Annotated in this window: 49 protein-coding genes, 6 tRNA genes and 3 pseudogenes (1 of these 58 only partly in view); 30 read left to right on the top strand and 28 right to left on the bottom strand. The window is 60.5% G+C overall.

All coding sequences use genetic code 11. From position 1 onward, the window contains the following. The 8 genes in view from ACNAZS_RS22410 to ACNAZS_RS22375 are tightly spaced (at most 45 nt apart) and all read left to right on the top strand, a layout consistent with a single transcriptional unit that may run on beyond the window. Positions 1-783, top strand: the 3' portion of a protein-coding gene (locus ACNAZS_RS22410) for an MmgE/PrpD family protein (RefSeq protein WP_415792734.1). Its footprint begins 588 nt before the window's first position; the window shows 783 of its 1371 coding nt (coding positions 589-1371); its start codon lies off the left edge, out of view; its stop codon occupies positions 781-783. A gap of 22 nt (positions 784-805) precedes the next feature. After that, positions 806-1768: a branched-chain amino acid ABC transporter permease gene (locus tag ACNAZS_RS22405; protein WP_415792733.1), complete on the top strand. Its 963-nt coding sequence runs from the start codon at positions 806-808 to the stop codon at positions 1766-1768. Then, on the top strand, positions 1768-3579 hold the full coding sequence (locus ACNAZS_RS22400) for a branched-chain amino acid ABC transporter ATP-binding protein/permease (RefSeq protein ID WP_415792732.1): 1812 nt from the start codon (positions 1768-1770) through the stop codon (positions 3577-3579). Before ACNAZS_RS22405 ends, ACNAZS_RS22400 begins: the two co-directional genes overlap by 1 nt. Next, on the top strand, positions 3569-4279 hold the full coding sequence (locus ACNAZS_RS22395; protein ID WP_415792731.1) for an ABC transporter ATP-binding protein: 711 nt from the start codon (positions 3569-3571) through the stop codon (positions 4277-4279). Before ACNAZS_RS22400 ends, ACNAZS_RS22395 begins: the two co-directional genes overlap by 11 nt. 45 nt (positions 4280-4324) lie before the next feature. Further along, entirely contained in the window at positions 4325-5542 is a 1218-nt protein-coding gene (locus tag ACNAZS_RS22390) for an ABC transporter substrate-binding protein (RefSeq protein ID WP_415792730.1), read from the top strand. Then, positions 5467-6489, top strand: coding sequence for an NAD(P)-dependent oxidoreductase (locus ACNAZS_RS22385; protein ID WP_415792729.1), 1023 nt, complete (start codon positions 5467-5469; stop codon positions 6487-6489). The genes ACNAZS_RS22390 and ACNAZS_RS22385 overlap by 76 nt, the downstream gene beginning before the upstream one ends. A 17-nt stretch (positions 6490-6506) precedes the next feature. After that, positions 6507-6896: a cupin domain-containing protein gene (locus ACNAZS_RS22380; protein ID WP_415792728.1), complete on the top strand. Its 390-nt coding sequence runs from the start codon at positions 6507-6509 to the stop codon at positions 6894-6896. A gap of 29 nt (positions 6897-6925) precedes the next feature. Further along, positions 6926-7252, top strand: coding sequence for an NIPSNAP family protein (locus ACNAZS_RS22375; RefSeq protein WP_415792726.1), 327 nt, complete (start codon positions 6926-6928; stop codon positions 7250-7252). A 13-nt stretch (positions 7253-7265) separates the two neighbouring features. Here the strand turns inward: ACNAZS_RS22375 and ACNAZS_RS22370 are convergent, their stop codons facing one another. The 3 genes from ACNAZS_RS22370 to ACNAZS_RS22360 all read right to left on the bottom strand — a co-directional run bounded on the left by ACNAZS_RS22370 (position 7266) and on the right by ACNAZS_RS22360 (position 10262). Beyond that, the gene (locus ACNAZS_RS22370) at positions 7266-8135 is read right to left on the bottom strand and encodes an EamA family transporter (RefSeq protein WP_415792725.1); all 870 of its coding nucleotides are present in this window, start codon (positions 8133-8135) and stop codon (positions 7266-7268) included. A 98-nt stretch (positions 8136-8233) separates the two neighbouring features. Beyond that, on the bottom strand, positions 8234-9226 hold the full coding sequence (bioB, locus tag ACNAZS_RS22365) for a biotin synthase BioB (protein WP_415792724.1): 993 nt from the start codon (positions 9224-9226) through the stop codon (positions 8234-8236). Positions 9227-9581: 355 nt separating this feature from the next. Further along, positions 9582-10262, bottom strand: a complete 681-nt coding sequence (locus ACNAZS_RS22360; RefSeq protein WP_415792723.1) for a LytR/AlgR family response regulator transcription factor — start codon at positions 10260-10262, stop codon at positions 9582-9584. 184 nt (positions 10263-10446) lie between these two features. Here ACNAZS_RS22360 and ACNAZS_RS22355 point away from each other — a divergent pair, with 184 nt between their 5' ends. Next, a complete protein-coding gene (locus ACNAZS_RS22355; protein WP_415792722.1) occupies positions 10447-11526 on the top strand; it encodes a sensor histidine kinase in 1080 nt (359 codons plus the stop codon). On the opposite strand, the gene ACNAZS_RS22350 is transcribed toward ACNAZS_RS22355, so the two are convergent. From ACNAZS_RS22350 to ACNAZS_RS22340, 3 genes are all read right to left on the bottom strand, one after another. After that, positions 11523-12398 carry an HpcH/HpaI aldolase/citrate lyase family protein gene (locus tag ACNAZS_RS22350; RefSeq protein WP_415792721.1) on the bottom strand — a complete coding sequence of 292 codons (876 nt, stop codon included), beginning with the start codon at positions 12396-12398 and terminating at the stop codon, positions 11523-11525. The genes ACNAZS_RS22355 and ACNAZS_RS22350 overlap by 4 nt on opposite strands. A 72-nt stretch (positions 12399-12470) precedes the next feature. Then, positions 12471-13649: a CaiB/BaiF CoA transferase family protein gene (locus ACNAZS_RS22345; RefSeq protein WP_415792720.1), complete on the bottom strand. Its 1179-nt coding sequence runs from the start codon at positions 13647-13649 to the stop codon at positions 12471-12473. An 81-nt stretch (positions 13650-13730) separates the two neighbouring features. Continuing rightward, positions 13731-14702 (bottom strand): Bug family tripartite tricarboxylate transporter substrate binding protein, encoded by a 972-nt coding sequence (locus ACNAZS_RS22340; RefSeq protein WP_415792719.1) that lies wholly within the window; start codon positions 14700-14702, stop codon positions 13731-13733. A gap of 207 nt (positions 14703-14909) precedes the next feature. Here ACNAZS_RS22340 and ACNAZS_RS22335 point away from each other — a divergent pair, with 207 nt between their 5' ends. From ACNAZS_RS22335 to ACNAZS_RS22320, 4 genes are all read left to right on the top strand, one after another. Then, positions 14910-15800, top strand: coding sequence for a LysR family transcriptional regulator (locus ACNAZS_RS22335; RefSeq protein WP_415792718.1), 891 nt, complete (start codon positions 14910-14912; stop codon positions 15798-15800). Between the two features lie 245 nt (positions 15801-16045). Next, positions 16046-16696, top strand: a complete 651-nt coding sequence (locus tag ACNAZS_RS22330; RefSeq protein WP_415792717.1) for a fused MFS/spermidine synthase — start codon at positions 16046-16048, stop codon at positions 16694-16696. 130 nt (positions 16697-16826) lie between these two features. Continuing rightward, positions 16827-17303, top strand: a complete 477-nt coding sequence (alaE, locus tag ACNAZS_RS22325; RefSeq protein WP_415792716.1) for an L-alanine exporter AlaE — start codon at positions 16827-16829, stop codon at positions 17301-17303. 206 nt (positions 17304-17509) lie between these two features. After that, positions 17510-18535 carry an RpnC/YadD family protein gene (locus tag ACNAZS_RS22320; RefSeq protein WP_415792715.1) on the top strand — a complete coding sequence of 342 codons (1026 nt, stop codon included), beginning with the start codon at positions 17510-17512 and terminating at the stop codon, positions 18533-18535. 236 nt (positions 18536-18771) lie between these two features. On the opposite strand, the gene ACNAZS_RS22315 is transcribed toward ACNAZS_RS22320, so the two are convergent. The 18 genes and pseudogenes from ACNAZS_RS22315 to ACNAZS_RS22230 form a co-directional block, all read right to left on the bottom strand. After that, positions 18772-18848 (bottom strand) — tRNA-Asp (locus ACNAZS_RS22315). A 39-nt stretch (positions 18849-18887) separates the two neighbouring features. Continuing rightward, a tRNA-Glu gene (locus ACNAZS_RS22310) sits at positions 18888-18963 on the bottom strand. Positions 18964-18996: 33 nt separating this feature from the next. Further along, a tRNA-Ala gene (locus tag ACNAZS_RS22305) sits at positions 18997-19072 on the bottom strand. A 217-nt stretch (positions 19073-19289) separates the two neighbouring features. Then, a tRNA-Asp gene (locus ACNAZS_RS22300) sits at positions 19290-19366 on the bottom strand. Between the two features lie 39 nt (positions 19367-19405). Next, positions 19406-19481 (bottom strand) — tRNA-Glu (locus ACNAZS_RS22295). A gap of 33 nt (positions 19482-19514) precedes the next feature. Next, positions 19515-19590, bottom strand: a tRNA-Ala gene (locus tag ACNAZS_RS22290). Between the two features lie 161 nt (positions 19591-19751). Beyond that, positions 19752-21395, bottom strand: a complete 1644-nt coding sequence (gene lnt / locus ACNAZS_RS22285) for an apolipoprotein N-acyltransferase (RefSeq protein ID WP_415792714.1) — start codon at positions 21393-21395, stop codon at positions 19752-19754. Continuing rightward, positions 21392-22297: an HlyC/CorC family transporter gene (locus ACNAZS_RS22280; protein WP_415792713.1), complete on the bottom strand. Its 906-nt coding sequence runs from the start codon at positions 22295-22297 to the stop codon at positions 21392-21394. The genes lnt and ACNAZS_RS22280 overlap by 4 nt, the downstream gene beginning before the upstream one ends. Positions 22298-22402: 105 nt before the next feature. Continuing rightward, positions 22403-22885 (bottom strand): rRNA maturation RNase YbeY, encoded by a 483-nt coding sequence (gene ybeY / locus ACNAZS_RS22275; protein WP_415792711.1) that lies wholly within the window; start codon positions 22883-22885, stop codon positions 22403-22405. Further along, positions 22875-23897 (bottom strand): PhoH family protein, encoded by a 1023-nt coding sequence (locus tag ACNAZS_RS22270; RefSeq protein ID WP_415792710.1) that lies wholly within the window; start codon positions 23895-23897, stop codon positions 22875-22877. Before ACNAZS_RS22270 ends, ybeY begins: the two co-directional genes overlap by 11 nt. Beyond that, positions 23894-25393 carry a tRNA (N6-isopentenyl adenosine(37)-C2)-methylthiotransferase MiaB gene (miaB, locus tag ACNAZS_RS22265; RefSeq protein ID WP_415792709.1) on the bottom strand — a complete coding sequence of 500 codons (1500 nt, stop codon included), beginning with the start codon at positions 25391-25393 and terminating at the stop codon, positions 23894-23896. The genes ACNAZS_RS22270 and miaB overlap by 4 nt, the downstream gene beginning before the upstream one ends. 256 nt (positions 25394-25649) lie before the next feature. Next, positions 25650-26582: a protein translocase subunit SecF gene (secF, locus tag ACNAZS_RS22260; RefSeq protein WP_415792708.1), complete on the bottom strand. Its 933-nt coding sequence runs from the start codon at positions 26580-26582 to the stop codon at positions 25650-25652. Positions 26583-26608: 26 nt separating this feature from the next. Beyond that, a pseudogene (gene secD / locus ACNAZS_RS22255) lies at positions 26609-27905 on the bottom strand (protein translocase subunit SecD); the annotation flags it as partial. 1 nt (position 27906) lies between these two features. Continuing rightward, positions 27907-28489, bottom strand: a pseudogene (locus ACNAZS_RS22250) (protein translocase subunit SecD); the annotation flags it as partial. Positions 28490-28555: 66 nt separating this feature from the next. Further along, on the bottom strand, positions 28556-28900 hold the full coding sequence (yajC, locus tag ACNAZS_RS22245; protein WP_415792707.1) for a preprotein translocase subunit YajC: 345 nt from the start codon (positions 28898-28900) through the stop codon (positions 28556-28558). A 121-nt stretch (positions 28901-29021) separates the two neighbouring features. After that, positions 29022-30158 (bottom strand): tRNA guanosine(34) transglycosylase Tgt, encoded by a 1137-nt coding sequence (gene tgt, locus ACNAZS_RS22240; RefSeq protein ID WP_415792706.1) that lies wholly within the window; start codon positions 30156-30158, stop codon positions 29022-29024. Between the two features lie 2 nt (positions 30159-30160). Beyond that, positions 30161-30682 (bottom strand): annotated as a pseudogene (locus ACNAZS_RS22235) (S-adenosylmethionine:tRNA ribosyltransferase-isomerase); the annotation flags it as partial. A gap of 1 nt (position 30683) precedes the next feature. After that, positions 30684-31213, bottom strand: a 530-nt coding sequence (locus ACNAZS_RS22230; RefSeq protein ID WP_415792705.1) for an S-adenosylmethionine:tRNA ribosyltransferase-isomerase, incomplete at its 3' end; no start/stop codon positions are given. 151 nt (positions 31214-31364) lie between these two features. Between ACNAZS_RS22230 and dacB the strand changes: the two genes are divergently transcribed. Both dacB and upp read left to right on the top strand, forming a co-directional pair. Next, complete coding sequence (dacB, locus tag ACNAZS_RS22225) at positions 31365-32810, top strand: D-alanyl-D-alanine carboxypeptidase/D-alanyl-D-alanine endopeptidase (protein WP_415792704.1); 1446 nt, start codon at positions 31365-31367, stop codon at positions 32808-32810. Between the two features lie 194 nt (positions 32811-33004). Continuing rightward, on the top strand, positions 33005-33643 hold the full coding sequence (gene upp / locus ACNAZS_RS22220) for a uracil phosphoribosyltransferase (protein ID WP_415792703.1): 639 nt from the start codon (positions 33005-33007) through the stop codon (positions 33641-33643). A 132-nt stretch (positions 33644-33775) separates the two neighbouring features. Here the strand turns inward: upp and cysG are convergent, their stop codons facing one another. Continuing rightward, a complete protein-coding gene (cysG, locus tag ACNAZS_RS22215; RefSeq protein ID WP_415792702.1) occupies positions 33776-35191 on the bottom strand; it encodes a siroheme synthase CysG in 1416 nt (471 codons plus the stop codon). Between the two features lie 105 nt (positions 35192-35296). After that, positions 35297-35893, bottom strand: coding sequence for an ANTAR domain-containing response regulator (locus tag ACNAZS_RS22210; RefSeq protein WP_415792701.1), 597 nt, complete (start codon positions 35891-35893; stop codon positions 35297-35299). A 416-nt stretch (positions 35894-36309) separates the two neighbouring features. On the opposite strand from ACNAZS_RS22210, the gene ACNAZS_RS22205 reads away from it, so the two are divergent. The 10 genes from ACNAZS_RS22205 (at position 36310) to ACNAZS_RS22160 (ending at position 47065) form a co-directional block, all read left to right on the top strand. Further along, positions 36310-37605: a CmpA/NrtA family ABC transporter substrate-binding protein gene (locus tag ACNAZS_RS22205; RefSeq protein ID WP_415792849.1), complete on the top strand. Its 1296-nt coding sequence runs from the start codon at positions 36310-36312 to the stop codon at positions 37603-37605. 70 nt (positions 37606-37675) lie between these two features. Then, on the top strand, positions 37676-38446 hold the full coding sequence (gene ntrB / locus ACNAZS_RS22200) for a nitrate ABC transporter permease (protein ID WP_415792848.1): 771 nt from the start codon (positions 37676-37678) through the stop codon (positions 38444-38446). Position 38447: 1 nt separating this feature from the next. Beyond that, entirely contained in the window at positions 38448-39308 is an 861-nt protein-coding gene (locus ACNAZS_RS22195) for an ABC transporter ATP-binding protein (protein WP_415792700.1), read from the top strand. Between the two features lie 52 nt (positions 39309-39360). Then, the gene (nirB, locus tag ACNAZS_RS22190; RefSeq protein WP_415792699.1) at positions 39361-41799 is read left to right on the top strand and encodes a nitrite reductase large subunit NirB; all 2439 of its coding nucleotides are present in this window, start codon (positions 39361-39363) and stop codon (positions 41797-41799) included. Between the two features lie 23 nt (positions 41800-41822). Further along, positions 41823-42158, top strand: coding sequence for a nitrite reductase small subunit NirD (gene nirD / locus ACNAZS_RS22185; RefSeq protein ID WP_415792698.1), 336 nt, complete (start codon positions 41823-41825; stop codon positions 42156-42158). A 5-nt stretch (positions 42159-42163) separates the two neighbouring features. Beyond that, positions 42164-44875 carry a nitrate reductase gene (locus ACNAZS_RS22180; protein WP_415792697.1) on the top strand — a complete coding sequence of 904 codons (2712 nt, stop codon included), beginning with the start codon at positions 42164-42166 and terminating at the stop codon, positions 44873-44875. A 166-nt stretch (positions 44876-45041) separates the two neighbouring features. Continuing rightward, positions 45042-45707 carry a hypothetical protein gene (locus ACNAZS_RS22175; protein ID WP_415792847.1) on the top strand — a complete coding sequence of 222 codons (666 nt, stop codon included), beginning with the start codon at positions 45042-45044 and terminating at the stop codon, positions 45705-45707. Between the two features lie 141 nt (positions 45708-45848). Continuing rightward, complete coding sequence (locus ACNAZS_RS22170) at positions 45849-46166, top strand: ElaB/YgaM/YqjD family protein (RefSeq protein ID WP_415792696.1); 318 nt, start codon at positions 45849-45851, stop codon at positions 46164-46166. 44 nt (positions 46167-46210) lie between these two features. After that, entirely contained in the window at positions 46211-46690 is a 480-nt protein-coding gene (locus ACNAZS_RS22165; RefSeq protein WP_415792695.1) for a phage holin family protein, read from the top strand. A gap of 3 nt (positions 46691-46693) precedes the next feature. Continuing rightward, positions 46694-47065, top strand: coding sequence for a hypothetical protein (locus ACNAZS_RS22160; protein WP_415792694.1), 372 nt, complete (start codon positions 46694-46696; stop codon positions 47063-47065). Between the two features lie 48 nt (positions 47066-47113). On the opposite strand, the gene ubiD is transcribed toward ACNAZS_RS22160, so the two are convergent. Continuing rightward, a complete protein-coding gene (ubiD, locus tag ACNAZS_RS22155; protein WP_415792693.1) occupies positions 47114-48658 on the bottom strand; it encodes a 4-hydroxy-3-polyprenylbenzoate decarboxylase in 1545 nt (514 codons plus the stop codon). 84 nt (positions 48659-48742) lie between these two features. Here ubiD and ACNAZS_RS22150 point away from each other — a divergent pair, with 84 nt between their 5' ends. Then, the gene (locus tag ACNAZS_RS22150) at positions 48743-49579 is read left to right on the top strand and encodes a lytic transglycosylase domain-containing protein (protein ID WP_415792692.1); all 837 of its coding nucleotides are present in this window, start codon (positions 48743-48745) and stop codon (positions 49577-49579) included. Positions 49580-49646: 67 nt separating this feature from the next. Here ACNAZS_RS22150 and ACNAZS_RS22145 read toward each other — a convergent pair whose 3' ends face one another. Further along, positions 49647-50801, bottom strand: a complete 1155-nt coding sequence (locus tag ACNAZS_RS22145; RefSeq protein ID WP_415792691.1) for a pyridoxal phosphate-dependent aminotransferase — start codon at positions 50799-50801, stop codon at positions 49647-49649. A gap of 31 nt (positions 50802-50832) precedes the next feature. On the opposite strand from ACNAZS_RS22145, the gene ACNAZS_RS22140 reads away from it, so the two are divergent. From ACNAZS_RS22140 to ACNAZS_RS22125, 4 genes are all read left to right on the top strand, one after another. After that, a complete protein-coding gene (locus ACNAZS_RS22140; protein ID WP_415792690.1) occupies positions 50833-51861 on the top strand; it encodes a hypothetical protein in 1029 nt (342 codons plus the stop codon). A 96-nt stretch (positions 51862-51957) separates the two neighbouring features. After that, a complete protein-coding gene (locus tag ACNAZS_RS22135) occupies positions 51958-54246 on the top strand; it encodes an NADP-dependent malic enzyme (RefSeq protein WP_415792689.1) in 2289 nt (762 codons plus the stop codon). A 46-nt stretch (positions 54247-54292) separates the two neighbouring features. Then, a complete protein-coding gene (locus tag ACNAZS_RS22130; protein WP_415792846.1) occupies positions 54293-55456 on the top strand; it encodes a patatin-like phospholipase family protein in 1164 nt (387 codons plus the stop codon). Further along, the gene (locus ACNAZS_RS22125) at positions 55453-55917 is read left to right on the top strand and encodes a barstar family protein (RefSeq protein WP_415792688.1); all 465 of its coding nucleotides are present in this window, start codon (positions 55453-55455) and stop codon (positions 55915-55917) included. Before ACNAZS_RS22130 ends, ACNAZS_RS22125 begins: the two co-directional genes overlap by 4 nt. Positions 55918-56328: the final 411 nt, after the last annotated feature.

The raw sequence follows: 56328 nt of genomic DNA, 5'->3' as shown, positions 1-56328 counted from the left end.
GCGCATACGGGTGGCAGCGAGATGTACTTTCACCCGGGCTTCGTGGTCCGCAATGCGATCGCCTGCCTGGATCTGGCGCGTCAAGGTGCACAGGCGTCGCCGTCCATCCTGGAGGGAGAGGCAGGTTTATTCCGGGCCTATGCGCGTGCGCCCATGCCTGGGCCTATCGCCTTATTCCCACAGGGCGACGCCGACATCCTGAAGGTTTTCAACAAACCGGCGCCGGCCTGCAATTTTGCTCAGTCACCTTGCCAGGCGGCCTTGCGTGCCTGGCGGCTCGTGCCCTCGGGCCGGCGCATTGTCGCGGTGCGCGTCGAGACCACCCATGCGGCGCTGGCGTATCCAGGGTGTAGCGCCATGGGGCCGTTTGACTATGCATTGCAGGCCAAGATGAGCATCGCATTTGGCGTGGCGGCTGTGCTGGCCCGGGGCGCTATCGAGGAGGAGAACTATCGTCAGCTCGACGATGCTGAAATCGTGCGGTTGATCGCACAGACCGAACTAGTGCCGGATGACGCTTACACGACGGCCTTCCCGGCTCGGCAGGGAGCCCGTGTGATCCTCCGACTGGACGATGGATCGACAGTGCGGGCCGAGCTGGATGATGTGGTGGCGGCCGATGAGGCACTCATCCGTGCGCGATGGCGCCGCGCCGCGCAGGTGGTGCTGGGAGACGAGCAAGCCGAGCGCATCGAGGCCATGGTGGATGGCTACGAACGTGAGCCTGACGCGGGACTGCTGGCGCGTTTGTGCGCCTTGCGGCCGGATACGACACAGACTTGAGACGAGGCCTGACACGATGGACATGACAGAACTGCAAATTCATCTCGAAGCGTTCCTGCAGGCGCTCGCTGCTGGCGTGCTGGTGGGTGGCCTGTATGGATTGATGTGCGTCGGATTGGCAATGATCTTCGGCATTATGCGCGTCATCAATTTCGCCCAAGGCGACTTCATGATGCTCGGGATGTATGTGACGTATTACTTCTTCATCTTGCTGGGCGGGCATTGGCTGGCGGGCTCCGTGTTGGGGCCCTATGTGTCGGTGTTGCTGGCCGTGCCTGTGATGTTCGCGGTGGGGTATCTGGCACATCGGCTCCTGATCTCTCGCGTTACGGGCCGGCGTGGTACCGCGCTCGATGGCGACGGCCATTACGCTCAACTGGTGCTGACGCTGGGCATCGCCTTGATTCTGCAGAACGGCGGCATGATGTTGTTCGGACCGCAATTGGTGTCGTTGCGTACGCCGCTATCGAGCAGCGCCTGGGAGATCGGACCGCTTTGGGGAGACTACGTCAGCGTGTTTGCCAACAAGGGCCGGACAGTGGCCGCGCTGATATCGGTGGCCGCCATCGTGGTGCTGGGCGCGTTGATCGCACGCAGTCGGCTGGGCAAGGCCTTGCGGGCGTCGGCCGACAACCCGATCGCCGCTTCCTACATGGGCATTGACGTCAATCGTTCGTACCGCATCGCCTTTGCCCTCGGTACCTGCGTGACTGCGTTGGCCGGTGGTCTCTTGGCAACTAATTTTCCGTTTCATCCCTTTGTCGGTCTGGAGTACGTGATCATCATGTATGCCGGTGTGGTGCTGGGCGGCATAGGCAGCATCTTCGGCGCGTTCTGGGGAGGCATGGTGATCGGCTTGGTGCAGCAGCTCTCTTCGCTGGTGTTGCCCACGCAGTTGCAGAACGCGGCAATTTTCGTGTTCTTTCTGTTGATCGTGATGTTGCGGCCGCAAGGACTGTTTGGCCGCGTTTCGGAGCGAACCTGATGAAGCGATGGCCGACTTCCCTGACGTTGCTGCTGGTCGCGGTGATCTATCTGGCTGCCGCGTTGCTAGTGAGCAATGCATACCATCAACTGATCTTCACACTTGTGCTGGTGTGGGCATGCTTTGGCCTGTCGTGGAATATGCTGAGCGGCTATACCGGCCTGGTCTCATTCGGTCACGCGGCGTTCTTCGGCCTGGGCGCCTATGCGGCAGTGTTGGGACAGGTCTACCTGGGCTTGTCGCCCTGGGTGATGTTGCCGCTGGCCGCCGTCATCGGCGCCGTGGCCGGGATCTTGGTAGGGTTGCCTACATTCCGCCTGCGTGGGCACTATTTTGCGCTAGCCATGTTGGCGTATCCGCTGGCCCTGCTGTATGTGTTCGAGTGGCTGGGGTTGCAGGAAATGACCTTTCCGATGCAGCGCGAGCATCCGGGGCTGTTCATGCAGTTTTCCGACCGGCGCTATTACATCGTGATTGGCCTGATCATGCTGTTGGTGTTTGCGCAGATCACGCTGTATGTGGAGCGAACGCGTTTCGGCATGGCGCTCATCGCCATCAAGCAAAACGAAGCGGCCGCCGAGGCTGCGGGCATCGATACGCTGCGCTGGAAATTACGGGCTATCGCGTTGAGCGGCGCCATCGCGGGTGCCACGGGTGCGTTCTATGCCGTGGTGTTGCTGGTGGTTACACCGGTGTCGGTGTTTGGCATGCTGGTGTCGGCGCAGGCGCTCACGGTATCCATGTTCGGTGGCGTGGGATCAGTATGGGGGCCCATCATCGGGGCGGCTATTCTCGTGCCGCTGGGCGAGATACTGCATGCCGAGCTAGGTTCGACCTATCCGGGCATTCAGGGCGTGATCCTGGGCATGGCCATCATCGCGGTGATTCTGGTGGCGCCGGAGGGCGTGTTCTGGAAATTGCGCGATGTCCTGCAACGTCGCAAGCGCGCGACGACATCGGCCGCACCGGCGGAACAGACTGAGTCGATAGAGCAGACCCGGTCGACGGTACAGGCCAAGTCGACGCCGATGCCCGCCCATTCGACTCGGCCTGTACGGCCACCGACATCCGCCGACGACATCATCCTGGACGTGCAGTCGGTATCGCGCAGCTTTGGCGGACTCAAGGCTGTGCAGGACGTCAGTTTCTCGGTGCGCCGGGGTATGATCCTGGGCATTATTGGTCCTAACGGCGCCGGCAAGACCACGCTGTTCAACCTGCTCAACGGCTTTTTGCAGCCGGATACAGGCAAGGTGATGGTGAACGGCGTGGACATGGCGGGCCGCAAGCCGCATGTGCTATGTGCAGCAGGTGTGGGGCGCACTTTCCAGATCATGCGACCCTTCATGCGACTGACCGTGGCGCAGAACGTCAAGGTGGGCGCCTATGTGCGCGCCAAAGATGAGGCGCAGGCCGAAGCACTCGCGGCGCAGGCCATCGCGCGGGTTGGCTTGTCCGACTGCGCCAACAAAATCGCCGCGCTGCTTACCACCCGCGAATTGCGCCTGATGGAGCTTGCCCGGGCGGTGGCCGGGCAACCCGAACTGTTGCTATTGGATGAAACTCTGGCTGGTCTGGGACATGGTGAGGTCGACGATATCGTCGACGCGATTCGCGCGCTTTCGGCCGAGGGCATCACCGTTGTCATCATCGAACACACCATGCAGACCATGGTGCGCCTGGTCGATGAGTTCGTGGTGTTGGATCATGGCCAAGTGCTGACGCGAGGCGACCCACAGTCGATCACCCAAGATCCCCAAGTGGTGCAGGCCTATCTGGGTAAGAAGTGGAGCGCGCAACATGCTACTTGAAATCCATCAACTGGAGGCGGGTTATTCCGCGGTGCCCGTTCTGAAAGGTGTCTCGGTAGAGGTCGGAGAGGGGCAGTTCGTCTCCATCGTCGGGCCCAACGGCGCGGGGAAAAGTACCTTGTTCAGGACTATTTCGGGTAGCGTGTCGGCCCGCTCGGGAAGTATCCGCTTCGATGGACAGGATTTGCTGGCTGTGCCCATCGATCGACGGCCACATTTGGGCATTGCCCACGTGCCCGAGGGTCGGCAGGTATTTGCCTCGATGAGCGTATTGGAAAACTTGGAAATGGGGGCTTATACCGAAGCCGGCCGACGCGATTGGACTCGCAATTTAGAACGTATCTATGCATGGTTTCCCATCCTCAAACAGCGCAGCCGGCAATTGGCCGGCACGCTGTCGGGGGGCGAGCAGCAAATGGTGGCCATCGGCCGTGGTCTGGCATCGTCGCCGCGTTTGCTGATGCTCGACGAGCCATCGATGGGGCTGTCGCCGGCTATCGCCGACTTTATCTTTGAACGCCTGATCGACATTCGCCGGGAAGCGGGTCTGACCCTCCTGCTGGTGGAGCAACGGGTGGCGGAGGCGCTGCAATACGCCGATCGGGGTTACGTGTTGGAAACCGGATGCGTGGTGCTGGAAGGCACGCATCAGACGCTGCAGGCGGATGATCGGATTCGCCGCGCATATCTTGGGATGTAGAACATATACCGCCCCGACCAAGGCGGAAAAACCGAGGAGATCAACATGAAAACGAAGTCTGCGGTTGTCAGTCTCATGAGCGTGGCGTTGGGTGCCAGCTTGTTGCTGGGCGGTAGCGCCGTGGCCGAACCCACCCCCGTGAGCGTCGGGCTTATCGCGCCCATGTCAGGTATTTACGCGCGTTATGGCCAAGTGATGCGTATGGGTGCCGAAATGGGGGTCAAGGACATCAACGACCAGGGCGGCATCAAGGCGCTGGGCGGCGCCAAGCTCAAGCTGGTGGTGGTCGATTCGGGCGACTCCACCGAGAAGGCCAAGAGCGCGGCGGAACGGATGGTTGCCGATTACCCCAATCTGGTCATCGCGACGGGCGCCTACCTGAGTTCATTCACCTTGGCCGTTACCGAGGTAACGGAGCGGGCCGCGCTACCGATGCTGACGCTGTCGTATTCCGATCTGATTACGTCGCGGGGGTTCAAGTACGTCTTTCAGACGTCGGCGCCGGCTGGCAAGCAAGCCGATATCGCGCTGCCCAGCATTCTGGCCCTGGCGGAGAAGGCCTCGGGCAAGCGGCCCAAGACCGTGGCCATCGTGACTGACAACACGGCCGCCTCGCTATCCACGGTCAAGGCCCTGAAAGATGGTCTCTTGAAGAAGAACGGGTTGGAGCTGGTCGTCGATGAAACCTTCACGCCGCCGCTGGCGGATGCGTCGTCATTGATTCAGCGCGTGCGTTCGCGACGTCCCGACCTGCTGTTCTTTCTTCCTACTGTGATCTCGGACGCCAAGCTCATCCTCGAGAAGATGAGTGAGACCAATGTGAAGGTGCCGGTGATTTCTTTCGGTATCGCCATCGCCGAACCCGAGGTGCTCAACACGGTCAGCCCGGCGTTGCTCAATGGTGTCATGTCGGCCGTAGGCAACTGGGGCGCCAAGGGACAGGAAGGCCTGATCAAGCGCATGAAGGCAGAATACAACGAGCCTTGGATGACGCAGAACGCCATCTCGACGTATGGTGATATGTGGATCATGAAGGCGGCCTTGGAGAAGGCCGGCAAGGCTGATCGCGAGGCCGTCGGACAGGCGATGCGCGCCCTGGACGAGGGGCCCAGTCCGTATTTCCCTGGCGGTGTGCTCAAGTTCGATGAGGCGGGGCATCGCGTCGACGCGACGCTTACGGTCATTCAATGGCAGAACGGCGTACCCGTGACCGTGTTCCCGGAGGCGCAGGCCGTCGCCCAGCCCATTTGGCCTGGCAAATAAGGGGTGCTCGCGCCGCTGCGGTACGCACTGGCGCAAACCAAGAGGAAACATCAATGGATAAGAAGCGAGTCGGCTTTATCGGCCTAGGCAATATGGGTGGGCGCATGACGCGTCGGTTAGTCGATGCCGGTATCTCGGTGCTGGGATACGACACCGATCCGACGAGAGCGGCCGAGACTGGAGCCCGGGCGGCTGCGACGATAGGCGAGGTTCTCGACGATGTTGATGTCGTACTGCTGTCGCTGCCGGACAGCAAGGTGGTAGAGGCGGTGGTCGAAGGAGACGGTGGTCTTTTGGCGGCCTGCCGGCCCGGCCAGATTGTGGTTGACTTGAGCACAGCGGCGGCAAGCTCTACCGTGCGCCTGAGCGCGCGCTTTGCGCAGCAGGGCGTCCAGTATGTCGACGCGGGCGTATCGGGCGGCGCGGCCGCCGCGGAGAAAGGCAAGTTGACGCTGATGGTAGGCGGGGACGCGGCCACCATCGAGGCCATCGACTGGGTGTTCGCGCCTATCAGCACCAAAGTCGTGACCATGGGCGGCAGCGGCGCGGGACATACCACCAAGCTGCTCAACAATTTCCTGAACGCCGTCAGCCTGGCGGCGACTGCCGAGGTCATGGTGGCAGGCAAGAAAGCCGGGCTGGATCTGCATCGCTTGCTCGAGGTGATCAACAGCAGCAGCGGAGTGAACTTCGCTTCGCTCAACCGCTTCCCGTTCATTGTCGATGGCGACTATCTGGAAGGGGGGTTGACCAGCAAGCTCATGACCAAGGATGTGGTGCTGTATGTGGACATGGTCCGCGAATTGGGCGTGGCGTCGCTGAACGCCGCTGGCCCTGCGGCCTGCTTTGGCCTGGCCACCGCGCTGGGTTATGGTGACCAGATCAGCAATCGTGTGGTGGATGCCATCGGCGACGTGTCGGGCGGCGTTCGTTTGAAAAGCGCTTAAACAAAAGGAGTAAGGTCATGCAAGTATTTCACGGCCGCGACCAGGGCAAGCCGTCGGAGCAACGCGGTGCGACATTCACCGGCGTGGTCTGGGCTGATCCAGTCATGCCCCCCGCGGACAACGTTGGCATCAATCACGTATTTTTTTCTCCGGGCGCGCGCACGTTCTGGCATACCCATGAGTATGGCCAGGTTCTGCACGTGACGTCGGGCCGAGGCTGGATATGTCGCGACGGTGATGAGCCCCAGGAGATCCGCCAGGGCGATGTGGTCTGGATTGGGCCTAATGAACGCCACTGGCACGGTGCGGCGGCCGATACCTTTATGACGCATCTGGCGATCTCGCTGGGCAAGCCCGATTGGCAGGAAGAACTGGCCGAATCCGAATATTCCAAAGCGGGTCGCTGACCCCCTATTTGATACCGCAAGGAGACCCCATGATTATTGAAATGCGTATTTATCATTGCCTTCCCGGCCGCATGCCGGCGCTGAATGAGCGCTTTAGCAAAACGACGCTGGATTTTTTCAAGAAATACGGCATCAAGCCTGTCGGTTTCTGGACGACGCTGATCGGCCCGAGCAACCATGCGCTGACCTACCTGCTGGAGTGGGAAAGCCTGGAAGAACGCGAGCGCAAATGGAATGCTTTCCAGGCTGATCCGGAATGGATCGCCAAGCGGAACGCCAGCGAAGCGGAAAAATCTATCGTGGAGCGCGTCGAGAATATTTTTCTCAGCCCGACCGACTATTCCCCCATGCGTTGAACCGCCGCGTCATTCAAATGGGCATCATCAGCACGATGGCCAACAGTGCTAGCCCTAGTCCAAGCAGGTTTACACGGCTGAGATGCTCTCGAAAGACCAGGGCGCCGACGAGGGTACCCAGGGTGATGACGCCCATGTTCATGGCTGAGAACACCAAGGCGGGGTGGCCGGGCAGGGATTGATGGGCGCGGATGTAGGTGACGATGTTGCCGAAGTTCGCGATGCCCAACACGATACCGGCTAGCAGGTGACGGGCCCGCCACGTGACGCGTTGCCAGAGCAGGTAGCCGGCTATGACGATGCCGGCCAAGATAAAGGCGATCAGGAGCGCGCCGGAGAACGCCGAGCCTGCTTTGGCGATTTGTTTAAACAGGATATCTACAAGACCGTAGGCAATCCATACGCCCAGGGGCCAGCGCCAGGCGTGCGGGTCCAGTGGCGTATGACCGGTGGGTCCGCGCCGTAGCAGGATGCAAAACAGGGCGGTGAAGGCCAGTGCAATCGCCGTGGATTTGCGCCAGGTGAGGCTTTCTCCAAACAGCAGAAACGCGGCCAGCAGGGGTAGCAGTAACGACAAGCGTTGAGCCACGTCGCTGCGGACGATGCCCACCTGACGGACCGATTGCGCCATGGCCATGAACCCTGTGGGTAACAATACGCCCAAGGCCAGTAGCAGGGGCCAGGCCTGGCCGGCGGATACCAGTTGATCGGTAGAGGGCCTCAGCATAAGTCCGCTGAGTACGGCAGTGACGGCGTAATTGGCGGCGATGGCTTGGCGGATGTCGATGTCGTATTGGCGGGCCAGTTTCAGTAGAACGGCGACCGTGACGCTGCAGGCGACGCTGGCTAGCAGGTATAGCAGTCCAGAAGTAGGCTCGGGCATGGGTAGTGAGTGGAGGAACTGAGGGTCAGATGCCAGGAGCGCCAGAAATTCGGCACCCGGTGGGATGTGCCGGGTATTGCGGCGTTGGGCGGGTCAAGTCACTTGGCTTCGGCGTATAAGCCCAGGCGTTTCATCAGGCGTTGATCGGCTTGTACCTGAGGGTTGCTGGTGGTGAGCAGCATCTCGCCGCAGAAAAGCGAATTGGCGCCTGCTAAAAAGCACAGGGCCTGCAACGTGTCGCTCATGGTTTCGCGGCCGGCAGATAGACGGACGTGGGCGCGAGGCATGGTGATGCGGGCGACGGCAATGGTGCGTACAAACTCAAAGGGATCCAAGGCTTCGGTGCCTGCGAGCGGCGTGCCTTGGACTTGCACCAGGTTGTTGATCGGCACGGATTCAGGGTAGGGATCCAGGTTGGCCAGTTGTGCGATCAAGCTTGCGCGCTGGTCGCGTGATTCGCCCAGGCCGACGATGCCGCCGCAGCAGACGTTCAGACCTGCGTTGCGCACGCGGTCCAGCGTGTCCAGCCGTTCTTGGTAGGTACGGGTGGAAATGATCTGGCCATAGAACTCCGGCGAGGTGTCCAAATTGTGGTTGTAGTAATCAAGTCCGGCGGCTTTGAGTTTTTCTGCCTGACCGTCGTGCAACATCCCCAAGGTGACACACGTTTCCATGCCCAGTGCTTTGACGGCACGGATCATTTCGGCGACGGCGTCCAGGTGCCGCGGTTTGGGGCTACGCCAGGCGGCGCCCATGCAGAATCGTTGGGCCCCACCTTTTTGGGCCGCACGGGCGGCCTGCAAGACGTCGTCCAACGGGATCAGTTTGTCTGCCGTCAGGCCGGTGTCGTAATGCGCGGATTGAGGGCAATAGGCGCAGTCCTCGGGACAACCTCCCGTCTTGATCGATAGCAGGCTGGACAGTTGGATGGCATTGGCATCGAAGTGTTGCCGATGGATCTGTTGAGCACGGTAGAGCAGATCCATCAATGGCAGCGCGAATAGCGCTTGGATGTCACTGGAATGCCAGGCGCCAGCGATTGCGGGGGCAGGCCTGACGATATCGGAAACGGGGATGCTGGTGGTATGCATGACGATCCTTTTGCGGCAAATCAGTGCGGCGTCAATGGTCGCGACCGGTTCTGTAGCAGCGGATCGTAAGAACAAGGTTGGAAAATGGCAATGGGCAGATTTTTGCCGAAATTAGGCGTGTCTTACGGGCTATAGCTGAATTTTCGCCACGCGTTGATCTGCGCGGGGCATTAACGTGTGGCGATCTTCCGTGATAAATTTGCTCTTCTTTTTATGTGTCTTGTTGTAACATTAAAGGATCGAGAATAGCCCGCTGCGCATGCGGAGATCGATTCGTCGAGTGTTTCTGCGTATTCGTCGAAAAAATCTGGCCCGCATACAGATCTGGGCATACCGTGACGATGCTCCGTGACACTCAGGCCATGGCGCGGCGCAAACGTTGCGAGGCGGTACGGCCCAATACGATGGGGGCGACATCGTTGATGAATGTGATTTCGGTTTGCTCACCGAGCCGCTGTGAAACGTGGGCGATATGATCCAGATTAATAATCATCGACCGGGATACGGCGTAAAACGGTGGAGAGGGCAATTGGGGCACCAGACGCTTGAGGGTGATATGCATCAACTCATTGGTAGACGTGGCGCCGTGCAGGCGAACATAGTCGCCTTGGGCTTGAGCGATGGTCAGGTCATGGATCTTGATGATGCGCGTGCCGTTTCTGCTGCGGGTAGTCAGATAACTATTGGTGCGCGGTTGCAGGCGCGTCAGGGCCTGGGCCAGTCGGTCGGGGCTGACCGGTTTAAGCAGGTAGTCCACTGCCTCGACATCAAAGGCGCGTGCGCCATAGTCGTCGTGCGCGGTGACAAAGACCACCGCGGGGGCGGGCTCCAGATCTGCCAGCAAGTCAAAGCCCGTGCCGCTGGACAGTTCAATATCCAGAAACAAGACGTCAGGACGGTGTTCGCGGATCATTGCCTGGGCCTGAGCCAGGGTGGCGGCTTCGCCTTCGATTCGTACGGACGGGCTTTGCTCGAGCAATCGACGCAGGTAACGTCGGGCAGGGGCTTCATCGTCAATGATCAGCACGCGTAACATCGGTTCTCCTTGGGTACCAGATGGCGCCGGGCAAGCCGTACGCGAACGGCGACAGCAGGCAGTGAAGGCCGCAAGTTTCGCAGCGACTAAGACTATAAGACAAGTTATAGGACATGTCTGTCCGGCCGTGACGCCGGCGCAGCCAGCAGGGTGAACTGTCGATGGTATTTGCGGAGAGGTATCCATGATTTTCATACCCATCGGTCAAGCGCTGAGCTTGGGAGAGTCCTCGGCTGCGTTTTGGCGCGCACAGGTGGCGGGATGGGTGGTGCTGGCGACCATTGGCTTCTGTTCGCGCTGGGTGGTGTTCGGCAATGGGACGGTGGCGTTTTGGGTCACGATCGGCGTAGAGCCCGTCGCCTTTGCCATGACCAGCGCAGCGGCGGTGTGGCATGGGCGTCATCCCAGACCCTATGCCTCTATCCAGGTGCTGGCGAGTTCTCTGCTCCTGTGCGTGGCGGCGTCGGCCGCTCTGGCGGGCATCGCCTATGCCATTCATCAATTGTTTGAGCCCGGTGCCGTAGCGGTGAGTCCCGGCGAGCAGTATCGGCTAGGTTTCATCTATTACATGGGGCTGTTGTCGATCTGGACACTGATTTATTTTGGCGTGTCGGCCGAGTTGGCGGCGCGTGCCGAGCGTATCTCCAAGATGAAAGCCGAGACGCGCGCCTTGCGGCTAGAGCTGGAATATCTGAAATTACAGATCGAGCCGCATTTTCTTTTTAACGCCCTGAACACGATCGTGGTGGAGATTGCGGATCGACCCACGGTGGCAGAGGAAATGACGCGCGGACTCGCTTCCTATCTGCGTTACTCGCTTGATCGGCGCGGGCGCGGCATGTGTCGGCTGGACGAGGAAATCGAGGCGGCCGAGACCTATATCCGTATTCAGGCGTTGCGTTTTGACAAGCAGCTTGCGTACCGGTGTCACGTTGATCCGGCGTCGCTGGAATTACTGGTCCCGCATATGACCATGCAGGGACTGGTCGAGAATGCGATCAAGCACGGCATGCGGTCCGAGTACGATCAATTTCTGATCAATATCCGGACTCGTGTGCAGGGCGACGAGTTGATTATCGAGGTCGATAATCCCGGCGAGTTGCATGCCCCCTATGATTTGGCCCGCAGTGGAGGCGGGCTGGGAAATCTGTGCCGTCGCTTGGCCCTGCGTTATCCCGAGCGGCACACGTTTTCACTCGAACAGCGCGACGACAAGATCGTTGCGGAGGTTCGCATCAAAGGTGAGCCGCTCTCGCTGCTTTAGATCCCGAATGCTTCGCCTTTTTCAACGATGCGCTGTGCCTGCTTGACGACAGGCGCGTCGACCATGCGGCCTTCGAAAGTGCAGGCCGAGCGCCCTTTGGCTTCTTCTTCCTTGAAGGCCGCGATGAGCTTGCGGGCGCGTTCGACCTCGGTGCGCGAGGGGGAAAATGCGGCATTCGCGATGGCGACTTGCGCGGGGTGAATGCAAAACGCGCCTTCAAAGCCCAATGCCGCGCCACGCTCGACGGTTTTCTGAAACGCCTCGCGATCCGCAAAATCCGCGACCGAGCCTACGAACCCGATCGGCGCAATGCCCGCGCGTCGACACGCCGCCACCGCCAGGACATTGGGCATGTAGAGCGTGTCGGCGGTGACGGCCATCTGCAGGGACACCGCCAGATCTTCTGCGCCCACGATCAGGCCGCATAGACGCGGGTGCGCGGCCGCGATTTCGTTCATGTTGTGCAGACCCTCGGCATCCTCGACCATGGCAATCAGGCGCGTCGTGCCGGGCGCCATGCCTTGTTCGATCTCCAGTTCGTCAATGATTTCGGCCACGGCCTGGACAAAGGCGGCGTTCGGGACTTTGGGCAGTGTCAGCGCTTTGACATGCGGGCCGACGCTGGCTTCGATATCGCGCACCAGATGCCGCCAAGGGCGATTGATGCGCACGATGACATCCTTGCCTTGCTCGTGGCACAGCGCCGCGACGCTGGCGACAAGCTCGCGCGCCTGGGTTTTTTGTTCCAGGGCGATGCTGTCTTCCAGATCCAGCTGAATCGCGTCGGCGGGCTGTCGCAAGGCGCTTTGGACGAATCGGTCGTTGATGATCGGGACGAAGAGCATTGAGCGCCATGCAAAAACCTGACTCATGGGGTTTCCTTGGGAAGTAGGCAATGTCAGAGAGGTGATTAGGATCGTACCGCGATGCGGAGCAAGCTGCGCCTAGTCCAGCGAGACCTGTTCCAGTTCTGCCAGAATATCGACGGTATGCTCGCCTAACTTGGGCGCGGGCCGACGGAATCCTCCGGGACTGGACGACAGGCGGGGAATGATGTTGTGCATGGGCACGCTACCCATCTCCGCATCAGGCAGGTTGACGATGGCCTGGCGCCCGGTGACATAGGGGTGATCGACCAGATCCGCCACGGAATAGACGGGGCCGGCCGTGACGCCCGCCTGTTCAAACAAGGCCAGGTTGTCTTCCTGCGTGCGGCTCCCCACAAAACCCTGGATGATCTCGTCCAGTAGATCTTTGTTTTTCACGCGCACGTCGTTGTTTTCAAAACGCGGATCGGTCTTGAGTTCGGGCATGCCGATGGTGTCGAAAATCCGCATGGCCATCGATTGCATGGAGCCCGACATCGCGATGTGTTTGCCGTCTTTGCAGACGTAGACGTTGCGCGGTGCGGTGTGTGTGGATTGATTGCCGGCGCGCAGCGTAGGCGTGCCCGTTGCCTGGAATTTCCCGGCCTCGGATGAGATTAGCGAAAAAATCGGTTCGAACAGTGACAGATCTACGATCTGGCCTACACCCGTTTTCTCTGCCGAACGCAGCGCAGTCAGCACCCCTGCCGCGCCGTAGATGCCCGCGATCATGTCCGCCATGGCCAAGGGGGGCAGGGCAGGTGGCTTGTCGGGGAACCCATTCAGATAGGCGTAACCGGACATGGCCTCAACCAGCGTACCAAATCCCGGCTTGTGGCTGTAGGGCCCCGTCTGGCCCCAGCCGGACACGCGAGCGATGACGAGCGCGGGATTCAAAGCGTGCAGGACCTCGGGTGACAGGCCCATTTTTTCCAGGCCACCGGGGACAAAATTTTCGATGAGTACGTGTGAACATTTGATCAGCTTTTTGAGCTGTATCAGTCCGTCTTCGGATTTAATGTCCAGCGCCAACGAACGCTTGTTGCGGCCATAGACTTTCCAGTACACGGCCTGGCCGCCTTCACGCCAATGCCGCAGATCGTCGCCTTTTTCGGGGCGTTCGACCTTGATGACGTCGGCGCCAAAGTCAGCCAGAAATACCGACAGCATGTTCCCCGCTACCAGGCGCGACATGTCGACGACTTTGATGTCTTTGAGCGGGCCTTCTTGCTCGGGGGTAAAGGCTTGAGTATTCATGGCGTGCTCTGTGTGGCGGAGGATGTCCAGGGGGCGTACACGGTGCGGGTCGCCCCGTTAGTCGATCGGAAACGGCGTAACTCAGTTGGCTTTCGCACCGGAGGATTTGACGATGCCGCTCCAGAGTTTCAAGTCGTCGTTCAGGCGTTGCGCCAGTTGCTCCGGATTGTCGCTCAATGGCTCGACCCCCAATTCCGCGTACTTCTTTGTGACGTCGGCATCGGCCAGCGCGATCTCCGTGGCTTTGTAGAGCGTGTCGATAACGTCTTTAGGCGTGTTTTGAGGCACGTACATGGCGATCCAGAGTTCGCCGCTATAGCCGGGGATTTGTTCACCGATGGCTGGGACATCCGGCAGCGCCGGGTTGCGTTCTTTGGTGCTGACGCCCAAGGCCCGGAGTTTGCCGGCTTTGATCGTGGCGATTGATGAGGGCAAACTGGCGAACAGCATGGGGACTTGTCCGCCCAACACGTCGGTCATGCCAGGGGCGACACCGCGGTAGGGGATGTGTTCCAGTTTCAGGCCGCCTTTTTCGTCCAGCATGGCGCCCAGCAGGTGATTGAGCGAGCCATTGCCGGCCGAGGCATATTGATATTTGCCAGGATTCGCTTTGACCAGAGTAATGAATTCGGCGAGCGTATTTGCCGGGAATGACGGGTGGACGCAGAGCACGTTGGGAACGCTGCCGACCGCTGCGACGGGGGCGAAATCTTTCACCGGGTCAAAGCCGGGGTCCTTGAAAATGGCCGGGCTGATCGCCTGGGCGCTGCTGACGGTGAACAAAATGGTATAGCCGTCCGCGGCCTCGCGCGCGACCTGGGCAGTACCGATGTTGCCGCCCGCGCCGGGCTTGTTTTGTACGACGAAGGGCTGGCCGAGTTGTTGAGCCAGCTTGTCAGAAATGAGGCGCGCCACGATGTCGTTGGTGCCGCCCGGCGATTGCGGGACGACCACGGTGACAGGTTTATCGGGATAGGCGGCGAGGGCATTTGTGCTGGTTACGCCGAGGCCTGCCACAACAGCCAGGCCGGCTGCCAGTTGCTTGAAGAACATGATGGGTGTCTCCTGAATATTTTTCCATATTCTTCACGCAAAATTTATATAGGTAAAATAGTATAAAAATATGGTTTACATACATTTTTATATATAGTTGGTTTTGTCGACTCGCGTGCTGTACTCCGCCTTGCTTTACTTAAGGGTAATGGGGGTAATCGCGTATCACGCGATTGGATACAACGATCTTGCCTGAACGAGAAACCCATGACGCTGACCCAACTGCGGTATTTTCTGGCGGTGATTCGCTGTGGCAGTATTTCAGGCGCGGCGGTCCAAATTCATGTGGCGCAGCCGGCGATTTCACAGCGCTTGCGGCAGCTCGAAGAGGAACTGGGCCAGACGCTCTACAAGCGACTCCCCCGCGGCATTGAACTGACGCCCGCAGGTCATCATTTAAAGGCCCATGCGCTGGAGATACTGCGCCGAGTGGACTCAGTACAGGATGATTTCAAATCCTCGGACGTGAATCCCATCGGTCGTGTGACACTGGGCATGTCGACCGCGATCAACAGCAAGTTTTGTGTCGCGGTGCTCGAACACGCCAGCCGTAGCTATCCCAACATCAAACTCACGTTGACCGAACATATGAGCGGCACCCTGCTGGAGTGGGCGGAGACTGGGCGAGTGGATCTAGCCGTGGTGTACGACGTGCCCAGCAATACACCTTTGTCCACGCATAGCCTGGGCAAAGAAAATCTTTATTTGGTGACTGACCTGGCGTTCAAACAGCGCCTGCCCGAGACGGTATCGTTGGTCGATATCCTGGAAATGGCGTTGATCCTGCCGGCGTTCCCGCAAACGCTGCGCTTAATGATCGAACGGATTTTTTCAGAACGCGTGGGCAGAGCGCCCAAGGTGTTGCTCGACGTCGATTCTACGTACGCCATCAAAAAACTGGTGGCTGCCCGTAAAGGCCAAAGCATTTTGTCCATTCACTCGGTTGGCGACGAGCTTCGACATGGGGAATTGGCGATTACGCCGATCGCGGACCCTCCCGTTAGCCGCACCATTAACCTCGTTACGTATCGCCCGCGCGCCAACGATGCAGCGGTGAGAGCGGTGCATCGCGTGGTGGAGAGCGTGTTGGCGGGGTAGGCAGGCCGGGGGTATTGCAGATCGGATTCGCGATTGCCACGAGATTGGTGAAAGCGGGGTATCGCGTTGGGCTGGAAATACTGGAAAGCCAGTAAGATGCAGTGATTGTTGTTTGCTTTTCACCATGCCTCATGCCCCTGTCTGAATCCCAGTCCACAGATGCTCCCTCAGGGCAGCCCCAACTGCGACGGACGCGCGATGCGCTCTTAATGCAGTTCGCTGGGTCCGCTTCGGTGCAAAGCAGCATGTCCCTGCTTAACCCGTATTCTCTCGACCTCGAGTACACACGGTTGATGATGGGTTTCCTGTTGTTTGACAGCGGCCCTCGGCGTCTGTTGATGATTGGTTTGGGCGGTGGGTCGTTACCGAAATTTTGCCATCGCTATCTACCGCAAACGTCGATCGATGTGGTTGAGATCGATCCTGATGTCATTGCGTTGAGAGACGATTTTCATGTTCCGCCCGATGATGCGCGCTTTCGTGTGATCGCGGCCGATGGAAGAAACTATCTACAAGCCGACCCCGACCCAGTAGATGTTTTGTTGATCGACGCCTACGACGGGCAGGGCATGCCGACGGCATTGTGTGAACAGACGTTCTTCGAGGATTGCCTGGCGACCCTGTTGCCTGACGGCATCCTGGTGGTGAACCTGCATCTCGAGAGCGTTTCGTATCCGGTTTGCCTGGCACATCTGCGCGAGGTATTCGGTACGTCGTTGTTTGAAGTCATCGACGACGACATGACCAACAGCATTGTGTTTGCCTGTAACGGCGAGCGTTTTGGCCATACGGATCTGCGCAGGGCCTTGCGAAAGCCAGAAAATCTCAGTAAAGACGCCTGGCGACAATTGCAGCCGACGTTCAAGCTCATTGAGGCCACACTCATCTTGCGTTGACGCAATGCGATGTCTGCACTCAACGCTCACAGCAGGCACATCCCCGGAAATCGTTGCGCGTTTTATCGGACATGACAACATGTCCACAATGAAATCCGACCTTACTTGATCACAGATATGGGCACACGATTTGGCAGCCACCACGAGACCTTTCTACCTATCACGGGCTTACATTGCGGACACGCTTTCCTTGATTCTGTTCTTTACCACGACGGGCGTATTGAATGAACGCCTGATTGCCGGGATGACATGGGATCAGGTGTTGCACGCGCGCCTGATCGGCGCGGCGTTGATGATCCCGGTCGGGCGGCCTTATGGGATGTGGCGCGACTGGATGATGGGTCACGCCAAGGAAACGCGCGCATCCCGGGTGCTTTGGGACAGCCTGGCCCTGATGAGCTTTCAGGTGCCTATTTATGCCGCGATCATTGCGTTCAGCGGCGCGACGGGCGATGGCTTGGTGTTTGGCGTGCTGGGGGCAGCGGTGATGATGCTTTGCCTGGGTCGTCCCTACGGCGCATTTCTCAACGGAATCAGACGCCTGTTTGGTCTGCCGCCGGGGGGTGAGAAGCCGATGTCACTTAACGATTCACGGAAAAGCACCTGATTGGTGTGGGCAGAACGACGTTGTATAAGTGCAGACACCAGTCGCTTGACGAAGGGCCACCTGTATCAAGGGGCCACGTGGTTCACGGTGTATTGAGTTTGCATTGCGGCAACTGCGCATGGACGTAAGTATTCACTGGCACTGACGTCCGTTCGCTCTTGGGCCGATAGTAGAGGGCTCGCTTAACAGCCCTCACGAAATGCTTTATGGCCCAACGCCCGGACTACGATAGTGCCTGGAAAGACACATTGTCTGCGTATTTCCCCGAATTCATGCAGATGCTGCGCCCAGACACGCACGCCCATATCGACTGGGCATATCCGCCGAAGTTCATGGACAAGGAGCTGCAGGCGCTTATGCGCAGCACCGCGCGTGGGCGTCGGCATGTCGATAAGTTGGTTTCCGTGCGCATGCTGGACGGCCAGGACAAGATGCTGTTGATTCACGTCGAGATTCAAACGCGATGCGATTCGACGTTTTCGGCACGTATGTTTGATTATCACATTCGGCTGAAATCGAAATATCCTGGTGATCGGCTGCTCAACCTGGCCGTGCTCACCGGACAAGGCGGCAGCCGGGATGAGGATAGCGCCGAGCGGGTATCAAACCTGATGTCTTACGCTTATCAGGACGAGGACTGTGGTTTGTGTTTTACCTTTCCGGTCATCTGGCTGGAAGGTTGGCGCCCGCGCATGGTCGAGCTGCAGAAACTCGCTCCGTGCAACCCCTTTGCGGTGATCGTGCTCGTCCAACTGGAGGCCAGCGCGCTGCGCCTTGGCCCCGACCGTCTGGCACGCAAGATCGAGCTCGTTCGGCATTTGGAACAATGGGGATTCACGCGCGATAATAGGCGTACGCTATTTCGGGTCATTGATGCCATGCTGTATCTGCCAGATGACCTAGAACCCGTATTCGAAGCCGCCGTCATTCAAATCGAAGAGGAACACCAGATGACTTACGTGACCAGTATCGAGCGCGTGCGGCTCAAGCGCGAACGCGCTGAGGGCTTGGAAGAAGGTCTGGAACAAGGTCGAGAACAAGGTCGAGAACAAGGCCTGCAGAAAGGCAAAATTACAGGCGCTGCCGAATTGCTGACGACGCAAATCACCAGTAAATTTGGCATGCTGCCGGATTGGGCGCACGCTCGCATCGTCGAGGCTGATGAAGTCACGCTGAACCAGTGGGCACTGCGTATTCTGCAAGCTGAACGTCTCGAAGACGTGTTTGCCTGAGTCGAGATTACGTCGTTTGGTGGTGGTTTGGATGCCATCGCATATAGGCGCACCGTAAAGCATCAAGGACATCATGGCTAGCTCTTCTCGTAGCCAAGCCCGTTTGCGGCACCTTATGGATGCCGACAAGCCGGGCGTTTGCAGGAAAATGCGAGAGACAGACTTGCTTGACTTGCATATAAATTTGAACAAAAAAAGCGCTTACTTTTCGTAAGCGCTTTTTTGATCGAATTCTTTGGCGGAGCGGACGGGACTCGAACCCGCGACCCCCGGCGTGACAGGCCGGTATTCTAACCAACTGAACTACCGCTCCGCAGCGGTTTATTACCTTACTACTGCCAACTAAAAAAGCTGGCGTCCCCTAGGGGATTCGAACCCCTGTACTCACCGTGAAAGGGTGATGTCCTAGGCCTCTAGACGAAGGGGACTTGGATCTGCTGTACTGCAACTTCGCTATCGACTGGTGGAGGTAAGCGGGATCGAACCGCTGACCTCTTGCATGCCATGCAAGCGCTCTCCCAGCTGAGCTATACCCCCAAACGTCCTGTCACTGTGGTCTGCAACTCGGGTCAACGTGACCTGTTTTGCCGACACGGTTTCCGTATATCGTTTAGCGAACGGGGCCGAATTATGCACCATTTTTTGTCGCGTGTGTGGCGACTGTGGAAATTAATGCATAAACCAGCGATTTTTTAAATTGTGCGCTGAAAACTGAAAAGGCCAGCGATAATAAGCGCTGACCTTTGGAATTCTTTGGCGGAGCGGACGGGACTCGAACCCGCGACCCCCGGCGTGACAGGCCGGTATTCTAACCAACTGAACTACCGCTCCGCAGCGGTTTATTACCTTACTACTGCCAACTAAAAAAGCTGGCGTCCCCTAGGGGATTCGAACCCCTGTACTCACCGTGAAAGGGTGATGTCCTAGGCCTCTAGACGAAGGGGACTTGGACCTGCTGTACTGCAACTTCGCTATCGACTGGTGGAGGTAAGCGGGATCGAACCGCTGACCTCTTGCATGCCATGCAAGCGCTCTCCCAGCTGAGCTATACCCCCGTTTCCCTAAAACAAGCTCGCAATTTCCGGTGTTTTATGCCCGTCGTTGCCAGTTTTTTAGTGCCGTTGGCGAAGAAACGAGATTATGCACGAGTTTTTTTCGACGTGCAAGTCGACGGCGGAAAATGTTGGTGCAACGTCCATGTTTCCTCCCGACAGGTCTAGCGCCTGCCTTTTTTACGCCCTAGTGCCGCTGCCGCAATGAGCAGCAGGGCAATGATGACGAGTACTGGTTTGTCGCCGAAACGGGCGTAGGGGGTCAGGCCTGTCATGCCCTGCACGGAGACGGGAAGGATGCCTGCCTGGAGGGCCGGCAATTGGGCGGCGACGCGGCCCTTGGCATCGATGGCGGCGGTGATCCCGGTGTTGGTCGCGGCCAGCATGGGACGGGCGGTTTCCTGGGTGCGCAAGCGGCCGATTTGCAGGTGCTGACGCAGTGCCCAGGTGTCGCCGAACCAGCCCAGATTGCTGACATTGACCAGAATCGTGGCGCCAGGCTCACCGTTGGCGCCGGGCCGCAGGGCGGGCAGGAGCTCGATGCCGAACAGGTCTTCGTAGCAGATGTTGAAGGCGACGTACTGGTCCTTCACGTGAAAGGGCGTTTGCCGTTGTTCGCCGCGATCGAAATCGCCTAGCGGGATGCTGAGCATGTCGACGAACCAGCGAAAGCCCGGAGGCACGTACTCGCCCCAGGGGACGAGGTGGTGTTTGTCGTAGCGTTGTGCCGTGGTGCCTAGCCGTAGTTGTTCCAGCGGGGTCTCGGCGTTAAAGCCGATGACGCTGTTGGTATAACTGTCGTTGCCGTCGCTGCCCTGCGTGCGCAGGGGGACGCCCATGGCGATGGTGGCGGCGTTGCGTGCCGCGAGGTTGCGCCAGGCTGTCCAAACGACGGGATCTAGCTTGTCTTGAAAGATGGGTAAGACGGTTTCGGGCAGGATGATCAGATCGGCGGGCGGCGCGGGCAGGGCGGCCAATTCCAAGTGGCGGCGTATGCCGAACTCCAATAACTTGGGATCGAATTTTTGTGATTGCTCGACATTGCCCTGTATCAAGCGGACCTGTAGCGGCTGGCCGCTGGGCTGTGACCAGGAGATGCTGCGTAGTGGCCAGCCTGCGATGACCAGCAACAGCGCCAGTGCGCAGGCTAGATTGCGGCGTGCGTTGGCCTGTTTGCCCAGCCCGCCGGGTGCGCGCATGGCCTGCCATAGGCCGGCCAGCGCGGCGGCGGCAAAGGCCGACAGCAGGGCGATGCCGTGGACGCCCAGCACGGGTGCCCAGCCGGCCAATGGACTATCGACGTGGGCGTAGCCGATATTCAGCCAGGGAAATCCGGTGAGCAAGGTAGCGCGCAACCATTCGAACAGCGCCCAGGCGGCCGCCCAGGCCAGCGCCGTGATCAACATGCGCCGGGCGGGCGATGGATTGGGTTCGCCATCGGTCGCGGGAGGGCACAACCAGCGCGCCAGTACGCAGGCAGCAGCGGGATAGAGCGCCAGGAAGGCCGATAGCGCCAGGACGCCGGCCACGGCCAAGGGGGCTGCGAGGCCGCCGTAGTAATGAAGGCTGACGAAAATCCAGGAGAGACCCAGCGAGTAACTCGCAAAGTTGAACAGCCAGCCGCGCCAAAATGCCCGGCCCAGGCCGGGCGCGCGCAGCGTTGCATGTGCGACGCAGGCTAATGCGAGGATCTGTACCAGGGCCAAAGCCCAAGCGGGCAGTGGACCCGGCGCGAAGCTCAGCGCGTGGACGGCGCCCGCGAGCACCAGGCCCAGCGTTGCCCAGGGCAGGGTACGGCCGAACCTCATGAGGCGGATGGGCCCGCGTCTGCTGCGGTATCGGTATCGGCGTTAGTGTCAGGGGTGCGCTTGGCGCGCAGCCAGAGTGCGCGCCGTGCATCGGCCCGTATGACTTCGATGGTCAGGTCGCGATGCGATGCGCTGTCGCCGCGACGGGGAATACGCCCCAACTGGCCACCCAGCCACCCGCCGACACTGTCGTATTCGTCGTCGGGCAAATCGGTGGCAAAGGCTTCATTGAAATGGCTGATTTCAGTCGTCGCCATCAGGCGCCATTCGTTTTCGTTTTCGGGGAAGATGCTCTGTTCGTCGTTGTCGTCGAATTCGTCTTCGATGTCGCCAACGATTTGTTCGAGCACGTCTTCCATGCTGACCAGACCCGAGATGCCGCCGTGCTCGTCAATGACGATGGCCAGGTGATTGTGGCTGGCGCGAAACTCGCGCAGCAGCACGTTCAAGCGTTTGGCTTCGGGGATGAAAACCGCGGGGCGGATCAGAGAGCGCAGTTCAATATCGGGCTCTAGCATGCCGCGCAGCAGATCTTTGGCCAGCAAGATGCCAATGATGTTGTCGCGGTCGTCTTCGTAGACGGGAAAGCGAGAGTGTGCCGTGTCGATGATGAACGCGAGCTGCTGCGGCAAGGGCAACGACACATCGAGCAAATCCATGCGCGAGCGCGGCACCATGATGTCGGAGACGGTACGTTCGGAGACGGAGAGTGCGCCCTTGATCATGCCGTACGCCTCGACGTCCAGCAGGTCGCGGTCGTGGGCGGCATCAAGCACGGCTTTGATACCTTCGCGGTCTTCGGGCTCGCGCCGTACAAGGGCCAGAATGCGGTCCAGCAGGGATTTGGTGGGTTTGGGCGTGCGCGTGGCAGTCGCCTCGGTAGTAGGGTAAGGGTCGGACATCGTCCTAGCGGACAAGTTAGAGAACAATCAGCATAACCGAATATCGGCTGCGAATTTGTTACGAGTCAGTCGGAGAGCGGGGCATTTCACCGCGCGGCGGGGCCCTCAAGCGTACGGGTCGGCGATGCGCATGTCGGCCAGGACGGCCGTTTCCAGGGTTTCCATGCGACGTGCGTCGCGCGCTTTGAGGTGGTCGTAGCCTAGCGCGTGCAGCACGCCGTGGATGGTCAAATGGGCCGCATGGTCGAGCAGGGTCTTGCCTTGCTCGCGGGCTTCGCGCACCAATACGGGAATGCAGATGACGATATCCCCGCGGGCGGTGCCCAGTGGATCCGTGCCGTATTCAAAGGTGAGAACATTGGTGGCGTAGTCGCGTTCGCGATACGCGCGATTGAGTTTACGACCCTCGGCTTGCCCGACTAAGCGCAGGCTGAATTCGGCACGCGTGCAATCCACCAGGCCGTCTTGTGCCGCGGCATCGAGTGCGCGCCGCGCCCAGCGACGCAGTCGCCAGCGCGGCAGGCGGGGTTCGGCAACGCCGTACTGCACCGCCAGGGAAAGTTCGGGCGGCGAGGGCTCAGGCTTCATCTTCGGCGGCTTTGTCATAGGCGTCGACAATACGGGCGACCAGCGGATGACGCACCACGTCGCGGCTCGTGAAACGGGTGGTTGCGATGCCCTGAACGTCTTCGAGGACGCCAACCGCATGCGCCAGGCCGCTTTGCTGACCGCGGGGCAGGTCGACCTGCGAGGGGTCGCCCGTAATCACGGCCTTGCTGCCAAAGCCAATGCGGGTCAGGAACATCTTCATCTGTTCGGGCGTGGTGTTTTGCGCCTCGTCCAGGATCACAAAGGCGTGATTCAGCGTACGGCCGCGCATGTAGGCCAAGGGGGCGATTTCGATGGTCTGTTTTTCGAACAGGCGCTGGACTTTGTCAAAGCCCATCAAGTCGTACAGGGCGTCATAGAGTGGACGCAGATAGGGGTCGACCTTTTGCGCCAGATCGCCGGGCAAAAAGCCCAAACGCTCGCCCGCCTCGACGGCAGGACGGGTCAATACCAGGCGTTGTACCGAGTCGCGCTCCATGGCATCGATGGCGCAGGCTACCGCTAACCAGGTCTTGCCTGTGCCCGCCGGGCCGACGCCGAATGTAATGTCGTGCTTGAGGATATTTTCGAGGTATTCGCGCTGGCGTGGGGTACGCGGGCGCAAATCGTTGCGCCGTGTGCGCAGGGTAATGCCCTCATCGTCGCCGGCCGTGGGGATCGCTTGGGTATCAATGGCGCGCGGATCGGCGGGGGGAGAATCATTGCGTCCCACGCCCATCTCGACCAGACCGAGCTGAATGTCGTCGACGGACAGCGGGCGGTGCACGGCCTGATCATGAAAGCGCAGCAAGGCGCGACCCGCCAGATCGGCGCGTTCGCCTTCGATGGTGACACGACTGCCACGACGACCCAGGCTCACCTCCATGCCGTCGGCCAACTGACGCAGGTTTTCGTCCAGCGGGCCACAGAGATTGGCCAGGTGGGTGTTGTCGCCCTCCAGATTGACGATGGTGGGCATCGTGCGGCGGGTGCGGCTGCGAGCTGCGGTCATTCGTTGCCTTGTGTGGAGTCTTGCAATACGGCGGTGGGAGCATCAAATTCCGCGCCATCGACATCGACGTCGGCCACGCGGGCACGCAGCGAGTTGGGATAGGCGTCGGTAATGATCACGTCCACCATCTGCCCGATCAATCGGGTCGGGGCAGGGAAGTTGACGATACGGTTGTTTTCAGTGCGGCCCATCATGTCGTTGGGGTCGCGTCGCGACGGGCTTTCGACCAGTAGACGCTGACGCGTGCCCACCATCGATTTGGCAATCTCGGCCGCCTGCTGATTGATCAGTGCCTGAAGTTGTTGCAGGCGACGCAGCTTGACGTCTTGCGGGGTGTCGTCGGTCAAGTCGGCCGCGGGCGTGCCCGGACGGCGCGAGTAGACAAACGAGAACGAGGTATCAAAACCTACCTCTTCGATCAGCTTGAGTGTTTTTTGGAAATCCTCTTCAGTTTCGCCGGGGAAGCCCACGATAAAGTCCGAGGACAAGGTCAGGCCGGGGCGCGCCGCGCGCAGGCGCCGCACGACGGATTTGAATTCCAGCGTGGTGTAGCCGCGCTTCATGGCGGCGAGCACGCGGTCGCTGCCGGCTTGGACAGGCAAGTGCAGGAACGACACCAGCTTGGGCAGGCGCGCGTAGGCATCCACCATCCGTTGGGTCATTTCCTTGGGGTGCGACGTGGTGTAGCGAATGCGTTCGATGCCTGGAATTTCATGTACGTATTCCAGCAACATGGCAAAGTCGGCGATTTCGCCGGTGTCGCCCATGGTGCCTAGATAGGCGTTGACGTTCTGGCCCAGCAGGGTGACTTCTTTGACGCCCTGGTCGGCCAAGTCAGCGACTTCGACCAGCACGTCGTCAAACGGACGCGAGACTTCGGCGCCGCGCGTATACGGCACGACGCAGAAGCTGCAGTATTTGCTGCAGCCTTCCATGATGGAGACGAACGCCGTGGCGCCGTCGACGCGGGGCGGGGGCATGGCGTCGAATTTCTCGATCTCGGGAAAACTGATGTCGACCTGCGAACGGCCCGATGCACGGCGGCGGCTGATGAGATCGGGCAGGCGGTGCAGCGTTTGCGGGCCGAAAACGACGTCGACGTAGGGCGCGCGCTTGACGATGGCTTCGCCTTCCTGGCTGGCCACGCAGCCCCCTACACCGATCACGAGATTCGGGTTGAGCTTTTTCAGGTGTTGTACGCGACCCAGGTCCGAGAACACTTTTTCCTGGGCTTTTTCCCGCACCGAACAGGTGTTGAAAAGGATGACGTCGGCGTCTTCGGGGTTAGGGGTGATTTCCAGGCCCTGGTCGCCACGCAGCACGTCGATCATCTTGTCCGAGTCATACTCGTTCATCTGACAGCCAAAGGTGCGGATGTAGAGCTTGCGCACGCCGGTCGTGGCCGTTTTGTCAGATTGGGGCGCAACGGGCTGGGAGGCGGAGGTCGTGGCCGGCGTCGCAGCGGCGCCAGCGCGTTTGAGAGAAGTTTCTTGCATGATATGCGCCGTGACGGGTGTAGATCCCGGGGGCAGAAGGGAAGGAAAACGTGGATTTTAACGCGTGCGGGTATTTCGGTCTTGAGGGACTGTGTTTTNGCCTTGGGGCGGCCCAGCGGCAATGAATACCCCCACGCTGCGCCTTCGGCTTGCTGCCNCCGGGGGGCGTTTTTGCCTTGGGGCGGCCCAGCGGCAANNAANCGGGCGNCNNANAAAACTCCNACGCCCGGTTTTTTTTGAGGCCAGCTTGTGGTGATCAGACGATCTCTGGGTCGCCTTCTTTTTTGACTGGCTTGATGAGGTCTTCGCGCTTGACACCCAGCCACATGGCGAGCGCGGCGGCCACGAAGACCGACGAGTAAATACCGAACCAGATGCCGATGGTCAGTGCCAATGCGAAGTAGTGCAGCGAGGGGCCGCCGAAGAACAGCATGGCCAGCACCATCATTTGCGTGGAGCCGTGGGTAATGATGGTCCGCGAGATGGTTTGCGTGATGGCGCTGTTGATGACTTCTTGGACGTCCGCTTTGCGGTACTTGCGGAAGTTTTCACGGATACGGTCCATGATCACCACGGATTCGTTGACCGAGTACCCCAGGACCGCCAATACCCCGGCCAGTACCGACAACGAGAACTCCCACTGAAAGAAGGCAAAAAAGCCCAGAATGATGACCACGTCGTGCAGGTTGGCCAACACCCCGGCGACCGCGAACTTCCATTCGAAGCGGATCCCCAGGTAAACCATGATGCCCACTACCACGACCAGCAACGCCATCAGCCCGTTATGCAGCAGCTCTTGGCCGACTTGGGGTCCGACGAATTCGACGCGGCGCAGATTCGCCGAGGGATCGGCAGCTGTCAGGGCGGTCATCACGGATTCGCTTTGCGTGGCCGAGGTCTGACCCTCGGTCAGAGGCAAGCGGATCATGATGTCGCGCGAGGTGCCGAAGTTTTGTACCTGAAAGTCGGTATAACCGAGTCCCGATACGGCAGTACGCACGCTGTCCAATTGCGCGGTTTGCGCGTAATTGACCTCCATGACCGTGCCGCCCGTGAACTCGATCGACAGGTGAAAGCCGCGAAGAATGATGAAGACCACCGCCGCCAGGAACGTGACCAGGCTGATGATGTTCAGCACCAGCGCGTGGCGCATGAACGGGATGGTGCGGTGGATACGGAAAAATTCCATGTTTCGCCTTGCTTATGCTTGTTAGGTCAGTTTGCCTTGGGTTTCCAGATGGTGCCGATGGACAGACTGGCGAGCTTTTTCTTGCGGCCATACCACAGGTTGGCCAGTGCACGCACGCCGACGACTGACGAGAACATCGAGGTCAAAATACCCAGGCAGTGCACCACGGCAAAGCCGCGAATGGGGCCGGAGCCGAACGCCAGTAGCGCCAGGCCCACGATCAGGGTGGTCAGGTTCGAGTCCAGAATCGTGCCCCAGGCGCGTTCGAAGCCCTGATGAATGGCCTGTTGCGGCGAAGCACCATTGCGCAGCTCTTCGCGGATCCGTTCGTTGATCAGCACGTTCGAGTCGATGGCCATACCCAGGGTGAGTGCGATAGCGGCGATCCCGGGTAGCGTGAGCGTGGCTTGCAGCATCGAGAGCAGCGCCAGCAACAGCAGCACGTTCATCGTCAGGCCGATGGCCGAGAACACCCCGAACAAATGGTAGTACAGGACGATGAACACCACGATGGCCAGGAAGCCGTACAGCGTGGAATGGAAACCCTTGGAAATGTTGTCGGCACCCAGACTCGGCCCGATGGTGCGCTCTTCGATGATAGACATGGGCGCGGCCAGGGCGCCGGCGCGCAGCAGTAGCGCAGTATCGGCCGCCTCTTCGGCGCTCATGCTGCCCGAAATTTGCACTTGGCCACCCGCGATCTCGCTGCGGATGACCGGCGCCGTGACGACTTCGCCTTTGCCGTTTTCGAACAGCAGGATCGCCATGCGCTTGCCGACGTTGTCGCGGGTGACGTCGCGGAAAATACGGGCGCCCTTGCCATCGAGCGTCAGGTGAACGGCGGCTTGCTGAGTTTGCGAGTCGCGGCCGGGTTGAGCGTCTTGCAGATTTTCGCCGGTCAGGACGACCTGGCGGCGAACCAGCAGCGGACGTCCATCGCGCTCGGTGTAGCGTTCGAGTCCGAAGGGCACCGTACCGCCGGCCAGGGCAGTTTGCGCTGCGGGAGAGTCGTCCACCAGACGGATTTCCAGCGTCGCGGTACGGCCGAGGAGTTCCTTGGCCTTGGCGACATCCTGGACGCCAGGCAACTGGACCACGATGCGATCGGTGCCCTGTTGTTGAATCACCGGCTCGGCGACGCCCAACTCGTTAATACGATTGTGAAGCGTGTTGATGTTTTGCTTGAGGGCAGAGTCCTGGACGCGGGTGACCGCGGCGGGGCTGAGCATGCCGGTCAGCGTCGCGCGGTTGCCGTCTTCGCCGGTGGTGAACTCCAGGTCGGGCAGTCGGCTGCGCAGGATGCTTTGGGCGCGGTCACGGTCGNCGGCGTTGCTAAAGGTGGCGACGACCGATGAGCCGGCGCGTTCGACGCCCTGGCTGGGGGCTTTTTCGTCGCGCAGCGTGGTCCGGACGTCCGCTGCCAATGAATCATAGCGGGCCTGCAGGGCGCCCTGCATATCGACTTGCAGCAGGAAGTGCACGCCACCGCGCAAGTCCAGGCCCAGGTACATGGGCTTGGGCTCGAACCAGCCCAGGGCGCGCATCCAGGGAGGCGAAGCGGGCAGCAGGTTCAGCGCGACGGTGTACTGCGGGTCGCCCGGCGTGGTGTTCAGGGATCTTTCAAGTAGATCGCGTGCTTGTAGTTGCACGTCGGTGGACGGGAAGCGGGCACGGATGGTGCCCAGCGTGCCGTTTTGCTCGTAGTACAGGCTTGAGGCGGGGACGTTGGCCGCCGTCAGAATTTGTTCGACGCGGCCGAGCATGGCCTGGTCGACTTTGATCGTGGCTTTGGCGCTGGATACCTGCACGGCAGGAGACTCGCCGTAGAAATTGGGCAGGGTATAAAGCAGGCCAATAATGACCGCGACCAGCACCGTGATGTACTTCCAGAGGGGATAGCGGTTCATTGGCAGCTAGTTCATGCGAAATAACGGAAAAAACCCTCTTTGGGTAAAGAGGGTCAGGTAAGACGCTTACAGGGCCTTGATGGTTCCCTTGGGCAGCACGGTCGAGACTGCAGTTTTCTGCATTTGCACTTCGACGGGCTTGTCGGCCAGTTCGGAGACTTCGACGGTGATGTAGGTATCAGTGACCTTGGAAACTTTGCCCAGTATGCCGCCGGACGTCAGGATTTCGTCGCCTTTGGCGAGATTGGCCACCAGATTACGGTGTTCTTTTTGGCGCTTCATCTGCGGACGGATCATCAGGAAATAGAGGATCACAAACATCAGCACGATGGGTAGCATACCCATCAGCGCGCTGCCTCCCTCGGGCGCAGCCTGGGCCAGAACAATGCTGGCGGTGTCGATAACGGACATGGAAAATCTCCTGAATGAATAGTTCGGGTCGAGTTATACAGGGTTGTAGTCTGCGCCCGTCCCCGCGCGAGCCTTGGACAGGGCAAGCCGACTATTGTAGCGAGGTTATCGCGCGCCGCATCTATTCGATGCCGCGAGCCCGGTCAGCGGCAAACTTGGCCCGCCAGGCCTGGAACGTCCCCGAGGCGATTGCTTCGCGCATCTCTGCCATGATGGTCAGGTAGAAATGCAGATTGTGCAAGGTGTTCAGGCGCGCGCCAGTAATCTCATTGGCGCGTTGCAAATGGTGCAGGTAGGCGCGCGAGAAGTGGGCACAGGTGTGGCACGTGCAGCTTGGGTCCAGCGGCCGGGTGTCGTCCCGGTACTTGGCATTGCGGATCTTGATGTCGCCGTAGCGTGTGAATAGCCACCCGTTGCGGGCGTTGCGGGTGGGCATGACGCAGTCGAACATGTCGATACCGCGGGACACGCCCTCGACCAGGTCTTCGGGAGTGCCCACGCCCATCAGGTAGCGCGGCGCCTGCGTGGGCAGGCGCGGCGTGACGTGCGCCAGGATGCGCATCATGTCCTCTTTGGGCTCGCCGACGGACAGGCCGCCGATCGCATAGCCATGAAAACCGATATCTGTCAGGCCTGCCACGGACTCGTCGCGCAGCGATTCGTACATGCCGCCCTGGACGATGCCAAACAAGGCATTAGGGTTAGCGAGGCGATCGAATTCCTCGCGCGAGCGACGGGCCCAGCGCAATGACATGCGCATCGAGCGGGCGGCTTCTTCAGTGGTGGCGGGGCGGCCATCGATCTGGTAGGGCGTGCACTCGTCGAACACCATCACAATGTCGGAATTCAGCGAGCGCTGGATGCGCATGGATTCCTCGGGCGTCAAAAAGAGCTTGGCGCCGTCGATCGGGGACGCAAATTTCACGCCTTCTTCGGTGATTTTGCGCATACCCTGCAGGCTAAATACCTGAAAACCGCCGGAGTCGGTCAGGATGGGCTTGTCCCATTGCATGAATCCATGCAGACCGCCGTGACGATCCAGGATTTCCGTGCCCGGGCGCAGCCACAAATGAAAAGTATTGCCCAGCACGATCTGCGAGCCGATTTCCTTGAGCTCGTGCGGCAGCATGGCCTTGACGCTGCCATAGGTACCAACGGGCATGAAAATGGGGGTTTCGACCACGCCGTGGTTCAGGGTGACGCGGCCCCGGCGGGCTTGCCCGTCGGTGGCCAGGAGTTCGAAATTCAGTCCGGTCATGGTCAAGAATGGGAAGATTCGATAAACATCGCGTCACCGTAGCTGAAAAAGCGGTAGCGTTCGGCGACAGCGTGTGCGTAGGCGCGGCGGATGGGGTCGACACCGGCCAGGGCCGATACCAGCATCAGGAGCGTGGATTGCGGCAAATGAAAGTTGGTGATGAGCGCGTCAACCACTTGATAGCGGTAGCCGGGCGTGATGAATAGACGCGTGTCGCCCTGTACGGGCATCAATGGGGCATCGGCGCCCGCCGGGTTTTGCGCGGCGGCCGATTCCAGGGCGCGTACGCTGGTGGTGCCGACGGCGATAACCCGCCCGCCCCGAACGCGTGTGCGCGCGATGGCGTCGATCACGGATTGGCCGACGGTATACCACTCGGCGTGCATGATGTGATCCGCCAGATTGTCGACGCGCACCGGTTGAAAGGTGCCGGCTCCCACGTGCAGGGTGACAAAAGCGCGTTCCACGCCCAGGTCCGCGACGCGATCCAGCATGGCCTGGTCAAAGTGCAGGCCCGCCGTGGGNGCGGCAACCGCGCCCGGCTCGCGTGCGTAGACGGTCTGGTAGCGCGACTCGTCGGTGGCATCCGCCGCATGAGTGATGTAGGGCGGCAACGGTGTGGCGCCATGGGCGTCCAGCAGATCCAGTACGGGGGCCGGGAAACGCAGGTCAAAAAGCTCGCCCTCCCGGCCTAGCACGGTGACGTCGAATGCCTCGGCCAGGTGCAGTGTCATGCCGGGGCCGGGCGATTTGCTGGCGCGTACATGGGCCAATGCGCGGTCGGATTCGATGATGCGCTCGACCAGGACTTCGACCTTGCCGCCGGTGGCCTTTTGGCCGCTGAGGCGGGCCTTGATGACGCGCGTATCGTTAAAAACAAGCAGATCACCCGGGCGCAGTAGATTTGTCAGATCGGGGAACACCCGATCGTGCAAAGCGCCCGTGGCATCCAGGTGCAGCAAGCGGCTGCCGTCGCGCTGTGCCGCAGGGGTCTGGGCAATGAGCTCGGGGGGCAGGAAATAGTCGAAATCGGAAACAGAAAAGGTCGAGGACACGCGGTGCAATTCAAGTAAGGCGCCAGGGAATGCCCGGGGAATCAGCCAAGGGCAGGCGCGAATAGGGCCATATTGTAAGTGCTGATCGCGAAACGCCCATGTTTCGGTATGCTTGCGTCTTTGATTGGATGGGTATCGTGGCGAGCGGAGCATGACAAGGCGGGCGGACAAGCGAAACGGATGGGTGAGGCGATGGTTGGCGGCGTGCGCCCTGTTGGGGGCCGCTGTGGCGGTGCAGGCTCAGGGCGTGATGCCCGATGAGTTGAGCCGCGCCTGGCGGGCCTCGGGATTGCCGGACGAGTCCTTGTCTTTAATCGTCCAGGAGCTTGGCGGGCCGCGCATGATGGCCATCAACGCGACGGAGCCGCGTAACCCCGCCTCGGTGATGAAGCTAGTGACCACGTGGTCCGCCCTGGCGGAACTAGGGCCCAACTATGTATGGCGTACCGATTTTCTGGTTGCGCCGGGCGTGCGACCCGACGCGCATGGCGCGCTGTCGGGGCCGTTGTACCTGCGAGCGGGCGGTGATCCCTATTTGTTGATGCAAGACATGTGGACTCTGTTGCGTGAGCTACGGCTGCGCGGGGTCAAGAAAATCGGTGATCTCGTTATCGACCGCAGTATTTTTGGCCAGGTCGCGACTGACCCCGGGGCGTTTGATGGCGCGCCGGACCGGGCTTACAACGCGAGCCCGGATGCCTTGATGGTGGGGTTTGGCGCGCTACGCCTACTCTTCACGCCTGACCAGGTTGCACAAAAATGGGTGCCGATCGTTGATCCTCCTCTACCGGGCTTGCGGCTGGAGGGGGAGGTGCAATGGAGTTCGGCGCGCTGCCCCGGTCCGCCGATCGTGACCACCGATCCGGTGCTGACGCAGCAAGGAGTGACGATCCGCCTGGGAGGCACCGTGGCGGGCTCTTGCGGCGAGTTCAGTCTGTATCGGTTGGCGCTGTCGCAGCCGGAGTTTGCGGAGTCCCTGTTCCGGATGTTGTGGAGAGAGCTGGGCGGTACGTTCACGGGCAAGATTCGGGCAGGAAAAGTGCCTTCTGACGCCGTGGTGCTAGCGTCGCACGAGTCTGCCCCGTTGGGCGAGGCGATCCGTCAGATCAACAAGCGAAGTAATAACGTCATGGCCCGTACGGTGCTGTTGACATTGGGCGCCGAGCGCGGTGCGCGGCCGGCGACCACGCAGACGAGCGAGGCCGTGGCCAAGTCGGTGCTGTCCTCGCAAGGGCTGAATATGCCCGAACTGATCATGGATAACGGGGCGGGTTTGTCGCGCGACGCGCGTGTGTCGGCGGAAAGCCTGGCATCGATGTTGACGCTGGCCTGGCACTCGCCGCTGATGCCCGAGTTTATATCGTCGCTATCGATCGCTGGCGTAGACGGGACGATGCGGCGGCGCTTGAAAGGGGACGAGACGGTCGGGATGGCTCACCTCAAGACCGGTTCGCTGCGTGACGTCCGTGCGGTGGCGGGCTATGTAATGGGCGTCAGTGGCAAGCGCTACGTGGTCGTCAGCATGGTCAACGATCCGAACGCGGGTAAGGTGCGCGCCTTTGATGACGCGCTGATCGCCTGGCTGGCGGCTCAGTAAAATCTCAACAAGGGGTCGCCTGGCGCATGGAGGCCGCGTAAATGACCGGCATCAAGCCGGCAAACGGTTTACGATTGCGCTATCTGGCAACCGGGCGGCATGGCCGTGATAAGGGCAGGACACAATACTCCCGTATATTGCCCCGCTCCGACCCGCTTGAATTGCTGCCCTTTGTTTCCTGGAGATTTCCGCTCATGCCCGTGCATGAAATCCGTCATCCGCTGATTCGCCACAAGCTTGGCATCATGCGCCGCGCTGACCTCAGCACCAAAAGTTTCCGTGAATTGTCCCAAGAAGTCGGAGCGCTGCTGACGTATGAGGCCTCGAAAGATCTGCCTCTGGCGGCGTCTACCGTTGAAGGCTGGTGCGGCACCGTCGCGGTCGAGAAAATCGCGGGCAAGAAAGTGACCGTGGTTCCTATCCTTCGGGCAGGGATTGGCATGCTGGATGGCGTGCTAAGTTTGATCCCCGGCGCCAAAGTGAGTGTCGTCGGCGTGGCCCGCAATGAAGAAACCCTGCAGGCCCATACATATCTGGAGCGTTTGGTGGGCGAGCTGGATCAGCGCCTGGCGCTGATCGTTGACCCCATGTTGGCCACGGGCGGTTCGATGGTCGCCACCATCGATATGCTCAAGCGCGCCGGCTGTCGCGAGATTCGGGCGCTGGTGCTGGTGGCAGCACCACGGGGTATTCAGGCCGTGTTGGACCTCCACCCGGACGTCCATATCTATACCGCTTCGATAGATGAAGGCCTGAACGAACACGGCTACATCATTCCCGGCTTGGGCGATGCTGGCGACCGCATCTTCGGCACGAAGCAAAAAACCGAGTAGGGCTGCGCAGGCAGTAAAGGAGGGCGGGTGCCCGATGTCGCGTCTGCGCCAGAAAGCACCCGTTTGTCAGCCTGGCCTCGGCCCAGTGTCTCAGCTCATCACCGTCGGCGCGTCGCCCTCAGCACGTCACCCTCAGGCGGCGAGCGCCTCACGCTGGCCTTGTTCGTAGCGGCCAAACCAGTGGAGTTGCCGAGCGAGGCCGGCGACTTCGCCCACGATCAACAGGGCCGGAGAACGCACCTCGTGGCTGCGCGCCACCGCGGCAAGTTCGGCCAGTTGGCCGGCCACGACGCGCTGTTCGGGACGGCTGCCGTTCTCGATCAGGGCAAAGGGGGTATCGCCCGCGCGGCCATGGCTGATCAGGCGGTGGGATAGGGTTTCCAGTTGCCCCACCCCCATATAGAACGCCAGTGTTTGATGCTCGCGCGCCAATCCGGCCCAGTCGAGCGTGTCTTCGTCTTCGCGGCAATGCGCGGTGACCAGACGCACGGATTGCGCATGATCGCGATGGGTCAGTGGGATACCCGCATAGGCGGCACAGGCCAGGGCGGCCGTAATGCCGGGCACGACTTCGTAGGGCACACGGTGCGCGCGCAGATACTCGAGTTCTTCGCCGCCACGGCCAAAAATAAACGCGTCGCCGCCTTTGAGGCGCACCACGCGGCGACCCGCTTGAGCGTGTTCGATCAGCAAGGCGTGAATGCGCGCCTGGGTGGCGTTGTGGTCTTCGCCCGGAAGTTTGCCCACGGAGACGCGGTCGGCATCGCGGCGGGCCAGCGCCAGCACGGCGGAGCTGACCAGTCGGTCGTACAGGATGATGTCGGCCTCATTCAATGCGCGCAAGGCTTTCAGTGTCAGCAACCCGGGATCGCCTGGCCCGGCACCCACTAGCACCACACTGCCACGGCTGGTGGCTTGCGGGGCGTCGAGTTCGGTTTTCAATACGCGTTCGGCTTCGGCGGGTTGCTGTTGGCGCAGCAAACTCGCCACAGGGCCATCGAGCAGCCAGTCGTAAAAATGACGACGCTGTTTCAGGTCTGGCCGACGCTCGCGGATGCGAGGGCGGTAACGCGCGGCGAGTGCGGCCAAAGATCCCAATGAATGATCAAAGAGGGATTCAATTCGCTCGCGCATTCGTCGCGCCAGCACTGGCGCGACGCCCGATGACGAAATCGCCACGATCAGGGGTGAGCGATCGACGATGGAGGGCACTTGAAACGACGATAGCTCAGCATCATCGACCACATTACTGAAAATGCGACGAGCTTGTGCCGCTTCGGAGACTGCGGCATTGACTGCCCGGTCATCGGTGGCCGCGACGACCAGCCAGGCGTCATCCAGCCATTCCGGCTGAAACGCGCCCGCCAGGACATGGATGCGGCCTTGTGCGGCCCACTGCGCCAACGCGGGCGTCAGCTCGGGTGCGCCGACCTGCACCTCGGCCGAGGCTTCAAGCAGCACTTGAACCTTGCGTTCGGCGACGTCTCCGCCGCCGACGACCAGTACGCGTCGACCCTGCAAGTCAGCAAATAAGGGGAAAAGCTTCATGAAGTGATCAGCCTGGCGGGACGTACCCGCATACATCAACGATCATAGGGACAGCATTACATCTCTACAACTTTTGATTTATTGGATTGATATAACGACAAGTGATTAAGCGACGCCTCCCGGCTTGCCGCCCAGCCATTGCGCCATGTCGACGACTTCGCGCGCCACATCGCCCAGACGCCGTTGGCTTTGCATGGCGCGTTCACGCAGCAGCCGGTGCGCTTGTTCTTCGGAAACGCCGCGTAACTCCATCAGCAATCCCTTGGCACGCTCGATGGATTGGCGATCCGCCAGCCGCAGGCGCGCGTCGGCCAGTTCGCTGCGGCGCGCGCGTTCGACCGCACCGCGTTCGATGGCCACAGTCAATAGCAGTTGGATGCGTTCGGGGGGCACGGCGCCCACCACATAGGCGGCCACGCCGGCTTTCAAGGCGGCACGGATCGTCTCACGGTTGCCGTCATCGGTAAACATGACAACGGGTCGCGCGCTGTATTCGCTGGCGACACAGACGTCTTCCAGCGTATCTCGGGCCGGGGCATCGGCGTCAATGAGCACCACATCGGGTTCAAGTTGATTAATGGTCTCGGCCAGATCCATGCCCGCGGGACGCTCGGCGACGACGCGCACGCCGGCCGCCGCCAGCGTTTCTCGCAAGGACGCGGTGCGCCCGTCTCCGTCGGTGAGAAGCATGACCTTAAGCATGATGACTCCTGTTCATCCGGATAGATGCAAGATCCGTGCCATCAGGTGACCGTTGTCCAGTCGGTGCGTTCTACGCGCGTCGAAAACACCCCAGTCGGGTAAAGGCACTGCGGTCGACGCGTGTGTTTGCCCACAGATGGGGCGGTGGGCACGGAAACGGTGAGTTGCGCTGCGGTTTATGCGCCAGTGTGGTGCATGAGCGAGTCCATGCTCGAAGCCTGCTCGCGAAAACCGCAGTTGGCATGATGTTTGCTTCTTGATGCCTGGAGGCCAATGGCGGTCTCCGATCGTTGGCGCGAGACCTTCCGCTGGTCTGTCGCGCGGCGACTCAATATGAACAATGGCGTTCTGCACATCCCGTCAGGTGGTTACCTGCGGGTGCAGGACGCTTTTTTTTGGAGTCCCCAATGACCGGCATGCCCCGCAAGATTGATCTGGCTACCGCCCCCATTGAGCAGGTAGGCGCTGCGAATGCGCAGCGTCGCAAATGGTTGGGCAATACGGCCAAGGCCGTGGCGGGTGCGGGGCTGCTGAACATGGTCGACCCATTGGTGCGGGCGGGGGCGTGGGCGGCTGGTACGGACGCACCCGAGAAAACCGAGGTGCGCATTGGCTTTATCCCCCTGACGGATTGCGCGTCTGTGGTGATGGCGTCGGTATTGGGTATTGATCAAAAGTACGGCGTGAAGATTGTTCCCACCAAAGAAGCCTCATGGGCGGGCGTGCGCGACAAACTGATCAATGGTGAATTGGATTTCGCACACGTGCTGTATGGCTTGGTGTATGGCGTGCATCTGGGCATTGGCGGTCCAAAGAAAGAGATGGCGGTCCTGATGAGCCTGAGCCAGAACGGCCAGGGCATCACGCTGTCATCCAAACTTCACGAGGCGGGGGTGACAGATGGCGAGTCGCTGCGACAGCTGATGCAGACCGACAAGCGCACCTATACCTACGCGCAGACGTTTCCCACGGGCACGCATGCCATGTGGCTGTACTACTGGCTGGCGGCCAATGGAATTAATCCGATGCAGGATGCGCGTGCGATCACGGTGCCGCCTCCGCAGATGGTGGCCAATATGCGCGTGGGCAATATGGATGGCTTTTGTGTGGGCGAGCCTTGGGGCGCACGCGCCATCATGGATCGCATCGGTTTTACGGCGGCGACGACGCAGCAGATCTGGGCCGATCATCCCGAGAAAGTGTTGGGCACGACATCAGCGTTTGTCAGCACGAATCCAAATACCGCTCGCGCCGTGACGGCCGCCGTGATCGAGGCGGGAAAGTGGATTGATGCTTCCCCTGACAATCGTCGCAAGACGGCCGAAACGATTGCGGCAAAGTCCTATGTCAATACGGCTGTCGATGCCATCGTTGATCGCATGCTGGGTCGATATACCAATGGCCTGGGCAAGACGTGGGATGACGCGCATGCGATGCGCTTTTACGGCGACGGTGAGGCGTCCTTTCCCTATCTGAGCGATGGCATGTGGTTCCTGACGCAGCACAAGCGCTGGGGTTTGCTAAAGGCGCATCCGGACTATCAAACGGTGGCGCAGGCGATCAATCGCATCGATGTGTATAAGCAAGCCGCGACGGCCTCGGGGGCGTCGCTGCCCGATAGCGAGTCGCGCGTGTCTGTCTTGATGGACGGTGTGCGATGGGATGGCAGCAATCCGGTGGCTTACGCCGATAGTTTCCAGATCAAAGCTTGATAAGGGGCATGTGATGTCGACGACTTTGGCCACCGAGATGTCGTCTCGCCAGATCGCCTGGCGTGCGGCGATGGAGCGTCTGTTGCGTGTGGCGGTTGGACCGCTGGCGGGTTTCGCGTTGCTAGTGCTGATCTGGCAGGCCATTGCCATGTCGATCCCGGAGATTCCCACACCCGGTGTGACCTGGGATGCCGCGCGGGACCTGTTTGCGGATCCGTTCTATGACAACGGTCCCAACGATCAAGGCATCGGTTGGAACGTATTGGCGTCGTTGCAGCGCGTCGCGATTGGCTTTGGCCTGGCGGCGCTGGTGGGGATTCCCGCGGGATTCGTGATGGGACGCTACGCGGCGGCCAGCGCCATGTTTTCGCCGATTGTCAGTCTGTTGAGACCCGTATCGCCATTGGCGTGGTTGCCGCTGGGGTTGTTGTTGTTCAAAGGGGCAAATCCCGCCGCGATCTGGGCGATTTTTATCTGTTCGATCTGGCCCATGGTGATCAACACCGCGGCGGGCGTGGCACGTGTTCCTCAGGACTACTTGAACGTCGCGCGCGTGTTGAATCTGTCGGAATGGCAGGTGGTGACCAAAGTTCTGCTGCCGTCGGTGTTGCCGCACATCTTGACCGGCGTGCGTCTATCGATTGGCACGGCCTGGTTGGTGATCGTGGCCGCCGAAATGTTGACAGGCGGCACGGGGATTGGCTTTTGGTTATGGGACGAGTGGAACAACCTGAAGGTCGAACACATCGTCATCGCCATTTTCGTGATCGGCATTGTCGGGTTGCTGCTGGAGACCGCGTTGGTGCGGCTGGCGCGTCGTTTTGCTTACACCGAGGAGTGACATGATGGAAAAGTTTGTGCGTATCGAAAACGTCGGCCAGACTTTTGTGACGTCTCGTGGGACGTTCGTCGCGCTACGCGATGTCAATCTGACTGTGGCGCAAGGCGAGTTTATTTCCCTGATTGGCCATTCGGGCTGCGGTAAATCCACGCTGTTGAATCTAGTTGCGGGTCTGACGCGGCCGACATCAGGCGTGTTGCTGTGTGCCGAGCGCGAAATCGCCGGGCCTGGCCCGGATCGCGCGGTCGTGTTCCAGAATCATTCGTTGTTGCCATGGCTGACCTGTTTTCAAAACGTGCATCTGGCGGTGCAGCGTGTCTTCGGCGCGATCGAAACCAAAGCTCAGCTCGCGCAACGCACCCATGCCGCCCTGGAACTAGTGGGCCTGGCGCATGCGCAAGCCAAATTGCCTGGCGAAATATCGGGGGGGATGAAGCAGCGCGTGGGCATTGCCCGCGCGTTGGCCATTGAGCCAAAAGTCTTGTTGATGGATGAGCCTTTTGGCGCGCTGGATGCCTTGACCCGCGCCCATTTACAGGACGAGTTGCAGAAGATCGTGGCGGCCACGCGCAGCACCACCATCATGGTGACGCACGATGTCGACGAGGCAGTCCTGCTGTCCGATCGTATTGTCATGTTGACGAATGGACCGGCAGCCACGATCGGCGAGGTCTTGACGGTGCCGCTCGCGCGCCCGCGTGATCGCGTGGCCCTGTCGGGTGATCCGGCGTATCTGGCTTGCCGTACCGCGGTGGTGGATTTTCTGCATCGCCGCTACGGCAATCCGACTTTGTCACACAAGTCCACCGTGGTGGCGAGCGTAAGCGAGCCTGACGAAACCCTCGAAATCGCCAGCGGTTGAGGCCGCAACGCAAAACAAGCAACGACGCAATACGAGTAACACGAGAGACATCATGGAAAAGAAACTGAAACTGGTGATGGTGGGCAATGGAATGGCCGGCGTACGTACGCTGGAAGAACTGCTGAAAATTGCCCCTGATCTGTACGACATCACGGTGTTCGGCTCCGAGCCGTATCCCAATTACAACCGCATTCTGCTCTCGCCGGTATTGACGGGTGAGCAGACCTTGAAAGATATCGTACTCAATGATGTGGACTGGTACCAATCCAATGGGATCGATCTGCGCATGAACTGCAAGGTTGAACGCATCAATCGCGCGCGCCGCATCGTGATTGGAGAAGACGGCAGCGAGGTGCCCTACGATCGCCTGTTGCTGGCGACGGGCTCGAATCCGTTCATCTTGCCCGTGCCCGGAAAGGATCTGGAGGGCGTGGTGACGTTTCGCGATATCCGTGATGTCAACTTGATGATCGAAGCCGCCCGCACACATAAGCGCGCGGTGGTGATCGGCGGCGGGTTGCTAGGCCTGGAGGCGGCCAGCGGTCTGGCCGCGCGCGGTATGGATGTGTCGGTGGTGCACTTGGGACCAGGCTTGCTGGATCGTCAGTTGGATCCGCAGGCGGCTTTGCTGTTGCAGCGGAGTCTGGAGTCTCGTGGTTTGAAATTCTTGATGCCGCGCCAGACCGAAGCCCTGCTCGGCAGTGACGACGGTCGTGTGCGCGCCGTGCGCTTTGCCAACGGTGAAGAGATTGAGTCGGATCTGGTGGTGATGGCCGTCGGTATCCGTCCTAACACCGAGCTGGCCGAGAGTTGCGGGCTGTATGTGAATCGTGGCGTCGTGGTCAGCGACACCCTGCAAACCTATGACCCTTTGATTTATGCGGTGGGCGAGTGCGTCAGCCATCGCGGCACGGCCTATGGTCTGGTGGCACCCTTGTTCGAGCAGGCCAAAGTCGCGGCCAACCATCTGGCGTTGTATGGCATTGGCCGATACGAAGGCAGCGTGACCTCGACCAAACTGAAAGTCACCGGGATCGATGTGTTCTCGGCGGGAGATTTTTTGGGTGGCCAGGGGACGGAAGAAATCACCCTGGCCGATCCTGTGGGCGGCGTCTACAAGAAATTGGTGCTGAAAGACGACAAGCTCGTCGGGGCCTGCCTATACGGCGACACGGCCGACGGCGCGTGGTATTTCCGGTTGATACGCGAAGGCAAGCAACTGGAGTCGATGCGCGATCAACTGATGTTTGGAGAGAGCGCGATCGGTGGCGATACGGGTCATTCCGGCGAAAACCGTGCGATCGGCATGGCCGATACGGCGGAAGTCTGCGGCTGCAATGGCGTATGCAAGGGCACTATCGTCAAGGCGATCCGTGACAAAGGTCTGTTTACAGTGGATGAGGTGAAAAAGCACACCAAAGCGGCCAGTTCTTGCGGGTCGTGCACGGGGTTGGTCGAGCAGATCCTGATCAATTGCGTGGGTGGCGCGGCCGACGTCAAACCCAAATCCGCCAAGCCCATTTGCGGTTGCACGGATTTGACCCACGGCGAGATACGCAAAGCCATCCGCGACCATCATCTCGTGACGATTCCCAACGCCATGCATTTCATGGATTGGCGTACGCCCGATGGCTGCACGACATGCCGCCCGGCGCTGAACTACTACTTGTTGTCCACCTGGCCCGGCGAGGCCCGCGACGATAGTCAGTCGCGATTGGCCAACGAACGTATGCACGCCAACATCCAGAAAGATGGCACGTATTCGGTGGTGCCACGCATGTGGGGCGGGGTGACCAACCCGTCCGAACTGCGGCGCATTGCCGACGTCGCCGACAAATATTCGATCCCGATGGTCAAGGTCACGGGCGGTCAACGCATCGACTTGCTGGGCGTGAAAAAAGAGGACCTGCCCAAGGTCTGGGCCGACCTCGACATGCCTTCTGGCCACGCGTACGGCAAGAGTTTACGTACCGTGAAAACGTGCGTGGGCAGCGAATTTTGCCGTTTCGGCACGCAAGACTCCACTGGCATGGGCATTGCGCTGGAAAAAGACCTGGTAGGCATGTGGAGTCCGCACAAGGTCAAACTGGCGGTCTCCGGATGTCCGCGTAATTGCGCCGAGTCTGGTATCAAGGACGTCGGCATCATCGCCGTGGACTCCGGTTGGGAGCTCTACGTAGGAGGCAATGGGGGCATCAAGACCGAGGTGGCGCAATTTTTCGTCAAGGTCAAAACGGCCGAAGAAGTCCTGGAATATAGCGGCGCATTTTTGCAGCTGTATCGCGAGGAAGCGTTCTATCTAGAGCGTACCGTGCACTACCTGGCGCGCGTGGGCCTGGAGCACGCGAAGGCTCGCGTGGTCGAAGACGCGGCCAATCGTGCGGAACTCTACTCGCGCTTGAAATTCGCCATTTCCTTCGAGAAGGATCCTTGGGAAGAGCGGCGTGAGACTCAGCCTGCCGCACGCGAATTCCAGTCGCTGACTGTCTAACTTTTTCCTGGATGACTGACATCATGTCGCAAGCCGCTACCTGCCAATGGCGCAGCATTTGCCATATTAATGACATCCCTCCGTTGGGCGCACGCGTCGTCCAGCGGCCCGGCCAAGAGAACGTGGCGATTTTTCGCACGAGTGACGATCAGGTTTTTGCTGTGGTCGATCGGTGCCCGCATAAGGGAGGCCCGTTATCGGCGGGCCTGGTGCATGGCCATTCGGTGGCTTGCCCTCTGCATGGATGGGTGCTGGACCTGACCAGTGGTCAGGCCCAGGCGCCTGATGAGGGCTGTGTACAGACCTTGCCGATCAAGATCGATGGCGGTGCGATTTCTCTCGCGCTGGACGAGGACTGAGGCGCATGGATACGGTGTCGCTGCATCTGGGGACGCGCGCGGGGGCGACGGGCGAGCGCACCGTGAGTTCGGTTTGCTGCTATTGCGGCACGGGTTGTGGGGTACGTGTGACGGCGCAGGACGCGCGCGTGTTGCGTGTCGAGGGAGATCCCGATCACCCGGCGAATCGCGGAAAACTGTGCAGCAAGGGCCTGATGCTGGCCGATACCGTTCGGCGTGACGAGGCCCGCGTGCTGCGTGCGCAATGGCGCCCCGAGCGCGGTCGCGAGCGCTCGCCGGTCCCATTGTCGGATGCCCTGGATCTCGCGGCAGGCAAGCTGGCGACTGCCATTCAGTTGTACGGGCCCGACTCGGTGGGGTTTTATCTGTCGGGTCAATTGCTCACCGAGGACTACGCGGTTTTCAATAAGTTGGCGCGCGCATTGGTCGGTACGAACAACATCGATACCAACTCACGTTTATGCATGTCCAGCGCGGTCTCGGGCTACAAATTGACGCTGGGCGCTGATGCGCCGCCTGCCTGCTATGACGACCTGGAGTTGGCCGACACGGTGCTGATTGCGGGTTCCAATATGGCCTATGCCCACCCGGTGCTGTTTCGCCGGCTCGAGGTCGCCAAGGCTGCGCGCCCAGAGATGAAGATCATCGTGATCGATCCACGTCGCACCGATACCACGGCGCTGGCCGATCTGCATTTACCTATCGTGCCAGGCACGGATGTCGCGCTGTTCCATGCCATGTTGAATGTCATGGTGTGGGACGGGTTGATTGATGCGGCGTATATCGCCGCGCACACGGCAGGTTTTGATGCCCTGAAATCCCGCGTGCAGGAGTTCACGCCGCGGGCAGCACAGGACGTGTGCGGCGTGCCCGCGGCCGATATCGCGCTGGCGGCGCGCTGGTTTGGTCAGGCGGGTGCGGCGCTGTCGCTGTATACGATGGGACTGAATCAATCCAGTAGCGGCACGGCCAAAAACGGCGCGTTAATCAATCTGCATCTGGCGACGGGGCAGATTGGCCGTCCGGGGGCGGGCCCATTTTCCCTGACGGGGCAACCCAATGCCATGGGAGGGCGAGAGGCCGGCGGGATGGCGACGTTGCTGCCAGGTCATCGAGACCCGGGTATATCGGCGCATCGCCAGGAGGTCGCCGCGTTGTGGGGCGTAGACCAATTACCCGAGACGGCCGGCAAGCCCGCATTGGAAATGTTCGACGCGGTACTCGACGGGCAGATCAAGGTGCTGTGGATCGCGGCCACCAATCCAGCCCAGTCACTGCCTGATCAAGCCAAGGTGCGCGCGGCGCTGCAAAGGGCCGAGTTCGTGATCGTTCAGGAGGCCTATGCGGGCACTGAAACGCTGGCCTATGCTGATCTGGTGCTGCCTGCGGCGACCTGGCCGGAAAAATCCGGCACGTTGACGAATTCCGAGCGTCGTATCAGTCGCGTGCGCAGCGCCGTGCCGCCGCCCGGTGATGCCCGGCCGGATTGGCAATTGGCCGTGGGGGTGGCGCAACGTTTGGCGCGATTGATCGCGCCCGGTAAGGGAGCTTTGTTCGATTATGCCGATGAAAGCGCGGTGTTTGCCGAGCATGCGCGTACGACGGCAGGGCGCGATCTGGATTACAGCGCGGTGGACTACGCCTTGCTGGATCGCACGGGACCCGTGCAGTGGCCGTATCGCGATGGCGTATCGACGGCGCGTTTGTACACCGATGGGCAGTTTGCGACAGCGGATGGACGCGCGCGCTTTTACGATACGGGCTATATGCCCGTCGCCGAGGCAGTGTCGGCGCCTTTCCCTTTGCGATTAACGACGGGCCGATTACGCGATCACTGGCACACCATGACGCGAACAGGCTTGTCCGCGGCGCTGACGCGGCATGTCGAGGAGCCCTGGTTATCGCTGCATCCGATTGACCTGGAGCGCGCCAAGTTGCAAGCAGGTAGCCTGGCGCGCGTGAAGTCGCGTCGCGGTTCGATGGTGTTGCCGGTGCGTGCCGACGATGCGCTCAGACCAGGCCATGTTTTCTTGCCGATGCACTGGGGCAGTGCCTTTATGGCCGGCCTGGGCGTGAATGCATTGACGAATCCCGCTCGCGATCCCGTATCTCGCCAGCCCGAGCTCAAGCATGCGGCGGTGGCCATCGCGCCCGCGCATTTGCCATGGCAGGTCATGGGATGGCTGGCGGGAGACCCATCGGTGTTGCGAGCGCAATTGGCGCCCTGGTTGCGTCGTTTCGATTATGCCGTGGTGCTGCCCTGCGCCGTCGGACCGGGGGTTCGATTGCGTTTGGCAGCCGATTCGCCGCCGCCCGACCATGTGCTGGATGCCCTGGCCCAGGCGCTGGGACTGGAGAAGCCCGACGCGGCATTTGACGACCCGTCGCGTGGCGTCCTGCGACGGGTGCGGTTGCAGGATGGCCTGCCGACGGCATTTTTGCTGGCGGGCGATGTGCGCGCCCATGATGGCTTGCTGGCCTGGGCCGAAGGAGGCGCGGCACCGGCCAGCGTGGCCATGCTGCTGATGGGACGTAACCAGGCGGTGCCGCGTTCGCGTACGGTGTGCGCCTGCGTCGGTGTGACGGAGCAGGAGATCCTGGCGGGCACGCAATCCGGCCTGGATGCCGAGGGCCTCACGGCCAAATTGGGGTGTGGCACGGGTTGCGGCTCGTGCATGCCGGAAGTTCGTCGTCTTGCTGCATTGCATACCGCCTGAATTACACACGGCTTGAAACGTGAAACATGCGTAAACGGTGTAGCATCAATCCGTCTGGTATTGGTGCCACGACTTTTTTTTGCGTTTCCTGGAGTCTTGCGTAGTGACACGAAATTTTTCTTTTTGGGTCTTGGCGGGATGCGCCAGTCTGGTCACGCCGGCCGCGATGGCCGGGGTATGCGATGCCCGCTTTATGCATGACGGGGGCGCCGTACAGCTCACCGGATCGGGCAATCTCAAGCTGGGGGCCGATCTGGGGTTTACAGAGGTCTCCAAGACGGACTCGGCAAACTGCCGCGCGCGGGTACAGGGGACGGCCATGTTCAGCTATGCCGGTTTGCCGGCCAGCCAGTCCAAGCTCGATTATCTGATGACGATCAAGCAAGGGCAAGCCACCTTTGTGCGATATGCCCAGGCGGGCGAGCAGCCGCGGTCCGAGGGGCAATTTGATTTACGGATGCTGGGGTTGTTTGCCTACGACCGGCAGATCACGGGGCAGGGGCAACGCATGCCCGGCGCCACCTATCGGCTCAATATCGGTAAAGAGGCGCCCGTAGGCGGGCAGCCCAGTACCGTGGTGCGCATCGGCGAGAAAACCGTCGGCGCAAAGGCCTCGCTGGATACGGCATTGGGGCGCCAATCGTGCTGGCCGATTCGTTATAGCCGTGATACCGATCCCACGATGGCCACATTCAAGGGATTGACACTACCCATTCCCGGTATGAAGACGACGGTAACCGACTGGTATTGCCCGGACGTGAGCCTGGTGATGCGCCAGGACATTGACCAGAGTGGCGTGAAGTCTGCCGTGGAAATTACGCAGGTCAGATAGCGCAAGATTGAAGGGGGGCTTGTGATTGGCGAGGGTGCCCCTATGTACAAGGTGGAAGGTTGGACGTCATATTTGTCTTGCAGCGAGCGCGCTGGCAGGCTGGTATGATGAACTCATCGCGACATACTCAGAGGAGCTTTTATGACTACACGACGTTCAGACGAAGCCGCTAAAGAAAAACTCATCGACAGCGTGAAAAGCAGCCTGAGCGATGCAGAAGACCTGCTGCGCGAGGCCGCCTCCAGTTCTGGCGACAAAGCATCCGAGTTGCGTGATCGGGCGATGGTGTCGCTCAAACGTACCCGCGAAGCCCTATACGATGCGCAAGACGCCGTGCTGGAACGTGGTCGCAAGGCGGCGCGTGCCACCGATGATTACGTGCACGACAATCCCTGGCAGGCGATTGGCGCCGCCGGTATGGCGGGCCTGTTGCTCGGCCTGTTGATCGCTCGCCGTTAAAGACATGGGCCGGCCTTGATCGGCTGGCCTGGTCTTGTCTATTTATGGGATTGCGTACCTCTATTTCTGGCGTAGGGAGCACCCTGCTTGGGTTGCTGCGCACGCGTCTGGAATTACTCTCTCTTGAGGCCGCCGAAGAAAAAACGCGGCTGATCAAGTTGCTGGGTATGGCGTTTGCCTCCTTGCTCTTTGTGACCTTGGCCGTGTTGGTGTTCACGGTCACGATCGCGGTGGCGTTTTGGCCCACCGAGGACCGTTATGTGGCGCTGGGCCTGCTGGCGGGGGTGTATGCCCTGATCGGCATCGTGCTGTTATGGCTGATACGCCGCGAGCTGTTGTTCGGTGCCACGCCGTTTTCGGCCACTATTGAAGAACTGGGCCGCGATGCCGATCTGCTGGACCGTGTGCGGGCTGCTCAGGCCGAGGCGGATCACGCCGAGCAGGCCGAAAAAGCCGAACAAGAAGCACAAGACGAACGCGAGTTGCAGGCTCGTCGCGTGACCTCTCGACGAGGGCGGAGCTAAACGATGGCAAAATCTCCGACCGCCATGGATCGCGCTGTCCGTATTGAATTGCTGCGCGCGCGTGCAGCCTTAGAGCGAGAGTCCCTGGCACAAGATATCGCCGCGGCGAGTCGCTCGGTCCGGCCGGGCAGTTTGCTCAAGCGCTGGCTGCCGAGCCTGGCCAAAGGCAATGTGTCGCGTCTGATGTGGCAAGGCTTTACGCTGGCGCGGCGCTATCCTTTTGTCAGCTCTACGTTATCCGCCTTGATCATGGGGCGCGGTAAACGTGCGGGCTTGTTCAAATTGGCAGGCGGCGCCTTACTGGGTTGGCAGGCCTTCAAGGCTTGGCGCGGCAGCAAGCTTGAGGCCGGGGCCCACGCCGACCGCGACGCCTAGTGGCACTAAAGTAGGCCCTTATAAAGCAGGCCGTTGTCAATCAGGCCACTACAGCCCCAGTTCTCCCCACATCGCATCCACGCGTTGTTTGACGTCTGCGTCCATGGTGATGGGGCGACCCCATTCGCGGTCGGTTTCACCTGGCCATTTGTTGGTCGCGTCCAGCCCCATCTTGCCGCCCAGGCCGGATACCGGCGAGGCGAAATCCAGGTAATCAATCGGGGTGCGTTCCACCATGACGGTGTCGCGCACCGGATCCATGCGCGTAGTGATGGCCCAGATGACTTCTTTCCAGTCCCGGGCGTCGATGTCTTCGTCCACGACGACGATGAATTTCGTGTACATGAACTGGCGCAAGATACTCCATACGCCGAACATCACCCGCTTGGCATGGCCCGCGTATTGTTTGCGGATCGACACTACTGCCATTCGGTAACTGCAGCCCTCGGGCGGCAGATAGAAATCCACGATCTCGGGTAATTGACGACGCAAGAGCGGCACGAACACCTCGTTGAGCGCGACTCCCAGTACCGCCGGTTCATCGGGCGGCTTGCCCGTGTAGGTCGAGTGATAGACCGGGTTGCGGCGCAGGGTGATGCGATCCACTGTAAAGACGGGAAACCAATCCTGTTCGTTGTAATAACCCGTGTGGTCGCCGTAGGGGCCTTCGAGGGCCATTTCGTAGCCGGTCTGCGGCGGGGGCGTGACCCCTTCGGGGACAGTCGGCGCGACCGCGCGCGGATCGGTCGTGGGGAGCAGATGGCCTTCGAGCACGATCTCGGCCCAGGCGGGCACGGAAAGCTCGCTGCCCAGGGCCTGGGCGACTTCGGTGCGAGAGCCTCGCAACAAGCCGGCAAACTGGTATTCGGACAGACTGTCGGGGACGGGTGTGACGGCTCCCAGAATGGTGGCGGGATCGGTGCCCAGCGCCACGGCAACTGGAAACGGTGTGCCCGGATAGGCGCGTGCATGTTCGCGAAAATCGAGCGCGCCGCCACGATGCGACAGCCAGCGCATGATCAGCTTGTTGGGCGCAATCGGCTGTTGGCGATAAATCCCCAGATTCTGGCGGCGGGCATGAGGGCCGCGCGTGATGACCAGGCCCCACGTCAAGAGGGGCGCGACGTCACCGGGCCAGCAGGTCTGGATGGGCAGTCGGCTCAGATCGACATCGTTGCCTTCCCAGACGATCTCCTGGCAGGCGGGGCTGCGTATGCGCTTGGGGGCCATGTCCCAGAGCGCGGATTTCAGCATGGAGATTTTCCCGAAGGCGTCGCGCAGATTGCGCGGTGCCTCGGGTTCGCGCAGCGAGGCCAGTAGTTCCCCAGTTTCACGGAGCGCGCTGACGTCTTCGGCACCCATTCCCCAGGCAACACGCTTGGGCGTGCCAAACAGGTTGGCCAGCACGGGCATGCCGGCGGGCGCGCCATGGTGCGTGGCGTTTTCGAACAGCAGGGCGGGGCCCTCGGCACGCAGGACACGGTCGGCGATCTCGGTCATTTCGAGGTGCGTCGAGACCCGCGTGGCGATGCGTTTGAGTTCGCCCCGTTGCTCTAATTGCCGTAAAAAGTCTCTCAAGTCGCGGTATTTCACTACAGATCCAGGTCAATTCGTTACATTTTCGAGCGTAAACAGAGGTTAACATCCAACGTTCTTCTCTTTACGCGGGAGGCCTTCATGCCCGATGCGTCAGTGGCCGGCATCTTTCATCAGCCGGCCCAAGGAGTGCACCACCGTATTGCTGAATGGTTGCGTATCTGCTGTACCTATTTGGGTATTGCGGTCATTGTGACTGTCAGTATGAGTCTTGCTGTGCCCGGTTTGCGCGACCAGGCCTTGCAGGTGCACAAAGCCTTGTTGACCGCCCTAGCGCCTACATCCATGCCGTCCGGCTCGCTTGTCGATGCCAGTGGCGATCCCCTTGTCTATGACACCCCTTCGGCGATTGTCATGGCGATTCCTGCTGCGCCGTCCAGTAACGCCACTGGTTTTCTGGGTCCGCTACGCACGGATTTTCCCCCGGCTCCATCCAAAAAGGTGGCACGTAATACGGTGTCCAGTCCGCAGGCGGAGGCATTGCGCAACTATATCTCGCGCAAGTACCGCGTGGCGTATGACGCGACAGGTGTTTTGATCAATACCACCTACAAGGTGGCGCGCGAAAAAGAGCTGGATCCGCTGCTGCTGTTGGCGGTGATCGCGATCGAGTCTCGCTACAACCCCTTTGCGGAAAGCTCCGTAGGGGCTCAGGGCCTGATGCAGGTCATGACGCGTGTGCACAAGGACAAATTCGAGAAACTGGGTGAGGGCGCGACTGCGCTTGATCCTACGTCGAATATCCGGGTCGGCAGTACCATTTTGAAAGACTGCATCACGCGACGTGGTTCGGTCGACGCTGGTCTGGCCTGCTATGTCGGCGCGACCGGCCCCAGTGATGGCGGCTATGGTGCCAAGGTGCAGGCAGAACGTCGCCGGCTGGCGTTGGCGGCCGGTATTGCCCTGGCGCGTGATTGATCACGCGCTTTGAATCTGGTTTGCACCAGATTCAAAGCGAGCACTTTTTACGCGTTTTCCCTGCGTTTCAGAGCACGGTGCCGATGCGGCGCACGGCTTCCTGCAAACGGTCCAGTCCGGTAGCGTACGAGAATCGCATCGTGTGGTTGCCGTGAGCCGGACCGAAGTCCAGTCCGGGGACCGCCGCGACGCCGGCCTCGTGCAGCAATCGCTTTGCGAAGATCACGCTATCGACACCTTGCGCGGCAATATCTGCATAGATGTAGAACGCGCCGTCGGGTTTGACGGGGACATGCAGCCCCATGCGCTCGAATTCGGGCAGCAGATAGTCGCGACGCTGTTTGAACGCCTCGCGACGATGTTCGTAAATCTTGAGTGTGTCGGGCGCAAAGCACGCCACGGCGGCGTGCTGTGCCAGTGTTGGTGCGCAAATCGCCAGACTGGCGGCCATTTTTTCGATGGGTCCGGCCAGGCGCTCGGGAACGATCATCCAGCCCAGGCGCCATCCCGTCATGTGAAAGTACTTTGAGAAACTGTTGATGACGATGATGTCATCGTCCAGCGTCAAGGCAGAACGCGCCTGGTTTTCATAGCTGAGCCCCAGATAAATCTCATCGACGATGGCAAAACCCTGGCGTTCGCGTACGGCGTGCAGCAAATCGGCCAACTCATCGCGCGCGATGCTGGTGCCGGTGGGATTGCTGGGCGAGGCCACCAGGACGCCGCGTGTCTCGGGTGTCCAATGGTCTCGCACGTCTTGTGCCGATAACTGGAACCGCTTTTCCGCGGTACTGGGGATCAGGCGCGGGCGACCACCCGCGGCCAGAATGAAATTGCTGTTGGCCGGATACGAGGGGTCAGGCATGAGGACTTCCGCCCCGGTGTCGACCAATGCTGCGCAGGCGAGCGACAATGCGCCCGAGGCCCCGGCGGTGACAATGATGCGCGCGGGGTCGACCTTGGCGCCGAATTCCGTTGCGTAGAATTGGGCAATGGCCTCGCGCAACGCGGCCAGACCGGCCGGGGCACTGTATCCGCTCAGGCCGGCTTGTGCCGCACGCTCCAGGGCTTCCACGACTTGTGGGGGCGCGGTAAAGTCCGGTTCACCAATCCCGAGGCTGATGATGTCTTTTCCCATGGCTTGCAGCGCCTGGGCTTCTTTAAAGACCTCGACGGCGTGAAAGGTGAGGAATTGTTGGACGCGTGATGCAAGGCGCGACATGGTAGTTCTCGTAACGAAAAAGGAATTGTAGATGCAGCCATCGCGGCGCGCATTTTTGTTTGGCCGGCAAACGCCGCTGACGCCCTGGCAAGCCTTTCGCGAGCGTCTGGCGCGCGGGGTGCAGGGGCGGGTGCAGAGCCTGGGGAATGAATCGGCGTGCCGTCTCCGGCTGGTACCGGCCTGGCTCGATGATGTACGCCATGCACGAGCGCTGTGCGCCGAGTATGGCGTGACATTGTTACTGGACGGCCTTGATGACGCCGGCGCCGCGCTCGCATCTACGGTCCCGGGTCCTATATTTGTCGATCCCGCACGCACCGCTCCCGCGTTTACTGATCTCACACCCGAAGATCCCGCCTCTGCTGACTCCCCTTCTGCTGATCCCGCTCCGTTGGATCCTGTTCTTGACACGCAAGACGGCTCCCCGGTGCTATACGTCGATCCATCATTGTTGAACACGCTGACGTCCGAGTCCGACGCCGGTCAGTGGCTTGCGCAGCCCGGATGCCGATTAGGCGATCTCGCCGACGCCGGCTTGTCTCAGTTCCGCGGCGCGCCTGCCGAATTGACCCTGGCGGCCTGGCTGGCGCATGCTCATGGTTGGGTGCCTGGCAGGACGGCCGCGAGCGGTCTGGTGGGCGTCGATGTGCTGTTGTCGGACGGTACGACCGAAAGGCTGGGACCGTTTGGTGCGTCCGATTTGCGTCCCCTGCGTTCAGCAACCGTGCAGCGTTTGGTACCGGCGCTGTTTCAGCTCTCGAACTCGCCGGATAGTGTGACTTGTCGCAATGCATCCCGTTGGCCCTGCCGCTATCGGCTGGATGCATTACTGCCTGCCGAGTCCGCTGAGGTCAACTTGGCGCATTTGCTGTTGGGGCACGGTGGGTCGCTGGCCTGGGTGGAGTCGCTGGTATTGACGCCGGGCGAGGCGTGGGCAGGGCCAGCCGCTGGCCAGGGGACGGCATTACCTCCCGTGCCAGCCGACGCCGTCGGGCCGGCCCGCCGGCTGGAAAGACGCATCAAGACCGCGTTCGATCCCCTGGATTTGTATGGGGATTGACGGTTGCGCTGCGGGTTCGCGCGACGGGAGAGTAAGATTGTTGCCTACTAAGCTAGAATCCCCCACTCCCGTGGATTAACCGAGTAGCCCTGCCTTATGGATGCCAATTTTCGCAAAGCCGCACTTGAATATCATGAGTCTGGCCGCCCCGGCAAAATCTCCGTCACCCCGACCAAGCAGTTGTCCAACCAGAGAGATCTGGCTTTGGCCTACTCGCCTGGTGTCGCGGCGGCGTGCGAAGAGATCGTCGCCGACCCCGTTAATGCCGTGCGTTACACCGCACGCGGTAACCTGGTTGGTGTGATTACCAACGGTACCGCAGTGCTGGGCCTGGGCAACATCGGCGCGCTGGCTTCCAAGCCCGTCATGGAAGGCAAGGCCGTCCTGTTCAAAAAATTTGCCGGCCTGGACGTATTCGATATCGAAATCAACGAAACCGACCCCGATAAACTAGTCGAAATCATCGCCGGCCTGGAGCCGACGTTTGGCGGGATCAACCTCGAAGACATCAAAGCACCGGAGTGTTTTATCGTTGAGCGCAAACTGCGCGAACGCATGAAAATCCCGGTATTCCACGATGACCAACACGGAACCGCCATCTGTGTGTCGGCCGCCTTTATCAACGGTCTGAAGGTTGTGGGCAAAGATCTCGACAAAGTCAAAGTCGTGACCTCTGGCGCCGGCGCGGCCGCGCTGGCGTGTCTGGACCTGATCGTCGATCTGGGCGTGCCCGTCGAAAACATCTGGGTGACTGACCTTGAGGGCGTGGTGTATCAGGGTCGCGTTGCCTTGATGGACCCCGACAAAGAGCGTTTCGCGCAAAAAACCGATTTGCGCAAGCTGTCCGAGGTCATCGAGGGCGCCGACGTGTTTCTGGGCCTGTCGGCAGGCGGTGTGCTCAAGCCCGACATGGTAGCGGCCATGGCCGCTCGCCCGGTCATTCTGGCGCTGGCCAACCCCAACCCGGAAATCATGCCCGAAGATGCGCATGCCGTGCGCGATGACATCATCATGGCGACTGGCCGTTCCGATTACCCGAACCAGGTCAATAACGTCCTGTGCTTCCCGTATATCTTCCGTGGCGCGCTGGACGTCGGGGCCACCACGATTACGCGTGAAATGGAAATGGCGGCCGTGTACGCCATTGCCAAACTCGCCCAAGAAGAGCAAAACGAAGTGGTCGCGGCGGCCTATGGCATGTACGACGTCAGCTTCGGTCGTGAATACCTGATTCCCAAACCCTTCGATCCGCGCCTGATTACCCGCATCGCACCTGCCGTGGCCAAGGCCGCTATGGATGGTGGTGTGGCGACCCGCCCGCTGGCCGACCTGGAAGCGTACGTCGAGCAATTGCAGCAGTTTGTGTACCACTCGGGCGCATTCATGAAGCCCCTGTATTCGACCGCCAAGAGTCTGGTGCGCGATGGCGGCAAGGCTCGCGTGGTCTACACCGAGGGCGAAGACGAGCGCGTGTTGCGAGCCGTCCAGGTCGTGGTCGACGAAGGCCTGGCTAAGCCCATCCTAGTGGGTCGTCCGGCCGTGCTGGCCGCCCGCATCGAAAAATTCGGCCTGCGTTTGCGCCTGGGTGAGGACGTCGAGGTCACCAACCCCGAATATGACGAGCGATTCCACCAGTACTGGACGACTTATTGGGAAATGATGTGTCGTCAGGGCATCAGCAAGGAAATGGCGCGCGTCGAAATGCGTCGCCGCCTGACCCTGATAGGGGCGATGATGCTGCATCGGGGCGAAGTCGACGGCATGATCTGCGGGACGGTCAGCACCTATGCCGAGCACTTGCGTTTCATCGATCAAGTCATCGGCAAGCGCCCCGGCGCCAAGGTCTATGCCGCCATGAATATCGTGCTGCTTGATGAGCGTGTGGTCGCGTTGGTCGACACACATGTCAATGACGATCCGACGGCTGAACAAATCGCTGAAATCACGATTGCAGCCGCAGAAAAAATGAAGTGCCTGAACCTGGCGCCCAAGATCGCCCTGCTGTCACGTTCCAACTTCGGTACCAGCAGCTCGTCCTCCGGCACCAAGATGCGCGAGGCGCTGGCCCTGGTGCGCGAGGCCGCGCCGGATCTGGAAATCGACGGTGAAATGCATGGCGATTGCGCGTTGGACGAAGCCCTGCGCATGCGCGTCCTGCCGTCGTCCACGCTGAAGGGTTCCGCCAACCTGTTGGTGTGTCCCAACGTGGATTCCGGGAATATTGCATACAACCTGCTCAAGACGGCGGCCGGCGGTAACGTGGCCGTGGGGCCGTTCTTGCTGGGAGCCAATGCGCCCGTGCATATTCTGACATCCAGCTCCACCGTGCGCCGTATCGTCAACATGACCGCCCTGGTCGTCGTTGATGCGAACGTCGTCAAATAGCAGTCAGCAAGCTCTCTGTCAGCCCAGTTCCCCGACTGGACTGGTGCTGACGGGCGGTGGCGCCCGCGCGGCCTATCAGGTAGGCGCGCTGGTCGCCATCATGGACATTCTCGATCCAGAATACCGCCCGGGTTTTCGTAATCCCTTTCCCATCATCTGCGGTACCTCCGCCGGCTCCATCAACGCGGCAGCCTTGGCTTGCCGCGCCGATCGGCCTCACCTGGCCGTCCGTCGTATCCGACGCCTATGGGAATCTCTGCGCACCGACATGGTGTATCGAGCCGACGCACCGGGCCTGATCAAAACCGGGGTTCGCTGGCTGGGCCTGCTGACCCTGGGCTGGATGTTTTCCGGACTGGGCCGTGAGCGCCCCCGTTCCTTGCTGGACAACCGTCCTTTGGCCGACTTGCTCACCCGGACACTGGATTTCAACCGCCTGCAGGCCAATCTGCAATACAACGCCCTGACCTCGCTGGCGATCACCGCCTCGGGCTTCACGAGCGGCGAGCACTTGACGTTTTACCAATCCAACCACAGCATTGATCCCTGGCATCGCTCGCTACGGCGTGCCCTGCCGGTACGCCTCGGCGTCGACCATCTGATGGCATCGTCATCCATTCCGCTCGTGTTTCCGGCGCAATCTATCAACGTGCAGGGCCAGTGGGAATGGTGCGGCGACGGCTCCATGCGGCAATTGGCGCCGATCAGCCCGGCGATCCACTTAGGCGCCGAACGGGTGTTGGTTATTGGCACTAGTTTTCGTGATGACACCCATCCCGAAAAACGCGAGCAGGCCCCCCCTTATCCGAGCCTGGCGCAGGTCGGGGGGCACGTGATGTCCAGTCTTTTTCTGGACGGCCTGTCGATGGATGTCGAGCGTCTGGAACGCATTAACGAATTGGTCACGTACATCGGGCACGATCCCGCAGTGGCAGGAGGACTTCGACGGGTAGACGTGCTGACGTTGACCCCTAGCCAGTCGCTGGATTTGCTGGCGCTCGATTATTTGACAGAAATGCCCCTTGAGGCCCGTACCCTTTTTCGCGTACTCGGTGTATCGTCCGACCCAGATCGTTCAGGTGGTGGAGCGCTGATGTCATATTTGTTGTTCGAAGGTGCTTACACTCGGAGATTGATTGATCTGGGGTATGCCGATACGATGCGGCGTAGCGAGGAAGTTGAGGCTTTTTTCAAGGAGGGCCAGGCATGACGCGAAATGGCCAGTCTACGTTGCAGCGCCAACTGAGCAGTGGTGGCGCGATCGATCATGACGGTGTGCAGAAAGAGGCCCTGGTGGAGGCTGCGCGTGAACGCGGACTTGCGTTCATGGCGGCCGATTGCGACCGCGCTCGTAGCCGCTCAGCGGTAATGCGAGCCATCGCCAAGGCAGTGGATTTTCCCGTCTATTTCGGCGGTAATTTTGATGCGCTGTATGACTGCCTGTGTGACACCGTGCTGGACCAAAAAGTCGGCATCGTGTTGTGGCTGGTCAAGTTGCATTCGGGCGATCCGGCATTGGCCGACGACGCCGCACAGATCGAGTCCGTGTGCTCGGACGTGGTGACATTTGCCGAAGAAAACGGGCGAGTTTTCTGCTACATCATCGAGCATGCGGGCAAGCATCCTGATCCGGAGCCGGGGGTTGCCGCGGCGCGCTACGGAGAAGGGTGAGTTTTTTTGCGTGGCGTTGGAGGGCATGCGGTCTCAGAGGTCCTTGAGGCGTCCCGGTCGTGTGCGTGTGGGTCNCNCCGGCCAGATCGCGACGGCTCGGCCCATAAGCACGGGNCTACCCGCCGCTCTAACTGGCCGGCGCGACCCANACGCACACGACCGGGACTCACAACAATGGCATGCCCAGGTCGTCAGGCCGTCGCTGTTCCAGGTATATGCCTTTTGATACATGCCCCCCTGGCCCTGGACATCGCAAGTTAACCATCACTACGCCAGCAACGCACACCAGCATCCGTAAGTTGTACATAACACGAGCCGAGCGGCGCCGGTGTATAGCCACCGCCGGCCAGATCGCAACGGCTCGGCCCATAAGCACGGGCCGAGGTCCCGCTGCGCGGGACTACCCGTCGT

The organism is Bordetella tumulicola (assembly GCF_965138755.1).
Classification (GTDB): Bacteria; Pseudomonadota; Gammaproteobacteria; order Burkholderiales; family Burkholderiaceae_B; genus Bordetella_A; species Bordetella_A tumulicola.
This window is presented reverse-complemented; position numbering and strand designations above follow the sequence as displayed.

What these genes read in the sequence shown, in the direction of transcription:
- ACNAZS_RS22320 (WP_415792715.1), top strand. Translation starts at nt 17,510, where the DNA reads ATGGCCCAACGCCCGGACTACGATAGTGCCTGGAAAGACACATTGTCT.
- bioB (WP_415792724.1), bottom strand. Translation starts at nt 9,226, where the DNA reads ATGCATACCACCAGCATCCCCGTTTCCGATATCGTCAGGCCTGCCCCC.
- ACNAZS_RS22400 (WP_415792732.1), top strand. Translation starts at nt 1,768, where the DNA reads ATGAAGCGATGGCCGACTTCCCTGACGTTGCTGCTGGTCGCGGTGATC.
- miaB (WP_415792709.1), bottom strand. Translation starts at nt 25,393, where the DNA reads ATGCAAGAAACTTCTCTCAAACGCGCTGGCGCCGCTGCGACGCCGGCC.
- ACNAZS_RS22280 (WP_415792713.1), bottom strand. Translation starts at nt 22,297, where the DNA reads ATGTCCGACCCTTACCCTACTACCGAGGCGACTGCCACGCGCACGCCC.
- ybeY (WP_415792711.1), bottom strand. Translation starts at nt 22,885, where the DNA reads ATGAAGCCTGAGCCCTCGCCGCCCGAACTTTCCCTGGCGGTGCAGTAC.
- yajC (WP_415792707.1), bottom strand. Translation starts at nt 28,900, where the DNA reads ATGTCCGTTATCGACACCGCCAGCATTGTTCTGGCCCAGGCTGCGCCC.
- ACNAZS_RS22345 (WP_415792720.1), bottom strand. Translation starts at nt 13,649, where the DNA reads ATGAATACTCAAGCCTTTACCCCCGAGCAAGAAGGCCCGCTCAAAGAC.
- ACNAZS_RS22330 (WP_415792717.1), top strand. Translation starts at nt 16,046, where the DNA reads ATGTCCCTGCTTAACCCGTATTCTCTCGACCTCGAGTACACACGGTTG.
- nirB (WP_415792699.1), top strand. Translation starts at nt 39,361, where the DNA reads ATGGAAAAGAAACTGAAACTGGTGATGGTGGGCAATGGAATGGCCGGC.
- ACNAZS_RS22395 (WP_415792731.1), top strand. Translation starts at nt 3,569, where the DNA reads ATGCTACTTGAAATCCATCAACTGGAGGCGGGTTATTCCGCGGTGCCC.
- ACNAZS_RS22205 (WP_415792849.1), top strand. Translation starts at nt 36,310, where the DNA reads ATGCCCCGCAAGATTGATCTGGCTACCGCCCCCATTGAGCAGGTAGGC.
- ACNAZS_RS22150 (WP_415792692.1), top strand. Translation starts at nt 48,743, where the DNA reads ATGCCCGATGCGTCAGTGGCCGGCATCTTTCATCAGCCGGCCCAAGGA.
- secF (WP_415792708.1), bottom strand. Translation starts at nt 26,582, where the DNA reads ATGGAATTTTTCCGTATCCACCGCACCATCCCGTTCATGCGCCACGCG.
- ACNAZS_RS22335 (WP_415792718.1), top strand. Translation starts at nt 14,910, where the DNA reads ATGACGCTGACCCAACTGCGGTATTTTCTGGCGGTGATTCGCTGTGGC.
- ACNAZS_RS22360 (WP_415792723.1), bottom strand. Translation starts at nt 10,262, where the DNA reads ATGTTACGCGTGCTGATCATTGACGATGAAGCCCCTGCCCGACGTTAC.
- ACNAZS_RS22175 (WP_415792847.1), top strand. Translation starts at nt 45,042, where the DNA reads ATGGCCGGGGTATGCGATGCCCGCTTTATGCATGACGGGGGCGCCGTA.
- ACNAZS_RS22340 (WP_415792719.1), bottom strand. Translation starts at nt 14,702, where the DNA reads ATGTTCTTCAAGCAACTGGCAGCCGGCCTGGCTGTTGTGGCAGGCCTC.
- tgt (WP_415792706.1), bottom strand. Translation starts at nt 30,158, where the DNA reads ATGACCGGACTGAATTTCGAACTCCTGGCCACCGACGGGCAAGCCCGC.
- ACNAZS_RS22165 (WP_415792695.1), top strand. Translation starts at nt 46,211, where the DNA reads ATGGGATTGCGTACCTCTATTTCTGGCGTAGGGAGCACCCTGCTTGGG.
- ACNAZS_RS22125 (WP_415792688.1), top strand. Translation starts at nt 55,453, where the DNA reads ATGACGCGAAATGGCCAGTCTACGTTGCAGCGCCAACTGAGCAGTGGT.
- ACNAZS_RS22375 (WP_415792726.1), top strand. Translation starts at nt 6,926, where the DNA reads ATGATTATTGAAATGCGTATTTATCATTGCCTTCCCGGCCGCATGCCG.
- dacB (WP_415792704.1), top strand. Translation starts at nt 31,365, where the DNA reads ATGACAAGGCGGGCGGACAAGCGAAACGGATGGGTGAGGCGATGGTTG.
- ACNAZS_RS22160 (WP_415792694.1), top strand. Translation starts at nt 46,694, where the DNA reads ATGGCAAAATCTCCGACCGCCATGGATCGCGCTGTCCGTATTGAATTG.
- ACNAZS_RS22195 (WP_415792700.1), top strand. Translation starts at nt 38,448, where the DNA reads ATGATGGAAAAGTTTGTGCGTATCGAAAACGTCGGCCAGACTTTTGTG.
- ACNAZS_RS22145 (WP_415792691.1), bottom strand. Translation starts at nt 50,801, where the DNA reads ATGTCGCGCCTTGCATCACGCGTCCAACAATTCCTCACCTTTCACGCC.
- nirD (WP_415792698.1), top strand. Translation starts at nt 41,823, where the DNA reads ATGTCGCAAGCCGCTACCTGCCAATGGCGCAGCATTTGCCATATTAAT.
- ntrB (WP_415792848.1), top strand. Translation starts at nt 37,676, where the DNA reads ATGGAGCGTCTGTTGCGTGTGGCGGTTGGACCGCTGGCGGGTTTCGCG.
- ACNAZS_RS22405 (WP_415792733.1), top strand. Translation starts at nt 806, where the DNA reads ATGACAGAACTGCAAATTCATCTCGAAGCGTTCCTGCAGGCGCTCGCT.
- ACNAZS_RS22370 (WP_415792725.1), bottom strand. Translation starts at nt 8,135, where the DNA reads ATGCCCGAGCCTACTTCTGGACTGCTATACCTGCTAGCCAGCGTCGCC.
- ACNAZS_RS22170 (WP_415792696.1), top strand. Translation starts at nt 45,849, where the DNA reads ATGACTACACGACGTTCAGACGAAGCCGCTAAAGAAAAACTCATCGAC.
- ACNAZS_RS22390 (WP_415792730.1), top strand. Translation starts at nt 4,325, where the DNA reads ATGAAAACGAAGTCTGCGGTTGTCAGTCTCATGAGCGTGGCGTTGGGT.
- ACNAZS_RS22180 (WP_415792697.1), top strand. Translation starts at nt 42,164, where the DNA reads ATGGATACGGTGTCGCTGCATCTGGGGACGCGCGCGGGGGCGACGGGC.
- upp (WP_415792703.1), top strand. Translation starts at nt 33,005, where the DNA reads ATGCCCGTGCATGAAATCCGTCATCCGCTGATTCGCCACAAGCTTGGC.
- lnt (WP_415792714.1), bottom strand. Translation starts at nt 21,395, where the DNA reads ATGAGGTTCGGCCGTACCCTGCCCTGGGCAACGCTGGGCCTGGTGCTC.
- cysG (WP_415792702.1), bottom strand. Translation starts at nt 35,191, where the DNA reads ATGAAGCTTTTCCCCTTATTTGCTGACTTGCAGGGTCGACGCGTACTG.
- ACNAZS_RS22270 (WP_415792710.1), bottom strand. Translation starts at nt 23,897, where the DNA reads ATGACCGCAGCTCGCAGCCGCACCCGCCGCACGATGCCCACCATCGTC.
- ACNAZS_RS22210 (WP_415792701.1), bottom strand. Translation starts at nt 35,893, where the DNA reads ATGCTTAAGGTCATGCTTCTCACCGACGGAGACGGGCGCACCGCGTCC.
- ACNAZS_RS22350 (WP_415792721.1), bottom strand. Translation starts at nt 12,398, where the DNA reads ATGAGTCAGGTTTTTGCATGGCGCTCAATGCTCTTCGTCCCGATCATC.
- ACNAZS_RS22355 (WP_415792722.1), top strand. Translation starts at nt 10,447, where the DNA reads ATGATTTTCATACCCATCGGTCAAGCGCTGAGCTTGGGAGAGTCCTCG.
- ACNAZS_RS22385 (WP_415792729.1), top strand. Translation starts at nt 5,467, where the DNA reads ATGGCAGAACGGCGTACCCGTGACCGTGTTCCCGGAGGCGCAGGCCGT.
- ACNAZS_RS22140 (WP_415792690.1), top strand. Translation starts at nt 50,833, where the DNA reads ATGCAGCCATCGCGGCGCGCATTTTTGTTTGGCCGGCAAACGCCGCTG.
- ACNAZS_RS22380 (WP_415792728.1), top strand. Translation starts at nt 6,507, where the DNA reads ATGCAAGTATTTCACGGCCGCGACCAGGGCAAGCCGTCGGAGCAACGC.
- ACNAZS_RS22135 (WP_415792689.1), top strand. Translation starts at nt 51,958, where the DNA reads ATGGATGCCAATTTTCGCAAAGCCGCACTTGAATATCATGAGTCTGGC.